The following is a 57,671-nucleotide window of genomic DNA, read 5'->3' on the forward strand; positions in this document are numbered from 1 at the left end:
CGGCCGGGGGCCGGCGCCTCCGTCAGCGGCGCCGGCTCCTCGCGCGCCGCTGCGCCCGGTTCGACCCTGCGCCCTGCGGAGCGCCCTCGGGCTTGTCCTGCTCCGTCTCGGCGGTCGCTGCGCCCTCGGGCGCCCCGGAGGCCGCCCGGCGTGCCTGCCGGCGGCGCTGCGCCCGCGAGAGGGTCGAGGTGTCCTGCACGCCGCTGCCCTCGGCCGAGGTGTACCGCAGTTGCCCCTCGGCGGGGCCGTCGTCGAGGCCCTTCGCATGCAGCACCACGCGCTTCTCCTCGGCGAGAGCCTCGGCACGCTCGTCCGCGTCGTCGTCCTGCTCCTCGGCCTCGGCCGCCGCGTCGGACGCCGCCGGGTCCTTCTCGGTGTCCCCGGTCGGCTCGGCCTCCGCCCCGGAGGACTGCTGGTCCGTCGCCGTCGCCCCGGAGGTCGCCGCCGCCGTGGCCGCCGCGAGCCTGCCCGCCGCCGACGCGCCGCGCAGGAGATCGCTGACGGCCTGGGGCACCACGGACTCGGTCTTCTCGACCTGCACCTCGAGGTGGTAGACGTAGCCGACCACGTCCTCCTTGATGCCGGCCATCATGTCGTTGAACATGAGGTGGCCCTCGCGCTCGTACTCGATGAGCGGATCACGCTGGGCCATGGCTCGCAGCCCGATGCCCTCCTTGAGGTAGTCCATCTCGTAGAGGTGCTCGCGCCAGCGGCGGTCCATCACCGACAGCAGCACGCGTCGCTGCAGCTGGTGCAGAGCCTCCTCGCCGAGCTCCTCCCGCCGCGTCTCGTACGCGATGCGGGCATCGGCCAGGATCTCCTCCTTGAGCAGCGCCGCCTCGAGGTTCTCCTTGCCGCCGACCTCCTCGAGGATGTCCTCCTTGGTGAGGGAGACCGGATAGGCCGGTCGCAGGGCGCCCCAGAGCTCGTCGAAGTCGATGTCCTCCGCGGGCTTGCCCCGGGTGTGGGCGTCGACGGTGCCGCCGATGACCTCCTCGATGAAGCGCTCGACATGCTCGTCGAGATCCTCGCCCTCGAGGATCCGCGAGCGCTCGTCGTAGAACTTCCGGCGCTGCTTGGTGAGGACGTCGTCGTACTTCAGGACGTTCTTGCGGATCTCGGCGTTGCGGGACTCGATGGAGTTCTGCGCCCGCTGGATCGCTCCGGAGACCATCCGGCCGGTCAGCGGGACCGACTCGTCGACCCCGCCCCGGGCCAGCAGCGACTCGGCCGCCCCGGAGTTGAACAGGCGCATCAGGTCGTCCTGCAGCGAGAGGTAGAAGCGGGACTCGCCCGGGTCGCCCTGGCGCCCGGAGCGGCCGCGCAGCTGGTTGTCGATGCGCCGCGACTCGTGGCGCTCGGTGCCCAGCACGTACAGGCCGCCCAGCTCCACCACCTCGTCGTGCTGCTCGGCCACGGCGTCCTTGGCACGCTCGAGCTCCTCGTCCCAGGCCGCCTCGTAGGCCTCCCGGTCCTCCTCGGCGTCCAGTCCGCGCTTCTCGAGCTCGGCATGGGCCATGAACTCGACGTTGCCGCCCAGCATGATGTCCGTGCCGCGGCCGGCCATGTTGGTGGCCACGGTGACCGCGCCCTTGGCGCCGGCCATCGCGACGATCGCCGCCTCGCCGGCGTGGTTCTTGGCGTTGAGGACCTCGTGGGCGACGCCCTGGGCGTTCAGCAGCTTCGCGAGGTACTCGGACTTCTCGACGCTGGTGGTGCCCACGAGCACGGGCTGGCCCTTCTCGTGGCGCTCGACGATGTCCTCGACCACCGCATCGAACTTGGCCTTCTCGGTGCGGTAGATGCGGTCGGGCTCGTCCGCGCGCTGCATCGGCCGGTGCGTCGGGATCGGCACCACCCCGAGCTTGTAGGTGTTCATGAACTCGGCGGCCTCGGTCTCCGCGGTGCCGGTCATGCCCGAGAGCTTCTCGTACTGCTTGAAGTAGTTCTGGAGGGTGATCGTGGCGAGCGTCTGGTTCTCCGCCTTGATCTTCACCCCCTCCTTGGCCTCGATGGCCTGGTGCATCCCCTCGTTGTAGCGGCGACCGGCCAGGATGCGGCCGGTGTGCTCGTCGACGATCATCACCTCGCCGTTGAGGACCACGTAGTCCTTGTCCCGCTTGAACAGCTCCTTGGCCTTGATGGCGTTGTTGAGGAAGCCGATCAGCGGGGTGTTCAGCGACTCGTACAGGTTCTCGATGCCCAGATGGTCCTCGACCTTGTCGATCCCGGACTCGAGCACGCCCACGGTGCGCTTCTTCTCGTCGACCTCGTAGTCGCGATCACGGCGCAGCAGCTTCACGACCTTCGCGAACTCGCTGAACCACTTGTTGGCCTCCCCCGACCCGGGGCCGGAGATGATCAGCGGGGTGCGGGCCTCGTCGATGAGGATCGAGTCCACCTCGTCGACGATCGCGAAGCTGTGCCCGCGCTGGACCCGCTCCTCGGGCGAGAGCGCCATGTTGTCGCGCAGGTAGTCGAAGCCGAACTCGTTGTTCGTGCCGTAGGTGATGTCCGCGCCGTACTGCTCGCGGCGCTCCGCCGGAGTCATCCCGGACTTGATGACGCCGGTGGTCATGCCCAGGGCGCGGAAGACACGTCCCATGAGGTCGCTCTGGTAGCCGGCCAGGTAGTCGTTGACGGTGACCACGTGGACGCCCTTGCCCGAGAGCGCGTTGAGATAGGCGGGGAGGGTGGCGACCAGCGTCTTGCCCTCACCGGTCTTCATCTCCGCGATGCGGCCGCGATGCAGGGCGGCGCCGCCCATGATCTGCACGTCGTAGGGGCGCTGGCCGAGGGTGCGGTGCGCGGCCTCGCGGACCGCGGCGAAGGCCTCGACCATGATGTCGTCGAGGGTCTCGCCGTCCTCGAGCCGTTCGGCGAAGTGCTCGCTCTCGGCGCGCAGCTCCTCGTCGGTGAGGTCGGAGAAGACCTCCTCCGCCTCGCCCACTTGCCGGGCGATAGCTTCGAGCCGGCGCACTTCGCGGCCTTCGCCGGCGCGCAGGATCTTGTCGAAGAGGTTGACCACTCGTGCTCCCGTAGGTGTCCGGACCGTCCTCCCGGACGGCAGTTGCCTCACCCATCGTAAGCGTCACCGTCCTGAGAGGTGTCCCGGTGCGCCGATCCTCACCCGCCGCGCCGTGGTGCCGCGTCGCCATGAGGGTCCTGCTCCCCGTTCATGCGGCGGCTCTCCGGGCCTCCGCGAGGGCAGCGGAGAGCGCCCCGGTGCCGGCTCCGGTGGCGACCTCCACGCCCTGCAGCCCCTGCCAGCGCGCCGCGCGCTCCAGCTCCTCGGCGAGCGCGGCGGCGACCGGCCCGTCCTCGGGGCGTCGGCGGCGGGGCAGGTGCGGCAGCTCCTCGCGGTAGGCGCCGCGCACCTCGAGCACCCCACGGCGGCGGTCGGCCCGCAGGTCCACCCGGGCGGGGAAGACGTCCCCGAGCAGGAAGAGCAGGGAGTAGTACCCGGTGGTGCGCCGCTCGGCCGGGGTGTAGATCCCGATCCGGTAGTCCACGTCGAACAGCTGCCGGAGCCGCGGGCGATGGAAGGCGATCGGGTCGAAGGGGCTGACCAGCGCGGCGGTGCGCAGCGGGGCCGGCCGCGGCGCGTCCCGGTGCCGCAGCAGACGGCGCGTCCCGGCCGGGTGCGTCATCTCCACCTCCTCCAGCTCGCCCTCGGCCAGCATGTCCTCGATCGCCGGTCGCACCTCGGCGCGGCGGAGACGGAAGTAGTCGGCCAGCGACGCCGGGTCGGCGATGCCGAGGGCGCGGGCCGCCCGGGAGGTGAGGCCGCGGATCTCCTCCTGCTTCCGCGCGGTGGTCCCGTCGGCCGCTGCGACGGTCGCGGCGGCCCGGTCGAGCACCTCCGCGGTCGGCGCGGAGGGGATGTAGAGACGCTCGAACTGGGCGCTGCGCCCCACGCACTCCAGCGCCCCGGCGCGGAACAGGTACTCGACGGTCCACTGGCTCTCGGTGCGGCGCCAGCCCCAGCCCTCGCCGCGCTCGGTGTCCCCCAGGTGGCGCGAGACCTCGGCGGCGCTCGCCGGTCCGCGCTCGGCGAGCACCTCCAGGATCCGTCCGATGAGCTCCGGGGAGGACTCGGCCGCCTCCTTCACCGCGCTCCAGCCCTCGCGCGCCGCCGCGCGACGGCGGAACCCGAGCAGATCGTGGACCTCGGAGGTCGCGAAGGCCGCCTCATGGGCGAGAGTCTCGTGGACCAGCCGACCGCGTCCCGGCCGGGAGGCGCGGTCCAGCGCCGCCGGGTCCCAAATGCCGGTGCGGGTGTAGACCGGCAGGTGGTGGGCACGGGCGAAGACGCTCACCGAGTCGATCTGCAGCAGGTGGGTGCGCTCCAGGGTGCGGGCCAGCGCACGCCGACTGGCGGTCCCATCGGGCATCTCGTCGCGGCGGACGGAGCCCATGCCCTGGGCGCGCAGCGCGATGCGGCGCGCCTGGGTCCAGGTGAGGGTCTCGGTCACTGCATACTCCTGCGGTCTCCGGCGGGGCCCTGCACGCGAAGGAGGGCGGGAGGGCGCCGCAGCGCGCCTCCCGCCCGTCCGTCGTCGGTGGAGGTCAGGATGCCGTCAGCTCGCCGTCGAGCTCGATCAGTCCGTAGTTCCATCCCTTGCGGCGGTAGACCACCTTCGGGTTGCCGGACTCGGCGTCGAGGAAGAGGAAGAAGTCATGGCCGACGAGCTCCATCCGGTAGAGCGCGTCGTCGACGCTCATCGGCGTCGCCGGATGCTTCTTCTCACGGATCACCACGGGCGATCCGACCTCGGCCAGGTCGGTCTCGACGGTGGTCGGAGCCTCCTCGGGCTCGGCGGTCGGCGTCGGCACGGGGTCCTGCAGGGCGGCCGGCAGCTCGTCGTCCGCGGGCATGGTCCGCAGGCTCGCGCCGGTGTTCTGGTGGGCGCGGTCGCGGCCGCGCCGGTGGTCCTTCCGCCGGTCGCGGGCGCGGCGGAGGCGTTCGAGCAGCTTCCCGTAGGCGATGTCCAGCGCGCCGTAGAGGTCATCGGCGCGCGCCTCGGACCGGATCACGGCGCCGTTCTCGTGCACGGTGAGCTCGACACGGTCGCTGAGCTCGGACTGCCTGGGGTTCTTCTCCTGCGAGATCTCGACGTCCACGCGGAGGGCCGCGGGGGCGAGCTGGGTGACCTTGTCGAGCTTGTCGGCCAGATGACGACGGAAACGGTCCGGGACGTCCATGTGACGTCCGACGACGTTGATCTCCATGAGTGAATGCTCCTCCTATCCGGGTGCGGCCGCTCGGAGCCCGGCCGCGATGGCTCTTCGGCTGGGTGACGCACCTCCTGAGGAAGAGGGTCTCGCCGGTGTGTGGCGAGTGGCACAAGCATGCCACGTTTCGCTCGACGTTTCCTGGCCGTCGTCCACTCTCCTCCGTGCGTTCACCATCGCGCGAGGTCATCGTGCCCGGGAAGGCGGGAGGCGGCGACCACCACGGCGCCCAGCACCCGCATCCCCTGCGCCGTGAGCGCCTCGTGCATCCCCCGCAGGGTGGCCCCCGTGGTGACGACGTCGTCGACGACGACGACCGGCGCCGCCCTCGCACCGGCGCGCCGGGCGGCCGCACCGGTGACGCGGATGCGGCGTCCTCGCCGCTGACGGGCGCCGCGCCCCTCCTGGGCGGTGGTCGGGACGGCGCGCAGCAGCAGCGGACGCCCGCAGCCGGTCCTCGCCAGCGAGCGCACCAGCTCGGCGACGTGGTCCTCTCCCCGGCGGATCCGTGCGCCGCGCCGCGAGGGGACGGGCACCAGCTCGGGGCGCCGGACGCCCCCGGAGGCGGCCAGGGTGGTCACGGCGGGCGCGAGCGCCTCGGCGATCCGTCCGCCCAGGTGGAGCTGTCCGGCGTTCTTCCAGGCCAGCACCAGCTCCTGCAGCGCACCTCCGTACTCCCCCAGGGCCAGGACGGGCAGCAGCGGGGTGTGGTCCACCCCGGCCGGCAGCACCGTCGCCCCGTGGCGCTCCTCCCGGATCCGGGCCCCGCTGAGCAGCTGCAGAGCGTCGCAGCCGGCCTCGACCCGGCGCGCGGGCGCCGCGAGCGCGACGGCGCAGCGGGCGCACAGCCAGCTGCCCTCCTCGCCGCAGGGACAGCGTCGGGGCACCACCAGGGAGCCGGTCTCCGCGACCACCTCCCGGACGCGGGACCGCAGCGAGCGGCGAGTCTCCTCCATGCACCGATCCCAGCCCGGACACCCCGGCGCGTCGAGGGCGCACGCTCGATGGTGGACGACCGGCGCCTGGGGAGGAACGTCGCAGCCGATGCCGTGCTGTCCCGCACGGACCCGACCGTGCCACCGCCGAGGGCGGCTCAGTAGAAGGACGGATCCCGACCCGTGATCTCCGAGGAGGTCCACTCCTCGCCGTCGCCCCGCAGCAGCTCGCCGCCCCTGGTGCCCGCCCAGACCGTCCCGGCCACGACGGAGCCGGCGATGCGGTCCGTGCCGGTGGGCAGAGCAGGCAGCAGCTCCCGTCCGGACGAGAAGTCGACGATCTGGGCCCGCCGCTCCCCCGAGGCGTCCCGGCCCAGCACCACCACGGCGACCTCGTCGTACCAGGTGGCCTGGGTGACGTCGGTGAGGAAGGTGCGCACGGGCACCGGCTCGGTGAGCGCCGAGGGGACCCCCTCGGCGTCGCGGATCACGGCGCAGAGGTCCAGGCGGGTGCCGCCGTCGTCCGCCGTCAGCACGATCAGGCGGGTCGCGTCGGCCGAGACGTCCAGCGCGCGCACCTCCCGGCCCGCCAGCCACGGGGCGTCGACCCGGGCGTCGCGGTCCGCGCCGGCGCCGGACAGCGCCAGCAGCACCCCGGCGCTGGCGGCGGTCGAGGTCCACACGTACCCCGCGTCGTCGAGGCGCGGTGCCACGAAGGCACCGCCCGCGACCGCCTCGCGCAGCGGCACCGAGCCGTCGGTCGAGGCGAGCAGCACCGCGGACCCCTCGGGGTTCCGTGCCGCCGCCAGCACCCCGCTCTGCGCGATCACCGGGGAGGAGACCTCGCGCTCGGCGAGCGCCGGAACCAGCTGCGCGCCCTCCTGCGTGGTGGGATCGGCGAGCGAGATCACGCCGGTGGGGCCGGCGGCGATCGGACGGTGCCCCGGCAGCGGGCGATCGACGCGGGAGTCCTCGTCGAGGACCACCTCCACGCCGTCGCTGACCAGGGTCACCCCCGAGAGGGAGGGCAGGGAGCGCAGAGAGGCCTCCAGCTGCGCGAGCGCCCGCTCCCGCGCGGCGGGGTCGAGCTGGTCGACGGCCGCGGGCACCTCGACCTGCGTGGCGCCGTCCGCCGTGGTGGTGATCGCGGCGGAGGCGACGACCGAGCTGGCGGGCACCTGGCTGCGCACGGCGTCCGCGAGGTACGTGGCGGGCCCCGAGACCAGGGCCTCGAGCACCGGGGTTCCGCCGCGGCGCAGCGGGAACCAGCGCGGGTCCGGCACCAGGTGCAGGTCCCGCGTGTCGAGGAAGTACAGGCGCGCCGGCGTGTAGAGGGTGTCGAAGGCCGCCTCCGAGAGGAAGATGCCGTCGGGCACCCCGCTGATCCGCCACTGGTCCTCGACCTGCTCGATGGACACCTGGATCTCGCGCATGACCGGTCCGGCCATCAGCGAGCGTGTCCCCTCCCCGTCGACCGTGGCGACGGCCTGCACGATCAGCGCCAGTCGGTTCTCCCCGACCTGCTCGATCTCGAGCTCCTGGGTGCTGGAGTACACGGTGATCCCGGCCTCCGGGTCCCACCGTCGGCTCATGTCCTCGGTGAGATAGGCGCGGGCGACGGCGAAATCGTCCTCGGAGCCCACGCCGGCCTGGACGAACCCGGAGACGACCTCCTCGGCGGTGGCATCGTCCGGGGGCGGGAGGGCGCGCACATAGGGGGCGCCGGGTTGCGCCTGCGCACCGAGGGCGCGGGTGTCGATCGGGGAATCGGTGGGGATGCGCGCGCAGGCGGCGCCCAGCCCCAGCAGAGCGCCGACGCCGAGGGCGCGCAGCACCTGGCGGCGTGCAGGCATCATCGGTGGTCCCCCTCGGTGGTCGGATCCTCGAGATCGGGGAGCTGGTCCGGACCGACGGGGATCTCGCCGGTCGTGGTCGGGGCGACGTCGGCGTCGGCCTCCTGACGGTCGAAGGAGCGCTCGAGCCGCAGCGGCGAGCGGACCAGCTCCGCTCCGGGCCGGCGGGGCAGGGTCACCCGGAACACCGCGCCCTCGCCCTCCTGGCCCCAGGCCTGCAGCCAGCCATGGTGGAGACGCGCATCCTCGACGGAGATCGACAGGCCCAGTCCGGTGCCGCCGATGGTCCGCGCTCGGGAGGGGTCCGCCCGCCAGAAGCGGTCGAAGACCCTGGAGGCGTCCTCGGGCGAGATGCCCCGCCCGTGGTCCTGGACCACGACCGCGACCGCCTCCTCGTCCGAGCCGGTCCGGACCATCACGGGATGGCCGGCGCCGTGCTCGATCGCGTTGGTCAGCAGGTTCCTCAGAATCCGGTCCACGCGCCGCGCATCGACCACGGCATGCATGCCCACGCCGGACAGGCGCACGTCCAGGACGCAGCCGCGGGCACCGGCGAGCGGCCGGACGTCCTCGACCGCGCGGGTCACCAGCGCGTCGAGGTCCTCGCGGTGCGCCTCGAGCTCCACGGCCCCCGCGTCGAAGCGGGAGATCTCCAGCAGGTCCGCCAGCAGCACCTCGAAGCGCTCCACCTGGGCATCGAGCAGCTCGACGGTGCGCTGCAGGTCCACCGGCAGGTCCTCGCGCCGCGTGTCCAGCACCGAGGAGGCCATGGCGATGGTGGTCAGGGGCGTGCGCAGCTCGTGGGAGACATCGGCGACGAAGCGCTGCTGGACCCGGGAGAGCTCGGTGAGATCGTCGACCTTCTGCTCCAGGCTCCGCGCCATGTCGTTGAACGACTCCCCCACCAGGGCCAGCTCATCGGCCCCGGAGACCTCGACGCGGCTGGTGAGGTCACCGGCCGCCATCCGCTCCGCGGCGTGCGCCGCATGCTTCAACGGCGTGGTCACCAGGCGGGCGACGACAATCGCGATCCCGACCACCAGGGCCAGCAGCACCCCGCCGCCGCCGAGGATGACCCGCTGCACGAAGGCGAGGGTCTCCTGCTCCTCCTGCAGCGAGTACACGAGGTACAGGTCGTAGGAGCCGGACCCGGGGACGATCACGCGCGTCCCCACCAGGAGGGCCGGGGAGACGGCCCCCTCGCCGTCGTCGCGACCGATGGAGCGCCACGAGATCGCATCGGGCTGCTCGGCAACGGCCGCCGCGAACTCGTCGTCGACCTCGTCGAACAGGGTCCGGTCGGAGGACGCCACCGGGAACACGGTGCCCGAGGTCTCCACCGGGACCAGCGCCACCTCCTGCCGATCGCCGCCGCCCTGCCCGCCGGAGGTCTGGACGAAGGCGTTGATGGCGTCCTGCTGCTGGGTGCTGGTGGACCCGGAGAGCTGGGTGAGGGTCTCGGTGAGGTCCGCGCGCACCTCGAGCGCCTCCTCGAGCACCCGGTCGCGGCGCTGCTCGTAAAGGCCGTCGGCGATCACCGAGGAGAGGTAGGCGCCGACGGCGAGCATCGCGAGGATCGACAGCAGCGTCGTCACCACCACCACGCGCAGCGCCAGGGGCCAGCTGCGCGGGTCGACCGCGCGCACCGACCGGTCCTCGGCGGACTCGGGCGGCGCGTCCGGGGGCGGTGCGCTCACGGAGGATCCGACGCGCTCAGGACGCGCCCCCGGCGCGATAGCCGACGCCGCGGACCGTCACCACGATGCTGGGGTTCTCGGGGTCGTGCTCGATCTTCGAGCGCAGTCGCTGGACGTGGACGTTGACCAGGCGGGTGTCCGCGCTGTGGCGGTAGCCCCACACGTCGCGCAGCAGCACGTCCCGGGTGAAGACCTGCCAGGGCTTGCGCGCGAGCTGGGTGAGCAGGTCGAACTCCAGCGGGGTCAGCGGGATCTGCTCCTCGCCGCGGCGCACCTCGTGCCCGTCGACGTCGATGGTCAGGTCGCCGATGGTCAGCTGCTCGGTGGTGGGCGCCTCCACCCGGCGCACCCTCGCCTTGATCCGCGCCACCAGCTCATCGGGCTCGAAGGGCTTGGTGAGATAGTCGTCGGCCCCGGCCTCCAGCCCCTCGACCACGTCGGCCGTGTCGGTGCGGGCGGTCAGCATGATGATCGGCACCCCCGACTCCTTGCGGAGCCGGCGGCACACCTCGATGCCGTCGATCCCCGGCAGCATGAGATCCAGCAGCACCAGATCGGGACGCAGACGGGGGAAGGTCTCGAGCGCCGAGGCGCCGTCCGGGGAGGTCGCGACCTCGTATCCCTTGCCGCGCAGGACGATGCCGACCATCTCGGCGATGGCCTGGTCGTCGTCGACCACGAGAATCCGTGAAGGCGTCGTCATGGGGGTCATTGTGCCATCGCCCCCGAGGGCGCGGCGCGGAGGTCCTCTCCGGCGGTGTCCTCCGTCCGTCGCCGTCGGCCGGGACCGTCCGGAAGACGCGCGGTCATCGACGTTCGTCGGATCAGGGGCGGGCCGGGGACTCCGTAGTGTCGACTCCATCAGAACGGCACGAGGTGCGCGACGGGCTCCCTCGCCTCCCGGCCCGACCGGGGAGCGTCCCGCCGCCGACCTCACGACCAGCAGGAGGATCCATGAGCACGGGGTGGACCGCACCGGGGACGACCGGGACCGCAGCACCGTCCGGAGCCGAGCAGGTCGCCGACGACGGCGCGGGGATCGCGCCCCCGGCCGGGCCCGGGCCGACCCCCGGTCCCGGTGAGCCGCCGCGCGGCCCCCGCCGCGAGCTGGTGCAGTCCCTGCCGCTGTTCCCGCTGCGCCCGCTGGGACTCGGCGAGGTGCTCGGCGCAGCGGTGCGCATCTACCGCCTGCGGGCCCGGTCGGTGCTCTCGGTCTCCGCGATCGTCTACGGGATCGCCTTCGTCCTGCTGACCCTCTCCACCGGAGCCGGGATGGTGCCGATGGTGGGGGACATCCGCGCCGCGATGGAGGATCCGACCGCGGAGTCCAGCGCCTTCACCACCGTCGGCGACGGCGTGCTCACGGCCGTCAGCTGGGTGGTCACCATGGTCGTCTCGATCCTCTCGGCCGCCCTGGTGACGGTGGCGCTGACGAAGGTCTCGATCGGCGAGGCCACGGGCGAGACGGTCTCCACCGACCAGATGTGGGCGACGATGCGGCGCCGCGGCCTCCCCGCCATCGGGGTGAGCCTCGTCATCAGCGTCGCGGGCACCCTCGCCTTCGTTCTGGCCGCCGGCCTCGGCACGCTGCCGCTGCTGATCGTGCAGGAGGCGTCCGCCCTGACGATCATCCCGATCGTGGTGGGTGTGGGGCTGGGCGTGCTGGCGATCCTGTACGTCTGGGCGCGCACGATTCTCGCCGTGCCGGTGCTGGTCATCGAGGAGGTCGGGGTCGTGGCCTCCCTCCGCCGCTCCCTCGCGCTGAGCCGCGGGGGGCGTCTCTGGCGGCTGTTCGGCTCCGCCGTCCTGCTCTACGTGCTGTACATGTTCGCCGTGCAGATCGTCTCCGGCGTCCTGGGCACGGTCGCCTTCGTCCTCTACCTCGCGATCCTGCTGGCCACCGGAGGGCAGGCGCTCGTGCTGGGCATGGTGGTGATGACCGTCCTCATCATGGCCGGCGGCTACCTCGCGACCTTCCTGCTGGCCCCCTTCCTCTCCGCGGGCTACGTGGCGCTCTACGCGGACGCGCGCATGCGCCATGAGGCCTGGGACGTCGAGCTGACCCGCCGCGCCCGGGAGTCCTGGGCCCCCGAGGGCGCGCCGTGAGACCCGCCGGCCCGCCGCCCGTGGATCCGGACGAGGCACGACGTCGGATCCATGAGGAGCTCTCGAAGGCCGAGTACGACGACTCCCCCGGATTCATCGACTGGCTGCTGGGGACCATCGAGAGCTGGCTGCTGGAGATCGTCGACGGGATCGACGGCTCCTCCGCCGCCCAGGCGGGCATCGCCGTGGCGATGGGGGTCGTGCTCGTGGTCGCCGCCGTGCTGGTGCTGCGCCGCACCGGGTTGATCCGCCGCGGCCACACCCTCGCCGTCGCCGCCGAGCTCGACGCGCAGCCGGTGCTCAGCGGCGCGGAGCTGCGGGCGTCCGCCGGTGAGGCCGTCTCCGCCGGGCGCACCGACGACGGGATCGTGCTGGCGCTGCGCGCCCTGGTGCGGGACCTCGAGGAGCGCACCCTGCTCGACGTCACCGCCGGCATGACCGCGCACGAGGCCGCCGACCGCGCCGCCCGACCCTATCCGGAGCTGCGCGGTCGCCTCGAGCGCGGTGCCGACGCCTTCGACACCGCCGCGTACTCCCACCGCACCGCCACCGCCAAGCAGGCTGATGACCTCCTCCGCCTCGCCGAGTACATCGCGGACTCCGCCCCGGACCTCACCGGCCTCGGGACGACCGCGGACGCGGGCGCCGAGGATCCCCTGCACCCCCGTGACGCGGCCCCGACGGGGGTCGGCGGGTGAGCGCCGCCCTCGCTCCTTCGGCGCAGGTGCCGGGATCGGCGCCGACGCCGGCTCCGGCGCCCCGGCGCCGGCGGCACTGGCTGACCGTCCTGGTCGTGCTCGCGATGCTCGCCACGGTCGTCGTCTCGGTGTTCCGCAGCTTCTACCAGGACGGCCCGCTCGAACCCGGCGCTCCCACCGGGCAGGGCTCGAAGGCCGTGGTCCAGGTGCTCGAGGACCTCGGGGTGGACGTCCAGGTGCAGCGCCACACCGCCGATGCCGCCCAGTCGCTGCGCGAGGGGCGCACCGTCCTGGTCACCGATCCCACGGTGCTGCAGGGCGAGCAGCTCGACGCGCTGGTCGCGGCGCACGAGGCCGAGGGCTCGGGACGCCTGGTCCTGGTCCAGCCCGACTTCGTCACCCTCTCCTACTTCTCCTCCCGCCTGACACCCGGCGCGACGCTGGACGAGGCCACCACGCTCGAGGCCTCCCCCGGCTGCGGCGATCTCGCCCACGGCGCCCGCGCGCTCGCGGTGCCCGGTGAGGAGGGACTGCACGGGCGCTCGGTCCTGTACCGGCCCGTCGAGGGCGCCGACGGCTGCTTCACCGTCGACGGCGGCTCGCTCGTGGCCGAGGACGACGGCCTGCTGGTGCTGGGCAGCGCGGACCTGCTGACCAACGACGGCGTCGGAGCGGCGGACAACTCCGCGCTGGTGCTCAATGCGCTGGGCGGCGGCGGCGAGCTCGCCTGGTACGTGCCCTCCGCCACCGATCCGATGGGCACCGCCCCGCAGAGCATCGTCACCTACCTGCCCGACTGGGCCGCGCCCCTGGGGCTCTGGCTGATGCTGGTCGCCGGGATCGCCCTGCTGGCGCTGGGTCGGCGCTTCGGCCCGGTGGTGCTGGAGCCGCTGCCGGTGACCGTCCGCCCCCAGGAGATCGCGCTGGGGCGTGCCCGGCTGCTCCAGCGCGCCGGCGATCGCGACGCCGCCGCCACCGCCCTGCGCTCCGCCGCCGCGACCCGGCTCGCGGATGCGCTCGGGCTGCGCCACGAGCGGTCCCTGGACGGCCTGGTGGCAGCGCTCGCCGAGCACGTGGACCACTCGCCCGAGCAGCTGCGCGCGCTGCTGGGCCCCACCCCCGTCACCAGCGACCAGGACCTCGTGCGCCTCGCGCACGACCTCGACCGTCTCGAGAAGGAGATCGACCGATGACCGACCCCGCCCCGGGCCCCGCCGGCCCCGTCCCCCCTGCCGCTCCGGCCCCGTCGGGAGGCGGCGTCGATGTCGATCCGGACACCCGCGCCTCGCTGCAGCGTCTCGCCGCCGAGATCCACAAGGGCGTGGTGGGCCAGGACGCGGCCGTGACCAGCCTGGTCGTGGCGCTCCTGTGCCGCGGGCACGTCCTGCTCGAGGGCGTCCCCGGCGTCGCCAAGACCCTCCTGGTGCGCTCCCTGGCCGCGGCCCTGGACGTGCGGATGCGGCGCGTGCAGTTCACGCCCGACATGATGCCCGGCGACATCACCGGCTCCCTCATCTACGACAACACCACCAGCGACCTCGTCTTCCGCGAGGGCCCGGTGTTCACCAACCTGCTGCTGGCGGACGAGATCAACCGCACGCCGCCGAAGACGCAGTCGGCACTGCTCGAGGCGATGGAGGAACGGCAGGTGACCGTCGACGGCGCGAGCCGACCGCTGCCCGATCCCTTCCTCGTCATCGCCACCCAGAACCCCATCGAGTTCGACGGCACCTACACCCTGCCCGAGGCGCAGCTGGACCGCTTCCTGCTCAAGGCCGTGATGCCGCTGCCCGAGCGGGAGGTGGAGGTCGACGTGCTGCGGCGCCACGCCGGTGGCTTCGACACCACGGATCTGACGGCCATGGGGCTGCGCGCGGTGGCGGACATCCCCTCCCTGCACCGCGCCCAGGAGGACGTCTCCCGGGTGCTGGCCGAGGACCCGGTGGTCCAGTACATCGTGGACGTGTGCCGCGCCACGCGCCGCTCCCCGAGCCTCGCCCTGGGCGTCTCCCCCCGCGGCGCGATCGCCCTGCTGCGCACCTCCCGCGCCTGGGCCTATCTCGCGGGCCGGGACTTCATCACCCCCGACGACGTCAAGACGATGGCCCCCTCGACCCTCTCGCACCGCGTGCGGCTGACCACCGAGGCGGAGCTCGAGGGCACGCAGGTCGAGTCCGTGCTCGCCGCGACCCTCGCCTCCGTCCCGGTCCCCCGCTGAGGCCGGCGTCCATGAGGATCTCGCTGACGCCCCGCGCGGCCCTGGTCGCGCTGCTCGCGCTGCCCGTGATCGTGCTGTGGCCGCTGTGGTGGGTGCTGCTGATCCTGGTCGCGCTCTGGGCGCTCGTGGTCCTCGCCGATGCCCTGCTCGCCGTGGACCCGCGACGGATCCGCGTGCGACGGGAGTCGCCCACCCAGGTGCGTCTGGGCAGCACGGTCAGCGGACGGCTGCTCCTGACCAACCCCGGCTCCCGCTCCGCCTCCCTCGAGGTCCGCGACGCCTGGAACCCGACGGCCGGGCTGGCCTCCCAGCGCAGCGCCGTGCAGGTGCCCGCCCACGAACGGCGCGCGATCGGCCAGGAGTTCACCCCCACCCGCCGCGGCCGGCACCGGTCCCGGGCCGTGCTGGTCGCCTCGCGCGGTCGGCTCGGCCTGGCCCGGCGCACCGCCCGGGCCGACGCGCCCGGCGAGATGCTGGCCCTGCACCCCTTCGGCTCCCGCCGCCACCTCCCCTCCCGGGTGCAGCGGCTGCGGGAGATCGAGGGGCTCGCGGCGATCCACCAGCGCGGGCAGGGCACCGAGTTCGACTCCCTGCGCGACTTCGTGGACGGCGACGACGTGCGCTCGATCGACTGGCGCGCGACCGCCCGCCGTCGGTCGGTGGTGGTGCGCACCTGGCGTCCCGAGCGGGACCGGCACGTGCTGATCGTCGTGGACACCTCCCGCACCTCGGCCGGTCGACTCGGCGACTCGACCCGGCTGGACGCCGCCTTCGACGCCGCCCTGCTGCTCACGGCCCTCGCGGGGCAGGCCGGCGACCGCGTCGACCTCCTCTGCGTGGACCGCATCCCCCACGTCTCGGTGCTGGGATCCACCCGCACCACGGTGCTCCACGACATGGTGACCGCGACGGCGGCGGTGGACCCGGCGCTCGTGGAGACCGACTGGGAGCTGGCCGCGAGCACGATCGCGGCGCGGGCCCGACGCGGCTCCCTGGTGGTGCTGCTCACTCCGGTCGAGGCCGCGGCGGTGCACAGCGGTCTGCTGCCGGTCGCCGCGCGCCTGGCGAAGGACCATCCGCTGGTGCTCGCCTCCGTCGCCGATCCCGCCCTCGAGGAGCTCGCCGCCGGCCGCGGCGAGCTGGAGGCGGTGTACCGGGCGGCCGCGGCCGAGCAGGCGCGGGCCGAGCGCTCCGGTGTCGCCCATGCGCTCGAGCGGGTCGGCGCCCACGTCGTCGACGCCCCGCCGGACCGGGCCCCGCAGGCGCTCGCCGACGCCTACCTCGCCCTGAAGGCCGCCGGCCGGCTGTAGCTCGGGCACAGCGCGGCGCAGCGCGGCCCGGCCAGGCGCGGCCCGACCCGCCCGGCGCAGAGAAAGGTGCGCTCTCGCACCAGATCCGGTCGTCAGATGGTTCGGATACGCACCTTTCTGGGCATTCTGAGCCGCTGTCCGCTCGCCGCTGCGGGTCCCCGGTGGCCTCCCGGCCGGGCACCGCCGGAGCGCCGCGGGCCCTGCAGCTCGCTCATCCCGCGGTCGCGACCCGCGCGCCGACCAGGTCCTCGGCGAGGTCGCCGGTGATGCCGGCACGGTGGACCTGCCGACCTCGGCCCAGCATGAAGACCAGGAAGGCCGCCCAGGCGAGGACCCCCAGGCCCACGCGCACCGCCGGCGGGAGCGCACTGGGCGTCACGAAGGCCTCCAGGAAGCCGGAGACCAGCAGCACCGGCACCAGGCCGATCGCGACCGTGACCAGGGAGCGCGCTGCCCGGGAGAGCGCCCAGAGACGCGGCACGGGTCCCGGCCGGACCCAGGCCCAGAAGGTGCGCAGCCCGGCGCCGGCGCCCACCAGGACCGCGGTCATCTCGAGCAGGCCGTGCGGCAGCAGGTACACGAAGAAGGTGTCCAGCCCGCCGTAGGCGCCCATCACCCCCGCGGACAACCCGATGTTCAGCCCGTTCTGCACCAGCATGATCACCGGCCAGATGCCGGTGACGCCGAAGACGACGGCCTGGACGGTGATCCAGGCGTTGTTCGTCCACACCTGGGCGGCGAACCCCGAGGCCTCTCCCTGGAAGTAGTAGGCGACGAAATCGCGCTGGGCGAGCGCTCGCTGCTGCGCCTCGGGCAGGACGAGGGAGCGCGCGGTGGAGTCCATCCCGAAGTAGAAGCCGGTGACGACGGTGACCAGGAGGAACAGGCCCGCCGCGAGCGCGACCGCCCATCGTGCCTCGTACAGAGCGGCCGGCAGGTCCTCCCAGAAGAAGGTGCGGGCGTGCTTCCACAGCGGGGTGCGGTCGCCGGTGATGCGCAGGCGCGCCCGGTGCACCAGCAGGGAGAGCCGGGCGGTCAGCGCCGGATCGGGGTTGGTCGAGCGCACCGTGGACAGGTGGGTGGCGGTCTCCTGGTAGAGAGCCAGCAGCTCGTCGATCTCGGCCGCGTCGAGGGACCGCCTCCGGGTCAGCTCCTGGAGACGGTCCCACTGCGGCCGGTGCACGGCGATGAAGGCGTCGGTGTCCACCTGACCAGCGTAGGTCCGTGCCCCGCTGCGCAGAGCCGACGAAAGTCGGAGGCCCGGGCGTCGGAAGCCGACGCTCGACGCTGACCGTGATCCGGCGCGGCTGTCAGGATGGCCCCATGACGACACCGGGTGCCGCCGCGCAGGTCTCCGACCCTGCCGGTCGCGATGCGCTGATCACGGGCGATGCCGTGCTGCTGGACCTGCGCACCGCCTCCTTCGCGGTGCGCATGGTCTCCGCCGCCCTCGACGGGGTGCTGCAGCTGTCGATCCTCATCGGCGGGAGCATCGCGATGGCCTGGATCGCGGCACGCTCCGGTGCCGACGACGGCCTGATCGCCGCGGGCATCGTGTCGATGTCGGTGCTGGCCTACGTCGGCTATCCGGTGCTGTGCGAGCTGCTGCTCAAGGGACGCTCCGTGGGGCGCCTGGTGATGGGCACGCGCGTGGTGCGGGACGACGGCGGCCCGGTGCACCTGCGCCAGAGCCTGCTCCGCGCGGTCATGGCGATGCTGGAGATCTGGGCCACCTCCGGGGCGATCGCCCTGACCTGCTCGGTGATCGACCGCAGGTCGCGCCGGGTGGGCGATCTGCTGGCCGGCACCATGGTGATCCAGGAGCGGATGCGCGATCTCGAGCCGCGCCGCGCGGAGGTGCCCGCCTCGCTGCGCTCCTGGGCGGGATCCGCGGACGTGGGCCGGCTCCCGCTGACGCTGATGCAGGACATCCGCTCGTTCCTGCCGCGCGCGACGACGATCAATCCCGAGTCGCGGCGGCAGCTCTCGCGGGACCTGCTGCACCGCACCCTGCCCCATGTCAGCCCGGCGCCGCCGCCGGGCACGGACCCGGAGGAGTTCCTCGCCGCGGTCCTCGCCGAGCGCTCGCGCCGGGACGAACAGAGGCTGCGCCGCGCCCAGGCGCGCTCCCACGAGCTCTCCGCCGAGGTCCGCACGGTGCCGTTCACCGCGTGATCGCGGGGCCGGCCGCCGTCCCGTGCGGCGGCCGCCCGCTCAGAGGGGGCCCGGCGCCTCGTGGCGGCCGGCGATGAGCACGGGGATGCCGTCCTGGACGGGGTGCACGCGGGAGCAGGCGGTGCACTGCAGCGCGGCCTCGACGTCCCGCAGCTCCCCTCCGCAGTCCGGGCAGCGCAGGATCGAGCGCACCCAGCCGGGCACGTCCGCACCGCTCGCCCCCGCCGGCAGGGCAGCCGGGGCCGTGGCGGTACCCGCGGCGCCGGCGGGACGACCGCCCGCGGCGCTCTCCTCGCCGTCCTCGAGGATCGCGAGGATCTCGTCACGCCGACGTTCCATGGTGGCCTCCTGGGCGGCCTCGACGTTCAGCCGCAGCAGCGGCTCGGTGTTCGAGGAGCGCAGGGAGAACCACCACTGCTCCTCCGGCGGGAGCTCCGGGCCCCAGTGGGTGACGGTGAGGCCGTCGAGCTCGTCGATCTCCACCCCCGGCAGCGACCGCAGATGCTCGCGCACCCGGTCGCGAGCGGCCTGCGCATCGGGGACGCGGGTGTTGATCTCCCCGCTGGCGGCATAGGGATCATGTGCCGCGACCAGGGCGGAGGCCGGGCCGTCGGACTCTGCCAGCGCCGCGAGCACGTGGAGGGCGGCCAGCATGCCGGAATCGGCGGAGAAGAAGTCCCGGAAGTAGTAGTGCGCGGAATGCTCGCCGCCGAAGACGGCGTCGCGCTCGGCCATGATCCGCTTGATGAGGGAATGCCCCACGGGGGTGCGGACCGCTTCGCCGCCCGCGGCGAGGATCGCCTCGGCCACGTGGCGCGAGGAGACGAGGTTCGCGACCACGACGGGACGCTCCTCGCCGGCCGCCCGGGCGCGGGCGATCTCCCGCTGGGCGATCAGCGCGGTGATCGTCGAGGGCGGGACGGCGGCGCCGCGCTCGTCGAGCACCACGCAGCGATCCGCATCGCCGTCGAAGGCCAGCCCCAGGTCCGCGCCCTCCCGGGCGACGGCCTCGCGCAGATCGCGGAGGTTCTCGGGATCCAGCGGGTCCGCCGGGTGGTGCGGGAAGCGGCCGTCGAGCTCGAGGTGCAGGCCGATGAGCTCGATCCCCGCCAGATCGCCGAGCACCGCGGGCGCGGTGAGCCCGGCCATCGCGTTCGCGCCGTCGACCACCACCCGGAGGGGACGCGAGGCGGGGATCTCGACCAGGGAGCGGAGCGTCGCGACGTAGTCGGGCAGGGTGTCGATCCCCTCGGCGCGTCCCTCACCGTGGCGGGGGATCTCCCCGGCGGCGAGATAGGCCTCCGCGCCGCGGCGGATCTCCTCGAGCCCGGTCTCCCGGCTGATCGGGCGGGCGCCGGGCAGGCACAGCTTGAGGCCGTTGTCCTCGGCGGGGTTGTGGGAGGCGGTGACCATCGCCCCGGCCGCCCGGTGCAGCCCGGAGGCGCAGTACAGCTGGTCGGTGGAAGCGAGGGAGGCGTCGGCGACGATCGCGCCGCGGCGCACCGCGCCCTCGATGACCGCGGCCGCCAGCTCGGGCGAGCTGAGGCGCATGTCGTGGGCGACGACGATCTCGGGGTCCTCGAGGTGGTCGGCGAAGGCGGCGCCGATCGCCCGCGCCACCTCGACGGTGAGCTCCGTGCCGGCGACGCCGCGCACATCGTTGAGCTTGACGATCCCGCGCAGGTCATGGATGCGGGGCCCGGGCAGTGCGGCGGAGCTCTCAGTCATCCGTGCTCCGCACCACCTGCAGGTGGCGGGCCGGCGCCGGGTCCGCGCCGGCGCGGACGGTGGAGCGTTCGCTCCGCGCCGCAGCGGGCGCGGGGGCGTCCTGGCCGTCCCGCCGGCGGACGGCATCGGCGAGCGCGAGCAGATCGTCGGTGGCCTCCTCGCCGCCGGCCACGCGGAGCAGCTCCCAGCCGCGCGGGGCGGTCATGCGCGAGGCGTGCTCGCGGCAGAGGTCATAGGCGTGGGGCTCGCTGAGGCGCGACAGCGGTCCCAGCACCGCCGTCGAGTCCTCGTACACGAAGGTCAACGAGCTGACGGCCGGCTGTGCGCAGGCAGTCCGGGAGCATTCTCGAGCAGGCACTCCTGCAGTGTACGCAGGTCCGCCGACGGCCCGTCGGCGGCGCGCCCCGCCTCCGACGAGGCGCGCGCCACGACGGTCCCGCTCCCGGTAAGGTGCGTCCATGGATGTCGAGCCGCTCCGCGCCGCGTCGCCGGGCCCCCGCCCGGAGCCCCGTCGCCGGGACCGGCGCGGACGGGGGCGGCGCTTCGACCTGATCCCTCCGCACCTGCCGGGCTACCGCACGCGCCGCGAGCGCTTCGACGACCTGGTGACCGATGCGGGCGCGGCCCTCGCCGAGCGCTTCCCCCGCCGTCTGGCGCACCTGCAGGTGCTCGTCGAAGAGGTGCCGCCCGCCGATCCGGCCCCCTGGGAGGACGCCTCCGTGCTGTTGGGCCGGGTCATCCCGCCCTCGCGCGAGCATCCCGCCCGGGTGATCCTCTACCGACGTCCGCTGCAGACCCGCTGCGCGAGCGAGCAGGACCTCGAGACGCTGGTGCGGCAGGTGCTGTCCGAGCAGATCGGCTCGCTGCTGAACATCGCCCCCGAGGACGTCGATCCCGGCGCCTGGGACGAGTGAGACGGACGGGCCGTCGCCGGGGTCCGCCCCGTGGTCAGTCCGCCAGGCGCACGGTGACCTCGTCGCCGCCGTCGCGATCGGCCAGGACCGGCAGCGCGGAGAGCATGGTCCCGCCGTCGGCCGCGGTCTCGCGCTGCATCCAGCCGGCGTGCACCGCGCCCGGGACATCGGGCACGAGGGTGACGGCGGCCGCCGAGTCCCCGTCGATCCGCAGCTGCTCGGCGGCCACCGAGGTGGAGGCGTCCTCCGCGAGGTCGACGGTGAGCGGCTCCCCGGCCGAGCCGTCCGCGGCGACCGGGATCACGGTGACGGTCGCTTCGGAGGTGGCGCTCAGGGTCAGCGCGCCGTAGGCGCCCTGGGCCGGGAGGGCGAGCAGCGCATGGGCTCTGATCGCCGCCGCCGGGGAGACCAGCGCGAAGTCGACGGGAGCGTCGACGGTGTCCCCCGGCAGGTCCTCGCCGGTGCGGCTGCTGCGGGTCACGGCGGTCACCGGGTCCTCCGCGCGGACGCTGACCGTGTAGGTGCCCTCCGCGAGCCCCGTGAGCGGCGCGCGCACCACGGAGCCCGCCGGCAGCTCGAGGTCCGCGATCGCGGCCTCCTCGACCGGGCCGTCGGGACCGGAGACCTCGACCGCGGCGGTGGTGTCCGCGCCCTGGGGGTTGGCCAGCACCAGGATCGGGTCGGTGCCGGCGACGTCGACGCCGGGCATGACCTGCTCGGTCGCCGCTGCGGGGAGCGGAGAGAGGATCTCCGCCCCGCCGGGGGTGAGGCCCTCGCGCTCGGTGGTCTGGACGAACATCCCCAGCGGGGCGCCCAGCACCGAGACGTCCACGCCCACGGCCTCCTGGCCGGGGGCGATGGACTCCAGCAGGACCCGCTCCTCGGCGCCCGGGGCGATCACCACCTGGCTGCGACCCTCCATCGCGGCAGGGCCCTCCTCGGTCCAGACCTGGACCGAGGCGGTCGCCGGCCGGGTGCTGGGGTTGCGCAGCACCAGCTCGGAGCTGTCGCCGGTCGCCGTGGAGAGCCCGAGGAAGGAGGCGGAGGTGCTCGGCTCGTCGCAACGGCTGGTCACGAGCGAACGGTAGTCGCCCTGGCGGGTGTTGGTGGACTGGACGACGTCGGCGACCGGGCGCCCGCCCTGCGAGGTCGCGGCGTCCACGTGCGGCGCCCCGTCGACGCCGCGCAGGGACTGCACCGCCACGCCCAGGTCCTGGGCCTCGGAGGCATCCTCGAGGACGGTCCCGTCCTCGCCCTCGGCCGTGATCGAGGGGGCGCGGACGGTGCCGTCGTCGTCCTGCAGGGTCTCGGAGCCGCTGACGGTGCCGAACAGCAGCGAGGAGGCTGGTTCGACGGCCACCGACCGCAGGGAGATCGCATCGGTGGGCGGGACCACGGAGAGCTCGGGGTCCGCCCCCGCCTCGAGCACCGCGTCGGGGACCTGCAGCGGCCCCGGGCACCACCGGGTGCTCGCGCCCGGCTGGGCGGCGGCCTCCGCACGTGTCACGGGCACGGGATCAGGAGCGGGAACGGTCGCCACCGCGCCCGCGGCGAGGGCGAGCGGGATCAGCGAGGCCAGCGCGAGCAGCGGGCGCACCGGTCCGCGCCGCGGCGCGCGCAGGTCATCGTGCTCGTGGTCGGGGTGGAGCGTGTTCTCAGCCATACATCTCCTCCGCCGTCCGCGTGCGCACGCGCCACGGGATCGCGATCAGGGCGGTCAGGGCGACGGCGGCATAGAGCAGGATCTGCCAGAGCAGGCGGGCGGGCTGTTCGCGGTGGACGTCGATCTCGCCGCCCTCCCCGGCCGGGACCACGAAGCCCTGGGCCCATCCGTCCACCTCGACCGGGGTGAGCGCGGCGCCGTCGAGGGTCGCGCGCCACTGCGTGTCGTGGCGCTCAGAGAGGATCACCGTGCGCTCGGCATCTTCGACCGGGACCGTGCCCGAGGCATCGATGACCCCGCTGGCCAGCGCGACCGGCGAGGCACCGCCGGTCACGACCGCGCGGGGCGAGGCGTCGAGGACCCGCCACATGCCGCCCTGTGCGCCCTCGGTCACCTTCTCCAGGGCCGTGGAGCTGTCGAGCTGCTCGCGCAGCAGGGCCTGTTCCTCCGGGTCGCCCTGGACGACGACGTAGGCGATGGCCTGCGTCGCGGCGTCCTCCTCCGTCGTCGCGGCGCCGTCCGAGAGCAGCCCGGCGACGGTCTCGCGCAGCGCCGCCGAGGCCGGATCGCCGTCGAGGTCCTCCCCGGCGGCGACGGTGTCGACGTCGCGCGCATCGGCGATCACGGCATGCTGGATGACGCTGTCCCCGCCCTGGACGACGAGGCCCGCCTCCACGGCGCCGTCCTCCTGCTGCTCGAGCACCAGCACGCGGGACCGTGCCTCGGTGCGGCCCTGATCCGCCGCGGCGGCGGGCACCTCGCCGCCCTCCACCCGCTCCACGCGCAGCTGCCCGGGCAGCAGCAGGGTCCATCCGGCGACGGAGACCAGGCAGACCGCGGCGATCACCGTGCCGACGACGCCGGTCACGGCACGGCGGATCCGGCGGTCGCCGGCCTCGCGACGGGCGAGGGCGTCGAAGGACGCGGTGGCCCCGATGCCCAGGGCCAGGAGCGCGGCGCTGAGCACGCCGTGCAGCGGCGAGGTGACCAGCTCCTCGCCCAGGACCGCGGTGCGGACGGAGCGGACGGCGAGCACGGTCAGCACGACCAGGGCGGTCGCGAGCAGGCTGAACCGGCCCACGCGGCCGGCGGCGCCGGCCAGCAGCGGGGCCAGGAGCGCGCCGAGCACGACCGGGGCGGCCGGGAGCAGCGGCAGCAGCATCGCTCCCGTGGTGCCGACCAGCGGGATCAGCTGCTCCGTGAGCCCCGGCGCGACGGGCCACAGGCCCAGCAGGTCCAGCGGGGTCGCGCTGCCGGGGGCCGGCGGCACCCCGGACACGGCCAGCAGGGCCCGGGGATGGCCGAGGTAGAGCGGGAGGTACGGGGCGTGCAGCGCGAGCGTGGGCACCACGACCCACAGCAGGCGACGTCGCCTCCCGGGCACGGCGGCGGCGAGCAGCACGAGCGCGAGCATCACCAGCAGGGCGAGCACGGGCTGGACCGCGCCGATCACCAGCAGCAGCAGGCCGGCGGCCGCTGCCGCGGAGACGCTGGCCTGGGAGATCTTGTGGGGCAGCCCGATCGCGCGGCCGACGGCGAGAGCGAGGAGCGGGAGCAGGGTGTGGACCAGCAGCAGGGGCCAGGCGCCGACGGCGAGGGCGGCCAGCAGCGGCGGCGCCAGCGCCCAGACGGTCGCGATCACCAGGCGCGCCCCGACGGCGCGGGTCAGCGCGCCGGAGGCCCACCAGGCGAACAGCGCGCTCGCGGGGAGGGCGGCGAAGATCAGCGTCTCCACGAGCAGGGACCCGCTGACCGGGAGATGGCCGAGCAGACGGACCAGGGCGTCGCCCGGACCGCGCTCCCCCAGGCCGCCGGGGATCCAGCTGCTCCAGGCGGCGGACCACAGCGCCGTCCAGTCGTCGGGGACGGCGCGCAGCCCCGGGCCCTGCAGCTCCCCGCGGCCGAACAGACCGCGCAGTCCGAACAGACCCAGCACGGTGGCGGCGAGCGCCACCACCGCGGTCCACACGATGTGGCGCCCGTAGTCGGCGTCGTCCAGGCCATGGCGGGTGCCGGCGACCCCCCAGGTAGTGTGGCGGATCCGGCGCTGACGGTCGTCGTCGGCGAAGAGCCGCGTCCAGGTGTCGTCGACCCGGCGGCGAAGCCCCTCGCCGCGCGGCAGGTAGAGCGGTGCGAGACGACCGCGCGGCACGCGGGCGCGGCGGCGGTCGCGCAGTCCGCGGGCGAGCACGCGCCGCACCCGGGGCATGGCCTCCGCCCAGGCGCGCAGCTCCATCGCCGCGGTGCGCGGGGAGGAGGCCGCGATCGCGCCCATCATCCGCAGCAGCGTCGCGAGCGGGAGCAGCAGGAGCGTGACCAGGGCCGCCGGAAGGGGCCGGTGCTTGAGCAGCACGAGGATCCGGCCGGTGCGCTGCTCCTGCAGTCGCTCCAGGCGCGGACGGGTGGGCAGCGGATGCAGCACGCGGGCCTCGGCCTGGACGGCCACCCGCTCGCCGGAGCGCCACACGCGCTGGCAGAGGTCGATCTCCGCCCAGGGGGCGGGGAGATCCGGATCGAGCCCGCCGACGTCGCTCAGGGTCTGCTCGCGCACGAGCATCCCGGGCAGCGCGACGGCGAGCACGTCGTGCCGCCAGTCCGCCTGGCCCTGATCGATCTCCCCGGGATCGACCCCGGTGATGATCCGGCCGCCGTGGGAGAGGGTGAGGCCGACGTCGACCAGGACGTCCGCGCTCTCGGCGGTGTGGGCGGGGTCCTCCCCGGCGGCCTCGGCGTCGACGTCCGCGACGACGTCGGCGGAGTCGCCGCGCTCCGAGGTCGGAGGCACGGCGGCCTCGCCCGGGCTCACCCGCTTGGCGCCGACCACCGCCGTGTTCGGCGACTCCTCGAGGATCGTCAGCTGATGGGCGAGGGCGTCGCGTGCCGGGGGCGATCCGTCGACGACGAACCACAGCCATGACCGGTCGGCGGCCCCCTCGGCGAGGCCGACGCGGCGACCCGAGCGGTGGCGCTCGTCCCGGAGTCGCTCGGGGACCAGTGCGAGGTCCTCGGCCCGCTGGGTGCGCTCACGCTCGATGGCCCCGGGGTCGACGGCGCGGGCGCGACGCCCACGGCGCCGCGCGCTGTCGCCCCGCCCCGCGGGATCGCTCGGCACGGAGTCCTCGTCCGCCGGGCCGGCCGAGCCGTCGTGCTCCTGATCGTCCTCGTCCGCTCCGGTGCGTTCGTCGGTGCGACGGGAGATCAGAGCCAGCGCCTCGCGCACGGTGCCGGCACGGCCGAGGGCGGCGGAGACGGTGAGCAGCTCGTCGGCGCGGGAGGAGCTCACGTCCTCCTCGACAGCGCCGAGGACGTCCTCCGGCAGATCGGAGGGGGCGACCACCACGACGGCATCGGCCGGGCGGGTCTGCCCGCCGAGTGCCGCCAGGGTGGCGCGATGGGTGAGCGCGGTCGTCGACCTGCTCAGCAGGACGACGGCGGTGACATGGCGCGCGCTCACCGGGTCATGATGTCAGACCACCCGGCGCTTGAGCTTGCGACGCTCGCGCTCCGACAGTCCGCCCCAGATACCGAAGCGCTCATCGTTCTCGAGGGCGTACTCGAGGCATTCCGCACGGACCTCGCAGGAGACGCACACCTTCTTCGCCTCGCGGGTGGAGCCGCCCTTCTCCGGGAAGAACGCCTCCGGATCGGTCTGTGCGCACAGGGCGCGCTCCTGCCAGGTCAGCTCCGCGTCCTCGGAGTCCTGACCCACGAGGTCGAGCAGGGACAGCTCTGCCCGCGCGTCGTCGTCGACACGATCCTCGTCCATCGCCACCACTCCTTCCGCTGCTGGATCGACCACCGACGGGCCGTTCGGGCTCTAAAGTACACCCGTGTAGTTACGGTGCGTCAAGCGGTCTCGGCGCATCATCGTGCACGCCTCCCCACCTCGCCGTCCTGGAAGGACAGCCTCCCATGAGCGCATCGACCGCGCAGGCCACCCCGTCCTCGCCCGACCCGGGCCCGGAGGGAGCGGTCGCCGTGCTGCCGGTGCGCGGGCTCGGCGAGATCCGCGAGGGCGACGATCTCGGCGCTCTCCTCGCCACCGCTCTGCGCCCCATGGACCCCCGCCCCGGCGACGTGCTGTGCCTGTCGACCAAGATCGTCTCCAAGGCGCTCGGGCTGCGGGTCGGCCCCGCCGAGCGCGAGGAGGCCGTGCGCGGGGCGACCGTGCGCCTGGTCGCCCGCCGGCTCCACACCCACCGGGTCACCTCGGTGGTGCAGATCGCCTCCGGCCCCGTGATGGCCGCCGCCGGGGTGGACACCTCCAACGCGCCGGACGGCCCGCTGCTGCTCCCGGAGGACCCCGATGCCTGCGCGCGGCGGCTGCGCCGTGCCCTGAGCGCCGCGCTGGGCGTCGAGATCGGCGTGCTCCTCACGGACACCTCCTCACGGGTCTGGCGGGTGGGCGTGGGGGACATCGCCCTCGGGGCCGACGGGGTCGCCGCGCTGGAGGATCTGCGCGGCGGCGTCGATGCCGACGGACGGCCGCTGACCGTCACGGTCCGCAACCTCGCCGACGAGCTCGCCGCCGCCGCCGATCTCGTCAAGGGCAAGGCGAGCGGAGTGCCGGCCGCCCTGGTGCGCGGGGTGGCCGGCGCCACCGCCGGCGACATCCCCGCCCGGGACCTCTCCCGCACCGGCGAGGACGACTGGTTCCGTCGCCCGAGCCTGGAATCGGTCTGGGTGGCCCTCGGGCTCGCTCCCGGCCAGGAGCCGATCGCCCGCATGTCCCCCGAGCCCGTCGCCGAGCGCATCGCACGGGCCCTCGAGGTGGCCGCGATCCCCCGCGCCGGCGGGCCGGCCTCCACGGCCGTCGTCCGCCCGCGTCCCGCGGGCGAGGAGACGGCCCCTATCGTGGTGGAGGCCGCCGATTCCTCCGCGGAGGCGCTGATCGAGGCGGCGACCCGCGCCGAGCGGATCCGCACGGCGCTCCGGGCGGAGTCCCTCGGCGCCCCGCTGCCGCCGATCGACGTCGAGATCGCCGTCCCCGACACCCAGGAGGACCCCCGATGACCGCAGAGACCGCCGGGACCGGAACCCGCCTGCTGCAGGCCCTCGAGCATCGGGGGCCCGCCCCCGTGCTCGCGTGGCACGGCGAGGCGTCCCGCATCGAGCTGTCCGGGCACGTGCTCGCCAACTGGGTGATCAAGTCCATCGGCCACCTCCGGGACGAGATCGCGCTCGAGGAGGGCGAGGAGGTGGTCATCGACCTCACGCCGCACTGGAAGCGCCTGGTGCTGACCCTGGCCGCCTGGTCCCTGGGCGCCGAGGTGACGGTGCTGGAGCCCTCCGCGCAGCCTGCGGGCACCGAGCCGGACGTGCCCGGGGCGCCGCGGGTGCTGGTCACCGACCGACCCGACTCCACGCTCGCCGGTGACGCCGACGAGGTCCTGGCCCTGCGCGCGGTCTCCCTCGCGCCCCGCTACGACGGCGAGCTGCCGGCGCTGGTCCACGACTGGGTGGCCGAGGTGCGCTCGCACCCTGACCGTCTGGTCGGCCCACTTCCCGCCTGGAGCGGACCCGCCCCGCGGCCCGCCGCCGCGGACGGCCCGCCCGTCCCCCGGCTGCTGGTCGACGACGACGGCCTCGGCGCGGCTCCCGCGGCGCTCGGCGCGTGGCTCGCCGGCGGCGGGATCGTCGGCCCCGCGGCGTCCGTGGACCCGCACCGCGCGGAGCAGGAGGCCGTGACCGGCCGCGCCTGAGGCGCCGCCTCAGCTGGCGCGGAGGGTCGACACCGCCGTCGTCGGATCCCCGTCGAAGATCACCGTCCCCTTGGCGAGCACGACGATCCGGGTGCACAGCTTCTCGAGCATCTCCAGCTCGTGGGAGACCACCACCATGGTGCGGCCCGCCTTCTGCAGCTCGCGGATGCGCTCGAGGCACTTGCGCTGGAAGGGCTCGTCCCCCACCGAGAGGATCTCGTCGACCAGGAAGATGTCCGGGTCGGTGTGCACCGCGACGGAGAAGGCGAGCCGCAGGAACATCCCCGAGCTGTAGTACTTCACGTCGGTGTCGATGAACTCCTCGATCTCGCTGAACGCGACGATCTCCTCGAACCGCTCCTCGATCTGCTCCCGGGACATGCCGAGGATCGCGCCGTTGAGGTACACGTTCTCGCGCCCGGAGAGATCGGGGTGGAATCCGGCGCCCACCTCGATCAGCCCCGCCACCCGACCGCGCAGCAGCACCCGGCCGCTGTCCGGGAAGAGCACCCCGGAGATGGTCTTGAGCAGCGTCGACTTCCCCGAGCCGTTGAAGCCGATCAGGCCCACCGTCTCCCCCGCGTGGACGGTGAGGTCGACGTCATCCAGGGCCAGGAACGAATCGGCGAGCTTCTTGCGCTGCAGCGCGGAGAACACCAGCTCCTTGAGGGAGTGGTCGTGACGCAGCGCGAACTGCTTGGTGACGTTCTGGACCCGCACCATCTCCCGATCGGTCGGGACCGCGGCGGATTCGGGGACGGACTCGATCCGTGGGCTCATCCTCGCTCCCTCCTCACAGTTCCTGCGCGAAGCGCCGCTTGGAGCGCTCGAAGACGATGGTGCCGACCACGAAGGTCGCCACCGCGATCAGCAGACCGGCCCACCACAGGCCGAAGGGCTCGCCCGGGGCGGTGAGCGTGGGATCGCTCGGCACCCTCTCGACCACCGAGGCCCCGTACCGCCAGAACGCGACGTGGAACAGCTCGACGACGATGGTCAGCGGGTTCAGCTGGTACAGCCACCACCAGATCGTGCCGCCGATCGACTCCTCGACCATGGAGATGCGGTACAGCACCGGGGAGAGCCAGGTGGCGACCATGACGATCAGGTCCACGAAGTTCTCCACGTCGCGGAAGGCGGCGTTCAGCGCGGCGGTGATCATCCCCAGCCCCATGGTGAACACCAGCAGGATCGTCATCCCCAGGCCGAAGGCGACCAGGCTCGTCGGCGAGGGCAGCCAGTCGAACAGCAGCGCCCCGACCACGAGCACCAGCAGCTGCGGGAGGAAGTGGACCAGCGCGACGATCATCGAGGACCAGGGGAACAGCTGGCTGGGCAGGTAGATCTTCGAGACCAGCGCCTGGTTCCCGGTGATGGACCGGGTGGCGTTGCCGAACACCTCGCCGAACAGGTTCACCACGACGATGCCGCTGAAGAGGTAGACGGCATAGGCCGGGGTGCCCTTGGACAGCTGCAGGAAGACGCCCAGGGCGATGTAGAAGACGATGAACTGCACCGCGGGCTTGACGTAGCTCCACAGCATGCCCAGCGCGCTGCCGCGATAGCGGACCCGCAGCTCCTTGCGCACCAGGAGGCGCAGCAGGAAGCGCTCCCGGACGGGGTTCAGCCAGCCGGCATCCTGCCCGGGGCCGCGCCACCCCTCGGCCTGCTCGGCGCGGGTGGGCCGCTGCGCCGCGCGGAGCGCTCCGTCCCCTCTCACGCCGCGGTGCTCCCGGAGCCCCCTGCGCCCGCGTCCCGGTCGCGCTCGCGCACGGGCGCGGGATTCTCGGCGAAGGTCCGCTCCCACTCCGCGAAGGAGGTGATGCGCTCGCACGCGGCGCGGTACTGGGTGCGCAGCTCGTTCCAGCGTCGGTGCAGCTCGACGTGGGCGGTGATCGCCTCGGAGAGCATCTGGCGCACCTGGCGGGGGTCCCGCTTGTACCAGGAGACCTGGGTGCCCTCCGCGTTGGAGACCAGGGCGCTGTCGTAGGCGGACAGCCGCCACCACTTCGCGTCCAGGTGCGGGATCGCGGCCTGCGGGTGCTCCGCCGCGCGGGCGGTGGGCGGCGCCAGCAGCTGCTTGGCGAGGGTCTTCACGGTCCAGGCCGGCAGCATCAGCCGGCGGGGCTGGGTGAAGGGGCGGCCCTTGCGCGGCGGCTTGTCGACGTGGACCGCCGGGTAGAGGTCCTGGTCCTTCTTGGCGACCGCGTCGTCGAAGTCCGCGGCCATCGCGCGGATCTCCGGCAGCCGCGCACCGATCGAGGGGTGCAGGGCGTCCGGCCCCTCGAGCACGTCGCGCTGGGCCATCAGGCGGCCGGCCTCCGTGTAGTACTGCATCGAGATCAGGTGCTTGACGTCCATGAACTGCGATTCCTTGACGACCCGGCCGCCGCGGGCGTACGGGGAGTGCAGCAGGGCGGTGATGATGCGGTTGCGCTCGTGGAAGTAGGCCTGCCAGCCCACCAGGTCGTCCTTGTCCACCCAGCTCATGTGCCACACCCCGGCGCCCGGCAGGGAGACCGTCGGGTAGCCCGCCTTCTTCGCGCGCAGACCGTACTCGGCGTCGTCCCACTTGATGAACACCGGCAGCGCGAGTCCGATGGCCCGCACCGTCTCGGTGGGGATGAGGCAGCTCCACCAGCCGTTGTAGTCGACGTCCGCGCGGCGGTGCAGCCACGGGGTCGAGCGCAGCGGGTCCAGGGCGAAGTCGTGCCCCATCTCGCCGCCGGGGCTCGCGATCGCCGGCTGGATCCGCCAGGGGTCGACCACCTCGCCGAAGGTGTGCAGCACCGAGCGGTTGTTGAGGTCGAACATGTGGGCGCCGACGAGGGTGGGCCGGGTGGCGAAGTCCGCGAAGGTGGTCAGGCGGATCAGGGACTCCGGCTCGAGGACGATGTCGTCGTCGCAGTTGATGACGTAGGTCGCGCTGCCCTCGGTCGCGGCCTCGTACATCCCGCGGGAGAAGCCGCCGGAGCCGCCGATGTTGCCCTGTTCGATGATCTGCAGCTGGTCGCCGAGCGACTCCTGCAGGGGCGCCAGCTCCTCGGGGTGATCGGTGAGGCGGTCCGATCCCTGGTCGATGACGTACATGACGCCCAGCAGCTGCCGCAGGTCGGGATCCTCGGCGACCGTGCGGATGTTCTCCAGGCAGTACTCGACCTTGTTCATGGTCGTCATGGAGATCGAGAAGGTGCCCTCGGTGCGGGCGAGGTCCTCGTCGGCCGTCCACTCCGCGGACAGCACCGTGAGGTCCTCGTCCCCGGCGTAGGCGTCGAACCAGTACCATCCGCCGTCCCCGAAGGCCGTCAGCGGCAGCTCGAAGTCCTGGGTGCCGCTGCCGGCGACGGTGCGGGAGACCTGCCGCTGGAGGGTGCCGCGGGCGGTCGACCGCATGATCACCAGGTGACCGCTGCCGATCGTGCGGATCCGCAGCCGGATGCTCCGCACCGGGGTCCAGCGCCGCCAGTAGCTGGCCGGGAACGCGTTGAAGTAGGTGCCGAAGGAGCGCATGGTGTGCGCCGGGATCTGCACCGAGTGCCGCTCGTTGAGCTCGCTGATGTCCACCGCGGCGGTCGACGTGCCGCGGCCGGCGGCGCCGGGATCGGCCGTGGGCACGGTGCGGTCGGGATTCCCGCCGAGGCCGAAGGCGCCTCCCGTGGCGCCGGAGCGCGCGTCGGCCGCCTCGATGTAGAGGGGGACGATGTCAGGGCTCGCCTCGACCGGCAGGATCAGACGCTGCAGCACGCGCTGCGGGACGGCCGTCGCCTGCGCGGCGTCCTCGGCGGGTGCTGGTGCCGTGGTGGCGGTGGTGGCGTTCATGGTGCTCCTCGTCGGCGCTCGTCGGGGCCCCGCGCACGGCGCGGCGGGGCGGGGCGGTCACGCCCTCAGCAGGTCCGGCAGCTTGTTGTCGGCCATCGAGAGCGCGGCACCGATGGCCATGTGCATGTCCAGGTACTGGTACGTCCCCAGGCGCCCGCCGAACAGCGTGCGCGGCTCGGCCTCGGCCAGCTCGCGATACGCGACGAGGGTCTCGCGGTCCGTCCCGGAGTTGATGGGGTAGTACGGCTCGTCGCCGCTCTCGGCGAAGCGCGAGTACTCGCGCTGGATCACCGTGGCGTCGGTGGGGTAGTCGCGCTCGGGGTGGAAGTGCCGCGGTTCGATGATGCGGGTGTAGGGGACCTCGGCGTCGGCGTAGTTCATCACCGAGGTGCCCTGGAAGTCGCCGACCTCCAGGTGCTCGGTCTCCAGGTCGATCGTGCGCCAGCCCAGCTCGCCGCGCTCGTAGTCGAAGTAGCGGTCGATCGGGCCGGTGTACACCACCGGCAGGCGGCCGCGCACGGCGTCCTTGTTCAGCGGCTGGGAGGTGTCGAAGTAGTCCGTCTCCAGGCGCACCTCGATGTTCGGGTGGTCGGCCATCCGCTCGAGCCAGGCCGTGTAGCCCTGGCGGGGCAGGCCCTCGTGCTTGTCGTTGAAGTACCGGTTGTCGTAGGTGTAGCGCACGGGCAGGCGGGAGATGATCGAGGCGGGCAGTTCCGTGGGGTCGGTCTGCCACTGCTTGCCGGTGTAGTTCTTGATGAACGCCTCGTACAGGGGACGCCCGATGAGCGAGATGCCCTTGTCGTTGAGGTTCTCCGGGTCCGCTCCCGCGAACTCGCCGGCCTGCTCGGCCACCAGGGCGCGCGCCTCGTCGGGCGTGAGCGCGGAGCGGAAGAACTGGTTGATCGTGCCGAGGTTGATCGGCATCGGGTACACCACGCCCTGATGGGTCGTGTACACCTTGTGCTGGTACCCCGTGAACTCGGTGAACCGGTTGACGTACTCCCACACCCGCGGGTTCGAGGTGTGGAAGAGGTGGGCCCCGTACTGGTGGACCTCGATGCCGGTCTGCTCGTCGGCGGCGGAATAGGCGTTGCCGCCGATGTGGGGACGACGGTCGATGATCGTCACCTTCGCGCCGTGCTCGGCGACGGCGCGCTCGGCGAGGGTGAGCCCGAACAGGCCGGAACCGACGATCAGGAGGTCAGGAGTCGACACGGAGGGTCCTTTCGAAGCGAGCGGAGGGTCCGCCGGGGACGCGTTCACAGTAGCCGAGCGCGCCCGGGCGGGGAGCACGACGTCCCCGCGCGCCCGGCGGTGTGTCGACGCTCATGCCGCCGCCCTTGGATCCCCCACACCCTGGTCACCCGGTGTTCACCTGCGGTCGTCCCCCCGTTCACGTGACCGTGTCACCGGTCCTCGACCGTGAGGTCCGGATCCGGGGCGGGGCGACCGGCGGACCCCTCGACCACGCGCCGGTAGCCGATGCGCCGCATCCAGCCGGGCGCAAAGCGGTACGCGCCGCGCATCGCGAGGTTGCGCAGGAAGGTCGCGGGGGTGGTCACGCGGTCGCGCGCCATCTGCCACTGCAGCCGCACGTCGCTGGAGAAGAGGCGCCAGCCGCCGCGCCGGGCGAACAGCTCCTCGTCCACGCGGTAGTCCACGAGCACCTCGGCCAGGTTCCCCATCCGGGCGCCGCCCAGCATCATCCGCTCCCACAGCCAGTAGTCCTCCAGCAGGGGGAGGTCCCGGTAGCCGCCGACGGCGAGCGCGACCGAGCGTCGCAGCACCACCGTCGGGTGATGGAAGGGGCTGTGGTACGGCAGGTACTCGACGATCTCCTCGTGCCGCAGGGGGCGGCGGCGCAGCGGCCCGCGGCCTCGCGGCACCCGATCGCTGAACTCCTGCATCCCGGCGCCGAGCAGATCCAGCGGCCGAGGGTCCTCCTCCGTGCCGTCCATGCGCGGGATCTGGAGGGCGAAGCGCTCGGGACGGCACAGGTCGTCGCTGTCGGCGCGGGCGACCAGCTCGTGCGGGGAGGCCTCGAGCCCGTCCTGCAGGGCGGCGGCCACGCCCCGATGCCGGTCGTGGCGCAGCACCTGCGCCGGACCGAACTCCCCCGACTCCACGCGGGCCACGAGCGCCTCGAGGTCCTCGGGCAGCGGCCCGTCGACGGTCAGGAGCAGGAGGTCCGGGGCCAGCTGCTGCTCCCGGGTCGCCGAGGAGAGCGCGATCTCCACCCGGGAGGCGCGGTCCCGGCCCCACAGCGGCATCAGCACCGAGAACGGGGCGGAACGGCCCGGTGCGTCGCTGGTCACCGTCCCGCCGCCCGATCGATCGCGCGGACATCACCGGCGACCTCCGGCTCGCCGCTGAGCACCACGGCCGTCGGGCGCGGACGGCGCCGCACCGCGGCGAGCAGACCCCGCAGCCCCACGGGGACGAGAGCCCCTCGATGGCGCAGCAGCTGTCGACCCCAGGCCACGGCCGTGCTCCCGCCGTGCAGCACCTTCTCGAGCGGCGAGAAGGAGTCGGTGCGCAGCAGCGCCCACAGCCGGTTGCGCACGTCGTAGTAGAAGCGGGACCCCGGGGAGGCCTGCGCGTTCGAGAACAGCGCGGTGCGATGCTCGACGACGGAGCCGGGGACCTGCAGGCCGCGGCCGCGGCGCAGCAGTCGCCCGGTGTGCTCGAAGTCGTCGGACCAGATGAAGTAGTCCGCGTACGGCAGGCCCAGCCGGCGCACGTCCTGACCGTTGAGCAGGGCGGAGACGTAGCTCGCGGTGCGGATCGGCCGGCCGCCGGCCCGCGCGGCGTCCCGCTTCTCGCGGGAGCTCACGAAGAGCCGGGTGCGCTGGGTGTTCATCGGGTGGTCGCGGCCGTCGGTCCAGACCGCCCGCGAGCTGAGCACGGACAGCCGCACCGGCGAGGCCTCGAGCGCGCCGAGCAGCGCGCCGAGCGCCCCGGGGCGCGGCACGGTGTCGTCGTCCATCACCCAGATCCAGTCGGCGTCGTGGCGCTGCAGCGCCCGGGCGATGCCGGCGGCGAAGCCGCCCGCCCCGCCGACGTTCCGCCGCAGGTGGACGACGTCCGCGCCCAGCGGGTGCTCGTCCGCGACGGCCCCGCTGCGATCCGTGGAGGCGTTGTCGATGACGACGACGGCGTCCGGCACGCGGTCCTGGGCGGCGAGACCGTCCAGGCACTCGCCCAGCAGCTGCTCACGGTTGTAGGTGACGACCACGGCGACGACGACCGCGGAGGACGCCTCGGGGTGTGCGGTCGCGGAACGGGGCATCCGATCTCCGTCGGGTGCGGGCTGATTCACTGCGCCTCCTGCGGGGTGGTGACGGCCGCCGCGGCGGCGCCCCTCCAGTGTACGGAGCGAGGCTGGACGGCCGCGGAAGGCGCATGAGGGCGGTGTGAAGGTTCCAGGGAGGTTCTCGTGACGGAGCCGCCGCGACCCGGGCGGCGCCGACGCGCATCGCCGCGGGGCCGCTACTCTGTCCAGCGCCGCACGCGTCCCGGGCACCTCGGACCCGCCGGACGATGCGGAGCACGAGACGTCCGCACGCCGCACGGTTCCGACCGGGAAGGAGACAGCAGTGAGCGATCAGCAGCCACCGCGCTCCCCACGTCCGGGAGGTCCCCGCCGGCCCCCCGCCAGCCGCGCCCGCGCCGGGGGCAGCGCCCGTCCGGTCCCGGGCACCTCCGATCCACGGGGCGGGGCCGGGCCGCCGCGAGCCCGGGTGCCCACGAGCAGACACCGGGAGGAGGCCCGCGGGAGCGCGACCCCCGCCGGAGCGCTCCCCCCTGAGGACGCCGGCGGGTTCCCTCCCGACGGACCGCCTCCTCCGCGCCGGCCGCGGCGCCGCTCCCGCGTCCCGCGCCCCGTCCGCCTGGGCATCACCCTGCTGGCGCTGGTGCTCGTGATCACTCTGGGATGGGGCGCTGGGCTGACGGTGTGGGCCGACAGCCGCATCGAGCACGTCGACGCGCTCTCGGACGCGGAGAACACCCCCGGCACCACCTATCTCATCGCCGGCTCCGACCGGCGCGACGGGGAGGCGGTCGGGGACGACGGCACCGAGGGCGCTCGCACCGACACGATCATGCTCCTGCACAAGGCGCCGAACGGCTCCAGCTACCTCATCTCCCTCCCCCGCGACACCCTGGTCGACATCCCCGGCCACGGCGGGTACAAGCTCAACGCCGCCTACGCCTTCGGCGGAGCCCCGCTGCTGGTCGAGACCGTCGAGCAGTTCACGGGGCTGACCATCGACCACTACGTCGAGGTCGGCTTCGACGGCGTCGCCGAGGTGGTCGACGCGGTGGGGTACGTGACCCTGTGCGTCGACGAGGACGTGGACGACGAGAAGTCGGGTCTGCACATGACCGAGGGTTGCCACGACGTCGGCGGCGAGGAGGCGCTCGCCTTCGTGCGCGCCCGGTACTTCGATCCCACGGCCGACATGGGTCGCCAGCAGCGTCAGCAGCAGTTCATCGCGGCACTCATGGACCGCGTCCTCTCCCCCGCGGTGATCCTGAACCCGATCACGCAGGTCCGCCTCGCCGGTGCCGGCTCCGATGCTCTGACCACCAGCGACGGCACAGGGATCGTCGATGTGGGCCGGATGGGTCTGACCGCGAACCGCGCCATGGGCTCGGGCACGTACGCGATCCCGATCGAGGATCCCGAGTACCAGACCAACAACTCGGGCGTCGCGATCCTCACCGACGAGGAGGACATCGCGACCTTCTTCGACGCCGTGGAGGACGGCTCCGCGCAGCCCGAGGAGGGCTGAGCGCGGGGGCGGCGGCCCGCCGGGCCGCTCAGCGGAAGAGCATGTCGATGACGATGTTCACCGAGTTCAGCACCGACTGGCCCTTCGAGCGGGAGTAGTCGGTGTAGAGGATGTGGACCGGATGCTCCGCCACCGTGAGGTGGTGGCGCCCGATCTCCTCGACGATCTCCGAGGCGTGCGCCATCCGGTTCTGCTCGATGGTGATCTTCTCGCAGGCCTCGCGCCCCATCACCCGCAGGCCGTTGTGCGCATCGGTGAGCTTCACCCCGCTGGTGAGGTTCGAGTACCAGACCGCGCCGCGCAGCACGACCCGCTTGAGCAGCCCGGGCTGGGTGCGCGCGTCGAGGAAGCGGGAGCCGAGCACGATGTCGACCCCCTCTCGCTCGCGCTGGGCGATCATCGACGCGGCGTCGTCGACCTGGTGCTGGCCGTCGGAGTCGAAGGTCACGACCTGGCGCATCGCGGGGTCCCGCAGCGCGTAGTCGATGCCGGTCTTCAGCGCCGCGCCCTGTCCCATGTTGTACGGATGGCGCACCACCGCGGCGCCGGCCCGCTCGGCGATCTCCGCCGAGTCGTCCTGGCTGCCGTCGTCGACGGCCACCACCAGCGGATAGCGGGTGCGCAGATCACGGATCACGTCCCCGACCACCTGCCCCTCGTTGAACAGGGGGACGACGAACCAGGTGGTGTCCAGCCCCGGCGAGGCGTTCCCGCGCTCCGGATCGTCCACGGGATCGGTCGTGCTCACGTGCTCTCCTCCTGGACTGCCGTGCGGACGCGGCGGCGAAGCGGCGGGCGGCCGACGTGCAGGATCCTGCACGGCCGATGAGGATACCCTGTCACGGTGGGCCGCCCCCGGTGGTCATCGACGCGCATGCGGCGCCCCCGCGGGCGCCCGGAATGAAGGAGATCACGTGAGGACTGCTGTTGTCGCCCTGGGGAAGATCGGCCTGCCGCTGGCCGTTCAGTTCGCCGATGCCGGGCACGAGGTCATCGGAGTCGACACCAATCCGCGCCAGGTCGAGCTGATCAACCAGGCGAAGGAGCCCTTCCCCGGTGAGGCGCACCTGCAGGAGAAGCTCAGCGAGCTGGTGCCCGCCGGTCGCCTGCGGGCGACCACCGACTACGCCGAGGCGATCCCCGGTGCCGACGCCGTGGTGATCGTGGTGCCCCTGTTCGTGGACGACGCCACCTGGGAGCCGGACTTCGCCTGGATGGACTCCGCGACCCGTTCCCTGGCCGAGCACCTGGCCCCGGGCACCCTCGTCTCCTACGAGACCACCCTGCCGGTGGGCACCCTGCGCACCCGCTTCGTGCCCATGATCGAGGAGATCTCCGGGCTGAAGGAGTCCGAGGGCTTCCACGCCGTGTTCTCCCCCGAGCGGGTGCTGACCGGCCGCGTGTTCGCGGACCTGCGCAAGTACCCCAAGCTCATCGGAGCGCTCACCGCCTCCGGCGCCGAGAAGGCGCGGGAGTTCTACGAGTCCGCCCTGACCTTCGACGAGCGACCCGACCTCCCCCGCCCCAACGGCGTGTGGGACCTGGGCAGCCCCGAGGCGTCCGAGCTCGCCAAGCTCGCCGAGACCACCTACCGCGACGTGAACATCGCGCTGGCCAACGAGTTCGCGCTGTTCGCGCAGGACCACGGCATCGACGTGTACAAGGTGATCGAGGCCAGCAACTCCCAGCCCTACTCCCACATCCATTCCCCCGGCATCGCCGTGGGCGGACACTGCATCCCGGTCTACCCGCGGCTGTACCTGTCCACCGATCCGGCGGCGACCACCGTGCGCACGGCGCGCACGCTCAACGCCTCCGTGCCCGCGCACCTCGTGCAGCGGGCCGCGGGCCTGCTGGGCTCCCTCGAGGGGAAGAAGGCCGTGGTGCTCGGCGCGTCCTACCGCACCGGTGTGAAGGAGACCGCGTTCTCCGGCGTGTTCCCCGTCGTCGAGGCGCTGCGCGAGCACGGCGCCGAGGTCGCGGTGCACGACACCTACTACGACGACGAGGAGATCCGCGGCTTCGGCTGGGAGCCCTACCACGTCGGAGAGGCCGCCGACCTCGTCATCGTCCAGACCAACCACCCCGAGTACGCGCAGCTCGGCGCCGCCGACGTCCCCGGCGTCGCCCTGATCGTGGACGGGCGCAACATCACCACCGCCGAGAACTGGGTGGGCACCCCCCGCCTCGTCCTCGGCGACGGCTCCGCCTCCACCCACCAGCAGGCCGAGGAGGCCTGAGCCGATGGGCGCCCCGGACCTGATCCTCGCCCTGGGCCCCGCCCTCGGGGTGGGCAGCCGCACGTTCATCATCCAGCTCCTGCTGGTGCTGGGCATCGTGGCGATCATCGGCTGGCTGTTCGCCAAGCGCGGCGCCAAGCAGCTCGCGGTGCGCCGTCTGCTGGTCATCGCCTTCGCGGTGTTCGCCGTGCTGACGGTCCTCTTCCCCGGGGTGCTCTCACGGGTCGCGAACCTGGTGGGCGTGGGCCGCGGAGCGGACCTGCTGCTGTACGCGACGGTGCTGGTCCTGCTGGGCTTCCTCGCGCTGCAGGAGGCCCGCACGAAGGCCGCCGAGAAGCGGACCACCTACCTGGCACGCCGACTGGCCCTGGACGAGGCGGAGCACGCGGTGGACTACCGCGAGAGGTCTCTGCGCGCCCACGAGGGATGATCTCCCTGCTCGTCCTGCTCCTCGCGATCCTCGTCGTCCTCGCGGCGGCGTACCTGCCCGGGTACGCCGCCGTGCGGATGCTCGGAGGCTCCCCCCTGCTCGCCCTCGCCCTCGCCCCGGCGCTCGGCGCGGCGATCGGCGGGATGGGTGCCGTCGCCGCGGCGATGATCGGCCTGCGCTGGTCGCTGCTGCCCTTCGCGCTCGGCGCGGCGGTGCTGATCGCGGCGTGCTGGGGGCTGCGCCGGGTCGGGCTGCGCCTGCCCGCCACAGTGCTCGACGGCCCGCTCGCCCCGTCGCGCGCCGTTCCGCTCGCACCGCTCTGGCTGACGGGCGCCCTCGCCATCGCCGTGCTGCCGATCGCGCAGCAGGCCGGCCGGCCCGATGCGATCCTCGAGCGCTGGGACACCCTCTACCACCTCTCGGCGCTGGAATGGATCCGGGAGGGCGGGGACGCCTCGAGCCTCCACCTCGGCGCGGTCGCGACCACCACCGGGGAGACCTCCTTCTACCCCGCCGCCTTCCACGCCCTGGCGACGCTGACCCCGTGGGGCACGACCCCCGTGCTGCTCAACGGCGCCGTCCTCGCTCTCGCCGTGGTCCCCTGGGTGCTGGGCGCCGCCCTGCTGGCCCGGGCCGTGCTCCCCGCGATCCCCTGGGCGCCCTTCGCCGCGGCGACAGCGGCGGCGCTGATCCCCGCCGCTCCCCTGGACCTGTGGATCCACCTCTCGCCGATCCCCAATCTCACCGGCTTCGCGGCGATGACCGGCGCACTCGCCGGCGCAGCCGCCCTGTGGGGAGCGCTGCTGAAGGACCCGGCCCGCTCGTCCTCCGACCGCGTCGGAGAAGGACCCGTCCCGGCGGGGCGCTTCTCGACCTCACTGGCCGCCCTGGCGGCGGTGGGCCTGGCCGGAGTGGGGCTGGGCCTCCTGCATCCCAACGTCGCGGTCACCGCCCTGATCCTGCTCACGGTGCTCACCGCGGTCACCGGCGCCACCTCCTGGCGGGCGCACCCCGCCCTGATCGCCGTGCCCGTGCTGGCCCTGCTGCCGGTCGCCCTGCTCTCCTACACACCGCTGGGCTCCCAGGTCACGGGCTTCAACGGTGGGCTGGAGGTGTCCTGGTGGCTCGCACTCGGCGAGGTCGCCCTGGGTCTGCTCACGGTGTGGCCGATGGCGCTCGGCGTGGTGCTCGCGGTGCTCTGGTGGCCCGGCCTGATCGTCGCGCTGCGCTCCTCCGCCCTGCGCTGGCTGGGCATCGCCTGGCTGGTCATGACCGTGATCTATCTCGATGCGGCCCTGGACTCCCCGCTGAACCTCTCGGCCCTGTACTACCGCGGCCAGGACCGCGTCGCGGTGCCGCTGGCGATGCTGTCCGCGGTGCTCGTGGTCCCGGGCCTGCGTGCCTGGTCGCAGCTGCTGCGCGGCCTCGGGCGGGACCCTCGCGAAGGACGGCGCCGGCGCCTCGCCTCCCCGGTGGTGGCGGTCCTGGTGGCCGCCGCGGTCGTCGCGGGCCTCGCCTCGATCCCCGCGCGCAGCGACAACGCCGCGAAGAACCTGGCCCCGGACTACCCGGGCCGCGGTCGCTTCCTCCAGGCCGAGGAGCGGGAGCTCTTCGAGCAGGAGGTCCCCGCGATGGATCCCGACGGCACCGTGCTGGCCAGCCCGTTCTCCGGCGCCGCGCACCTGTACGCGATGTTCGGGCAGGACGTGCGGTTGAAGGTCGCCGGGATGGCGTACTCCGATCTGGACCGCGACCTCATCTACGCCACCGAGGATGCCGCGACCGACCCCGCCTCCTGCCGCCTCCTCGAGGAGAACGGCATCTGGTACGTCTACCAGGAGATCCAGCCGTACAACCGTCACAAGACCTCCGATTCCGTGAACTACGCGGGGACGGACCTCGGCACCGTCCTGTTCCACACCGACCATTCGCGGATGATCCAGATCGACTGCGACCCGGGAGACGGGAGCTATGACCCCCACTGACGACGCCCACGCCCCCGCCCGCACCACCGCGCCGGCCGATCCCCTCGGTGATCACGCCGCGCGGACGGCACCTCCCGCTGTGCGGACCCGCCGCTACTCCCCGCTCCTGGACGTGCTGCGGATCGTCGCCGTCATCGGCGTCGTCACCGTCCACGTGATCGCCGATCACCTGGCGACCGAGGCGGCCGTGCCGATTCATGTCCTGCGCTCGCTGCTGGCCACCACGGTGCCCGCCTTCATCATGATCTCCGGGGCGCTGAACCTGGCACCGGCCGCGATGCGGCACGGCTCGGGCCGCTTCCTGGGACGGCGCTTGCGCCGCCTGCTCCCGGCCACCGTGGTGTGGACCGCCTTCTACCTGCTGATCATGAACATCTGGCTCCCCGCCGAGGAACCCGATCCGCGCCAGGAGGTCCTGGACCTGATCACCGCGGACACCTACCCCCATCTGTACTTCCTGCCGCTGATCATCGGGCTGACCGTGATCACGCCCGTGATCGCGACCTATGTCGGCGACTCGGCGCGACGGGCCTGGACCACGGGCGCCGTCGCCGCGGGCTGGGCGCTCGCGGTGATGGCGGTGCCACCCCTGACCGAGGGGCTGCTCGGGGAGGCCGTGGTCCCGCTCCAGCTCGGAGCGCTGACCTACTTCCTGCCGTTCATCGGCTACTACGTCCTGGGCCGGGCGGCCTGGGCCGCCCCCGTCGGGCGGCGCGGCGCCCTCGCGCTGCTGCTGGCGGCCGTCCCCGTCCTGACAGCGCTGACGGTCTGGGCGTACCTCTCGCGCGTCACCGACGCTCCCCCGGGGCAGGTCCTGCTGCCCACCTACGTCAGCCCCTTCGTCATGCTGCTGTCGCTGGCGCTGGTGATCGCCCTGATGGGACTCGGGAAGAGCTGGAGGGTCGGGACACAGGCCGAGGGCGTCCTGCGCACTCTCGGCGACGCCACCTTCGGCGTGTTCCTGGTGCACTTCGCGATCCTCATCCCGCTGCGCGGGCTCGGATTCCCGGAGACCTCGGTGCTCGCGGTGCTCGCGCTGATCGCCGTGGTCACCACGGTCTCCTTCGCCATCGCCCTGCTCGGCAAGCGGGTCCCGGGACTGCGCGAGATCCTCTGACCGGGCGGCGGCGCGGGCTCAGCGCCGCAGGGACCCCAGCACCTGCTCGGCCGCCTGGGCGGCGCAGCCGGCGAGGGAGGCGTTCTCGAGGGTCCAGGCGCGGGTCCGCTCCGGATCGGGGGCCGAGGTCCCCGCGATCGCGGCGAGCATCGCGGCGGCGACCTGCTCGGCATCGTAGTCGCAGGCCCAGCCGAGCTGGTTGTCCCGGATCCGGTCATGGGCCGCGCCCTCGCCGGCGTGGATGACGGGCGTGCCGGTCGCCGTGGCGGCGTAGATCTTCGTGGGCAGCGCGAACTCGTAGCCCTGCCCCGGGGTGATCGAGGAGAGCCCGGCGAGCGCACCGCGCAGATGGGCGGCCACCTGCGCCGGCGGGATCTTGTCGCGGAACTCGACGCCCTCGATGCCCTCGGCGCGGACCCGCTCCTCGAGCTCGTCCCGACCGCTGCCCTCGGAGAAGAACAGCAGCCGCGCCTCGGGATGCTCCCGGTGGACCCGGGAGAAGGCCTCGAGGAACACCCCCGCCCCCTGCCACTCGGAGACCGTCCCCGCGTACACGAAGTACGGGCCGCTCTCCCCCGCGTCCGGTCCCTGCGGCGTGAAGGTCTCGGTGTCGATGCCGTTGCCCACCATCGCCAGCTGCGGCCGGGCCCCGATGAGCTGCTCGAGACGATGCTGCACGCCCGGGGAGATCGTCAGCACGCGCGCCGCACGCTTCCACACCGTGGTCTCGGCCCAGCGCACCGCGGAGATGACCGGGGACGGGACCCCCTCGACGCTGCCGGCCGCATCGGACCAGACGTCCGCGGCGTAGAAGGTGTAGGGCGCCCGGCGCACCGCGGCGGCGACCATCCCCACCATGCCGGTGGTGGGCGGGGGCTCGAGCACGAGAGCGTCCATCCGTCGCTGCAGCAGCAGGCGCAGGGCGAGCGGCAGGTCGAAGCTCAGGTAGGAGACGTAGCCGCGGACCTGGCCCTGGTGGTCGCGCTTGACCGGCCAGCGGGAGACCTTCCGCGCCCGCGAGCGCACCCGGCCGGCGCCCGGCGCGGTGGTGGTGAGCACCGTGACCTCCGCACCCGCCCGCTCGAGAGCGAGGACCAGAGCCTCCTGACGGAAGGCCGCGGCGACCGGCTCGGGCGCGTACACGCGGGTCGCGACGACCACGTGCGGCGGCCGCTCCGCTCGGCGCAGGGTGCGGGAACGGGCCCGGGAGCGCGGGCGCATCAGGCGCGCTCGCGGAGCGCGTCGACGCTGCGCAGGGCGGCGCGTCCGTCGCCGTAGTGGTCGGGCCGCTGTGCCGTGGGCGCCGGCCGGCTGACCGCGGCGGTGAGCTCCGCGGGGTCGGCGACCAGGCGGTTCCAGTCGTTCTCGAGGGTCTCGACCCATTCGGTCTCGGTGCGCACGGTGGAGCACGGGGTGCCCAGCAGGTACGCCTCCTTCTGCAGGCCGCCGGAGTCGGTGACGACCGCGGCGGCGTGCTGGACGGCGCCCACCAGCTCGGGGTAGGCGACCGGCTGGCCGACGTGGACCGCGCCGCCGGCGAGCTCGATGCCGGCGTCCTGCGCCTTGGCGACCAGGCGGGGATGGGCGAACAGGGCCAGCGGGATCTCGAGCGCCTGGAGGGAGTCGACGATCGCGCGCAGGCGCTCGGGCTCGTCGGTGTTGTCGGCGCGGTGGATGGTGGCCACGGCATAGGGGGCCGAGGGGTCGATACCCTCGGGCAGGGACGGTGCGCTCTGGGCGACGGAGGCGGCCACCCGCAGGCACACGTCGGTCATCACGTCACCGGTGACCAGGGTGCGGTCGGCGAGGCCCTCGGCGGCCAGGTGCTCGCGGGCCACCTCGGTGGGGGCCAGGAGGAGGTCGGCGGCGTGGTCGGTGAGGACGCGGTTGTGCTCCTCGGGCATGCGGCGATTGAAGGAGCGCAGCCCGGCCTCGAGATGGGCGACCTTGAGGTGCATCTTCACCGCGGACAGGGTGCCGGCGAGGGTGGAGTTGGTGTCGCCGTAGACGAGGGTCCAGTCCGGCCGGTGCTCCTCGAGCACCTCGTCCATGCCGGCGAGCATCGCGCCGGTCTGGCGGCCGTGGGAGCCGGAGCCGACGGAAAGGTTGACGTCGGGGGCGGGGATCCGCAGATCCGCGAAGAAGACGTCGCTCATGGCGGCGTCGTAATGCTGTCCGGTGTGGACGATGATGTGCTCGACGTCGTCGCGCTGGGCGGCCGCATCGGCGATCGCGGCGAGCTTGACGAACTGCGGGCGCGCGCCCACGACGGACAGGATCTTCACGTCAGGTTCTCCTCCTCAGGGTCCGGCAGGGTTCCGGACGTGCCGGCCGGAGCACGGGTACAGTGAGCGTGCTCCACAATAGCCAACGGTCTGCACCGTGCGGCACACCACCAGACAGTCGAGGACCGGCGTGCGGCACACCGCGCCGGGCTCGGGAACGGACCATGGATGACGTCAGGCGATGGCTCGCGGGTGGCCGTGCTCGTGTACAACGACTGCGCGAACGATTCACGGGTCCTCAAGGAGTCCGCGTCCCTGCGGGACGAGGGCTACGAGGTCCGGATCATCGCCGTCGAGCGCCGCGAGCGGGGCCGCATGGCCGAGGTCACGACCCTGGGAGAGAACCTCCTGCTCGAGCGGGTGCCGGAGTTCGCGATCGAGCGGATCCTGCCCGCCCTCGCCCCGATGTGGCGCCGGCTCATCAGCGGCGATCCCGGGATCGATCCCGACTCCCCGCCGCCCGCCCTCCCCGCATCGGTGCCGCCGAGCCCGAGCGGGACCTCCGCCCCCGCCGCGGCGAAGGGCCGGGCCCTGCGCGCTCTGCGGGGACTCGGCGAGCGCGCCTATCGCACGGTCTCGCTGGGGACGTACTGGGTCAACGCGACGCGCGCGGGCACCGGCTTCGCCCCCGATGTCATCCACGCCAACGATGCCAACACGCTGGTCCCCGCGATGCTCATCCGCGCGCTCTCGCGCCGACCGATCGCGATCGTCTACGACTCCCACGAGCTGTGGCGGCACCGCAACGTCCGCTCCGACCGCCTGCTGGCGCCCCTCGTCGAGCGGCTCACCGAGGCCGTCGGTGTCCGACGGGCCGACGGAGTGATCACCGTCTCCCCCTCGATCGCCGACTGGCTGCAGAGGGCCTACCGCCTCGAGGACGCGCCCGTGCTGGTCCGCAACGTGCCGGTGGCCGACGAGCTCCCCGACCGCGCGACGGGGGTGCTGCGCGCCCGCGCGGGACTGTCGGCGACCGATCGCGTCATCGCCTACGGCGGCCGCATCACCACGGCACGCGGGATCGAGGAGACCATCGCGGCGCTGCCGCACCTCGATCCGTCCGTGCACTTCGTCCTGCTGGGATACGGCGAGGAGGCCGCGCTGGAGGCCGTGCGCTCCGAGGCCCGGCGCCAGGGGGTCGCCGACCGCGTCCACCTCGTCGGCGCGGTCGCTCCGGAGGACGTCTCGCGCTCCCTCGCCGACGGCGACGTGGCCGTGGTCCATGTCCGCCCCATCTGCCTCTCCTACCGCTACGCGCTGCCCAACAAGCTCTTCGAGTCGATCCGCGCCGGGCTGCCGATCGCCGCGGCCGACCTCCCGGACATGCGCCAGGTCGTCGAGGAGCTGGGGGTGGGCGCCGTGTTCGAGGGGTCCAGCCCAGAGGACCTCGCCGCGGCCCTGCGCGAGATCCTCGAGGATCCCGACGCCTATCGCGAGCGTGCCCGCGCGGTGGCCCCGATGCTGACCTGGGAGCGGGAGACGGAGGAGATGCTCGCGATGTACCGCCGGCTGCTCGAGGACCGGGAGGTGGAGCGCTGATGCAGGTCACCATCGTCACCACCTGGTTCCCGACCGAGGTCGCGCCCGCCCGCGGCTCCTTCGTGGTGCGGGACGCCCTGGCGATCGCCCGCCATGCGCAGGTGCGGCTGATCCATCTGGTGCCCCCGGCCGACGACGACGGCACCCGGCGCGTCGTTCATCAGGGCATCGACGTCCTGCGCCTGCCGATGGATCCGCGGCGACCCGATCAGGTGCTGCGCGTCGCCCGCCGGCTCCCCCGCGCCCTCGAGGGAGCCGACGTGGTCCACTCGATGGCCTTCTCCGCGCTGCTCCCGCTCGCGATCCGCCGTCCCCGCGCCCCGTGGGTCCACACCGAGCACTGGTCCGCCCTGACCACCCCGGAGACCCTCCCCGCCCCCGCACGGCGGGGCCTGCCGGCCCTGTCCCGGCTCCTGGCCCTGCCCGATCGCGTCACCGCGGTCTGCGAGTTCCTCGCCCGTCCGATCCGCGAGGTGCGCGGTCAGCGGCCCACGGACATCGTGCCCTGCATCGTGGACCCCGGCGAGCTGGTGCCCCGCCGCGACCGGCGCGACGGCGCCCTGCGCCTGGTCTCCACCGGCGGCCTCATCCCCCGCAAGGACCCGCTGCTGGCCGTGGACGTGCTGGCCCGCCTCGTCGCCGAGGGGACCGACGCGCATCTGGAATGGCTGGGCGACGGCCCGCTGCGGGAGGAGACCCTGCGCCGCGCCGCCGATCTCGGGGTGGCCGAGCGGCTCACCCTGCCGGGCTCGGTCGACGCCGAGGAGGTGCGCGCCGCCCTCGGTCGTGCCGATCTGTTCTTCGGTCCCACCCGGGCCGACAACTTCTTCGTCTCCGCCGCGGAGGCCATCGTCGCGGGACGTCCCGTGGTCCTGGGCAGCACCGGCGGCCAGGGCGAGTACGTCCAACCCCGCATCGGGGCGCTCGTGGACGAGCAGTCGTCGGAGGCCTACACGGCGGCGATCCTCGAGGTCGACCGTCGCACCCGGGACCTGCCCGCGCAGGAGATCGCGGACACCATCGGCGAGAGCTTCTCCACCCCGGCCGTGGGCGCGGGCTACGCGCGGAGCCTGCAGCTGGCCCTCTCCAGCGGTCCGCACTTCCCCGTCCATCCCGCGCGGGAGCCCGGCGCGGAGGACCTCGGCGCGTCGGCCGCCGCGGGCGACGGCGCCCCGGACCGTCCCTCGCTGCTGATCCTGTCCTTCTCCGACATCTCCCGGGATGCCCGGGTGCTCAAGCAGGTGCGGATGCTCTCCGCCGACTACCGCGTCGTGACCTGCGGCTACGGCCCCACGCCCGAAGGATCGGCGCAGCATCTCCAGATCCCCTCGGAGCTCAAGCAGTGGCGGCTGGACAAGAGCCTCGCCCTCACCCGGCGGTTCCGGCGCACCTACTGGGAGCAGGAGGTCGTCGCCTGGGTGTGCGCGCAGGGCCTGCCGCGCACCGACGTGGTCCTGGCCGATGACGTGGACACCGTGCCCCTGGCGCTCTCCCTGCGGCCCCGCGGCGGCGTGCACGCGGACCTCCACGAGTACGCGCCGCGGCAGAAGGAGGACCGCCTGGCCTGGCGGCTCGGCGTGGCGCCGTACCTGCGATGGATCTGCCGCACCTACGTCACCCGCGCGGACTCCGTGACGACCGTCGGGCACGGGCTGGCGCGCGAGTACGAGCGGGAGTTCGGGATCCGCGCCGAGGTGGTGACCAATGCCGCGCCGTACCAGGAGCTCTCCCCCGTGCCGACCCGGGAGGCGCTGCGCCTGGTCCACTCCGGTGGGGCGATGCCCTCACGGCGCCTGGACCTCATGATCGACGCGATGCGGGAGACCGACATCGACGCGACGCTGGACCTCTACCTGGTGCCCAGCGATCCCGGCTACGTCGACCGGCTGCGGGCGATGGCCGAGGAGCTGCCGGCGGGACGCGTGCGCGTCCACGACGCCGTCCCCTACGACGAGCTGCACGCCGTCCTCAACGACTACGACGTCGGCATCTTCGTGTGCCCGCCCACGACCTTCAACCTCGCCAACGCCCTGCCCAACAAGGTGTTCGACTTCGTGCAGGCGCGGCTCGCGCTCGTGGTCTCCCCCACGCCCGAGATGCGCTCCCTGGTCGAGGAGAACCAGCTCGGCGCGGTCACGGCGGGCTTCGCGGCCGAGGATCTCGCCGAGACCCTCCGCGGGCTCTCCCCCGCGGCGGTCGCGGCGGCCAAGAGCTCCTCGGACCGGCACGCCCGGGCGCTGTCCGCCGAGCAGCAGAGCGGGGCCTGGGTGCGCGCGGTCGCCACGCTCGCCGCGCGCGCCTGAGGGCGACCGCCCCACGGCGTCGGGGCCGCCGACGGCCTGCGGCGTCGGCGGCCCCTCGCCGTCAGCGGGAGAGTGCGCTCAGATCGGCCGCGACCTGCTCCGCCCGCGCCGTCCAGGTCTGCTGCTCGCGCACCGTGCACACCCGATCGGTGAGGTCCCGCAGCGCCGTCCGGTCGTCGCGGAGCGCGGCCAGCGCGCCGGAGATCGCCTCGGCGCCGTAGTCGACCCGACGACCGGCACCCAGGGACTCCACGAGATCGCCCGCGTGGGTGCCCGAGGTGGCGATGACCGGCTTGCCGTGCCCGATGTACTCGAAGAGCTTCACCGGCGCGGCGAAGTCCCGGTACGTGGCCGGCTCCACCGTCAGCAGGCACAGGTGCGCGCGCCGGAACAGAGGCAGCAGCTCCGGCCCGCGGGCGTGGACGATCTCGATCCGGTCCGCGCAGGTCTCCGCCTGGGGGTACTCGTCGCGGACGGCGCTCCAGGCCTCCTCGGGAGTGCAGAAGATCAGGCGGACGCCGTCGGTCGCCGTGACCGCCTCGAACAGATGGTGCATGCGGTAGTACTCGGAGACGTTGCCGACGTACAGCAGGGTCAGCTCCCCGTGCTCGTCGCGGCGGCTGTCGTGGATCGCCCCGCCGGGCGGCAGCGCGGACACCTGCTCCTCGCGGATCCAGGGGACGAAGGAGGCCATCTTCTCCGACGGCAGGTAGACGCGATCCAGCCCGCGGTAGGCGACCAGCTCCGCGGTGTACAGCGTGGTGGTCCCGACGGCGATCAGCGATCCCACGTCCTCGCGGTAGGCGGGGAAGCGCCAGTACACGTCGCGATAGAACATGCCCGTGGGCACCTCGTGCCGGCGCAGCAGGCGCAGCAGCGAGAGGTCCACGACAGGGTGGGTGGGCAGGTGGTGCGGCTCGGTGAGCAGCGTCGGCATCGTGGAGTTCTCGCCGTAGGCGAAGTCCAGCTCGAGGCCGTCGCGCAGGGCGCGGCGGAGACGGTGCAGCGCGGCGGCCCGCTCGCGGCCGCGGCCGGTCACCTCGACGACGTCGTACCCGGCGTCCTCGAAGGCGTCGCGCATCTTCGCGGGACGCACCCCGGAGCCCGTGTCCCGTCCGCGCAGCGGATACGGGGCGTGGAAGAGCATGGTCGGCATCAGGACTCCTCCCCCTCGACGGGGTCAGCGGCGCGCTGCTCGGAGGCGTGCGCGGTGGGCGGGTGCGGGAGGTCGATGGTCCGCTCACCGGTGAGCCCGGCCAGGGCGGCCTGCTCGGCGAAGGCCGGCACGGAGGCGACCACCTCGTCGAAGGTCCCGGCGGCGGCGACGGTGCCCTCGCTCATGTAGAACACGATGTCGGCGTGCTGGATGGTCGCCAGGCGGTGGGCGATGGTGATGGTGGTGACCTCCTCGCCCAGCCCGCGGATCGCCTCGGTGACGGCGGCCTCGGTCTTGGTGTCCAGGGCGCTGGTGGCCTCGTCCATCACCAGCACGGACGGCTCCGTGTACAGGCCGCGGGCGATGCCCATGCGCTGGCGCTGTCCGCCGGAGAGGGTCATCCCGCGCTCCCCGAGCCGGCCGTGGAGGCCCTCGGGACGCGCCTCGATCACCTCGAGCATCTGCGCCCGGTCCAGGGCGGCGCGCACACGGTGCTCGTCGACCTCCTCCGGGTTCCAGGTCAGCGCCACGTTCTCGCCGACGGTCACGTCGAACAGCGAGACCTCCTGGGGGACGTAGCCCACCGAGGAGCGCCACTGGCGCAGCACCGTGGTCATGTCGACGTCATCGATGAGGATCCGCCCGGAGCTCGGCGTCAGCAGGCCCAGCAGCAGGTCCACGAGCGTGGACTTGCCGGCACCGGAGCTGCCGACGAAGGCGACCGAGGATCCCGCCGGGATGCGCAGCGAGACGCCGTCGACGGCCGGCTCCTCGCGCTCGGGGTAGGTGAAGCTGACGTCCTCGAGGACGATGTCGTGCAGGCCGGAGCGGAGGGAGCCGGTGTCGGGGGCGTCCCGGCGCTGCACGGCCCCGCGGGCGAACTCGATGTCGTCGATGATGTAGTCCGCGAAGGCGGCGTTCGTGAGGATCCGGTTCTGGGTGGACTGGAAGCGGGTCAGCGAGGGCACCAGGCGGAACCCGGCCACGGCGAACAGCGCCACCGAGGTCATCGCCGCGGTCGGGCCGTCGCCGGAGGCCATGCCGCCCAGGTATCCGGCGCCGCCGACGACCACGAAGCCGCCCACCAGCCCCGCGTCCAGCACGAAGCGCGGCATCTGGTTGTAGTACTGGGCGAAGGCGCGCGTGCGAGCGGCCGAGGCGCGACGATCGGCGACGATCTCCTCGACCTGCTGCTCGTTCCCCTTGAGCGTGAGCTCCTTGAGCGCGGCGAGGACCTCGCCCAGCAGGCGCACGACGGCGATGGAGTTGTCGCGGTTGACCGCGCCGTTGGTGACGGCCAGGGGGCTCACCACGCGCGAGAGCAGCAGGGCGATCAGCCCCAGGTAGACGAAGGTCGCCACGGCCGTCTTCCAGTCCACGATCAGCAGGCCGATGCCGATCACCGAGATCGTCGCGAACTCGGCGACGACCGTCATCGAGGGCATCAGCACGTTGGCCACCACGGCGGCGACGCCGGAGTCGACCATGCGGATGATCTCCTGCGTGGACTTCGAGGTGCGATCGACCCAGGAGGCCGACATGTACGAGCGGAACAGGGTCTGCCCGATCGTGACCTCGTGCTGGGCGAAGCGCTGGGTGGCGATGCGGATCGTTAGCAGATTCAGGAAGCTCTTGACGATGATCAGGACCACGAACACCCCGACCAGCCACATCATCTCTTCGAAGGACTGCAGCTGCCACCCCACGATCGGGATGGTCACCGGGCTGCCGGTGTCCATGAGCCCGGGGATGACCACGGCGATCGCGCCCAGGGCGACCACATCGAGGAGGGCGAGCAGGCTCATCACCACCCCGAAGGTCACCAGGAATCGACGAGAGCTCCTGGGCAGCACGGACAGCGTGCGTCCCACGATCCTGATCGTCTGCTTCACCGGTGGTCTCCTTCTCCGGGCCTTCCGAGGGCCCCTGGTGGGTGTGTTCTGCGTCCTGCGCTCTCAGCAGGGCGGGGTGAACTCGTACAGAGCGTACGGCCCGTCCTCGTCCACCGGTGTCAGCAGGTGGTCAGGGACACGATGGACTCCGGCCCAGGGCTCCGAGGCCTCCGGGTCCAGGCTCCGCCCCGAGTACGCCGAGGAATCGACGTAGAGGTGCGTGGGCTGCTGTCTCTCGAGCGCCTCGCACACCCGGCCGCGGTCGTCCGGCTCGGCGACGTAGCGACCGATGAGGCGCTGGTCCTCGGTGATCGGCCGCGCCATGGTCGGGTAGACGGTGCGGACCCCGCCGAGCGACCAGTACAGGGTCGCCCCGTCCCGCGGGTCGGCGAGCACCACGGCGTCCTCGGGCAGCTCCTGCGCCGTCCGTTCGATGAACTCCCGCTCCTCCGGCGTGACGTACGGGGAGAGCTGGACACCGTAGGCGGTGTAGGCGAGCGACCCCAGCAGCGGCAGCCGGCCGGGCACCACGAGGCCGAGGACGATCGTGATCCACAGCAGGGCGGTCGCGGTGATCGCGCCGACCCGCAGCAGGCGGGTCCGCTCGGTCATGAGGGTGCCGAGCCCTCGTGCCATCAGCAGCACCAGCACGCACATCATCAGCGGGGCGATGCGCTCGCGCGCACCGTACCAGGGATTGACCAGGGCGGTCGCGATCGTTCCCGGCAGGTCGGTCGCCATGCCGAGGACGATGGTCGCCCCCAGGGCCACGAGGGCGGAGACCATGACCGGCTCGCGCCGTCGGACGGCGAGGACGCCGCCGAGGAGCGCGAGCAGCCAGACGGTCGCCAGCGGCCAGAAGGGATCGGCCAGCGCGGGGATGCGCGGCGTGTCGGTGAGGATCTGCCTCAGCAGCTCGCCCGCGCCGAGCCCGCTCGGGCGCGTGAGGTCCATGCCGGCGAGGGTCACCATGGAGCCCAGGAGGTACACCCCCGCCGCGAGAGCGGCGACCAGCAGCAGCACGAGGCCGCGGCGCCGCAGTCCCCGCTGCAGGTCCACGATCCCGTGGCCGATCAGGACGCTGCCGCCCACCACGGCGGCGGAGAAGAGCACGGAGGGGTGGGCGAGGGCCGCTCCGGCCACGAGGACCACGGCGAGGAGCACCTCCGGCCGGCGCCGTCGGGCGGCGCGGTCGCCCAGGCGCAGCACGGCCGCGACCGCCGGGGGCAGGCAGACGGTGCCCAGGACGATGGGCCACAGTCCCATCACGAGTCCCATGGCGGCCGTGCTGAGGAACAGCGTGCTCGCCCCCGCCGCGCACAGGGCCAGCACCGGTCCGCGCACCCGGTCGGTCACCAGCGCGGCGACCATCGCGGCGACGGCCGCGGGCAGCGCCGCGAGGCACGCGAGCATCAGGGCGTTGGAGGAGGTGACCGGGTCCCAGGGCAGCAGCGCGCCGAGCGCGTCGAAGGTGACCGGGTAGTAGGTGGGTTCGCCGTAGATGTCCTGGAGCGCCGTCAGCGGGAAGGCGTCGCCGTCGGCGCGGATGAAGGCGTTCGCGGAGAGATGGAAGAAGGAGTCGTAGCTGCCGTTGAGGGTGTCGATCCCTCCCATCCGCCGCGCGGCGGATGCCACCGTGAACAGACCCATGAGCAGGGCGCAGCCGGTGACGGCCGCGGCGACGGGGCGTGATCGGCGCGCACCGGACCCTCCGACGCTCACGAGCTGCGGCAGCACGCTCGGGGGCCGGGCTCCGCCCTGGCCTCGCAGGTGCCTTCCGCGGCGGCGTCCGCGCCACGAGACCAGCAGCAGCTTCGCGCCGAGCACGCCGAGCACCGCCAGCAGCAGGCCGATGATCACCGTCCCCACGGACCAGCGCAGCCCCAGCACGTGCAGCACGGCACCCAGGACCGTCGCGAGCACCACGGTGATGACGGGGGCGATGCCCCAGCGCACCGGCATGCGCACCTCGGCGAGGACGAGGAGGAGGAATCCGGGCCCGGCCAGCAGGGCCCAGGAGAGGAGGACCGGCAGGAGCGTGCTCACCCGTCCCGCCCTCCACGGGGCGGGCGGGTCACCCCGCCGCTCACCGGCGAGTTCCCCCGAGCTCGAGGCCCTGGGCGTACCCGGCGAGGACCCGCTCCGGGTCACGTTGCTCGACGGCGAAGGCGCGGGCGGCCCGCGAGGCCTCGCGCAGCGCGGCGGGATCGGCCAGCTCCAGGATCCGGTCGACGGCGGCGTCCCGATCCGCGACCACCCAGCGGGCGTCGTAGACCGTGGCGGCCCCGCCGTACGCGGCCGTCTCCGGCCAGTCGCGCACGACCGCGGCGCAGCCGGCGGCCATGCCCTCCATGATCGACTCGTGGGTCCCCTCGTGCCGGGAGCTGGAGAGGATGACCCCGGCCTCGGCCAGCAGGGCCGGCACGTCCTCCCGCCGTCCCAGGATCTCCACCGCCTCGGGGGCGACGGCGGCCAGGCGGGCGCGCACCCGCCGCTGATAGGGGGTGTCGGTGCTCGGTGCCGCCGGCAGGGCGGGGCCGATCAGCCGCAGCCGGTAGCGCTCGTCGTGCTCGCGCAGGCGCTCGAGCACGTCGAGGCTGAACAGGACGTCCTTGATCTCGCGCAGCCAGCCGACCTGCACCAGCAGATGCGCATCGCGCTGCCCGGACGGCTCGGGCCCGAGCCCACGGGTGAGCAGGTTCCCGACCTGCTGGGAGGGGACCTGCAGGTAGGAGGGCACGATGCGGCACAGCATGGTGCGCACCGGGGGCGAGACGTACAGCAGCCCGTCGATGCGGGAGGTGTCCGTGAGCAGCGGGAAGGGGGTGAACGCCTCGAAGCGGTGCAGGCGGACGGCCAGGTGGCGCGGGGCCCGATCCAGCAGGGTCACCCAGGTCAGCACGTGGTGGGCCCATTCCACGAGCACGACGTCGGCCCACTCGTAGCCGTCGACGAGCTCCGGGGGCGTGGGCAGCAGCTCCCCTCCCCGGAGCGCGTCGTGGCGCGCCCGCAGGATCCGGTCGCGGTCCGCGAATCCGGGGGCGGCGAGCTCGTCGACGTCCACGGTGCGGACCTCGACACCGCGCGCGGTGAGCGCATCCAGCACGGGCCGGATGAACGTCCAGTTCTCCTGGGCGATCACCAGGAGGCGCACGGGTCCCTCGCCGCGTTCGCGCGGCGCGGGGCGCGCGGGCTCGGGGAGCGCCGGCGGTTCCTCGGGGAGCATGACGCCCCCGATGGCCGACCTCCGCACCGCGCGCAGGAACTGGTCCGGATCGGCGGCCAGCGGCGAGGTGCCCGCCTGGTGCAGCGATCCGTGGTAGCTGAGGCGCAGCGCCTTGTCGAACCACCGCAGCGCCGCGTCCACCCGCCCCCGGCGCAGCGCCGCGTCGGCACGGTCGAGCAGGACGTCGACGCCCTCGCGCCAGGGCGCGGTGAGCGGGTCCTCCGCGATCAGGTGCTGGGACCAGAAGTAGACGCCCATGCCGCCCACGCCGCCGGGGAGATGCCGTGCAGCTCTCGACCCGGCGACGATGGCGCGCTGCATCAGGTCCCCCAGGTCAGGCATCACCCGTGCCGATCTGCACGACGGCGTCGCGGCGGGCGCTCTCCAGCACCGCCTCGACCGTGCGCACGGTGTGCAGGCCCTCGCGCATCGTCACGATGTTCGCCCCCTCGCCGCGGACGGCGTCCCGGAAGGCCTCGTGCTCGGTGGCCAGGGGCTCCTTGCGCTGCAGGGAGTAGCGGATCGAGTCCCCCTCGCTGACCCCGCGGAAGGAGGCCATCGACTCCCACACGTTGGTCTGCGCCTCGCCGTTGGAGTGGAAGGTGAGATCGGCGTTGATGGTGTCTCCCACCAGAGCGCCCTCCTCCCCCGTGACGACCGTGACCCGCTCCTTGAAGGGAGAGAGCCAGTTGACCAGGTGGTTGGTGATGGTGCCGTCCTCGAGCCGCCCGGCGATCGAGACCATGTCCTCGTCCTCGCGGCCGGAGCGGCGCGTGGAGACGGCGCCGACCTGCGCGTAGGGGGACTGCGCGACCCAGGCGGTCAGATCGAGGTCGTGGGTGGCGAGGTCCTTGACCACGCCCACGTCCGCGATCCGGGCCGGGAAGCCGCCCTGGCGGCGGGTGACGATCTGGTAGATCTCTCCCAGCTGGCCGTCGGCGATGCGACGGCGCATCTCCTGCAGCGCCGGGTTGTACCGCTCGATGTAGCCCACCGCGCCCACCAGGCCGGCCCGCTCGAACGTCGCCGTGATCTCCTCGGCCTCGCCGATGTCGAAGGCGAGCGGCTTCTCGACCAGGGTGTGCACCCCGGCCTCGGCGAGCCGCATCGCCACGTCGCGGTGGAACTGCGTGGGCACGGCGACCACCACGTAGTCGACGCGGGCGGCGATGAGCGCCTCAACGTCCGGCAGGATGTCGTAGCCCGGCGCGGCGCCGTGGGGGTCGCCGTGGGCATCGGCGACGGCGACCAGGTCCACCCCCTCCAGGGCCTGGAGGTTGCGGGCATGATGGCGGCCCATCATGCCCAGCCCGATCAGTCCGGCCCGCAGCGTCGCGCTCATGCTCCCGCTCCCGCCGACGCCACCGTGTTCACGGCGTGGACGATCCTCTCGCGGTCCTCGTCGCTCACGCTGGGATGCACCGGCAGCGAGAGCACCTCGCGCGCGAGCATCTCGGTGACCGGGAGGTCCTGTGCGGTCCGGAAGGTCTCCAGCCGGTGCACGGGCGTGGGGTAGTACACGCCGGAGCCGACCCCGTGCTCCTCCCGCAGCGCAGTGGCGAAGGCGTCGCGCTCCGCGGCGGAGGCGCCCTCGATCCGGATCGTGTACTGGTGGTAGACGTGCGTGGCCCGTTCCCGGACCACGGGGGTGATCACGCCGCGCAGATGGGCGTCGAAGAAGGCAGCGTTGTCCTGGCGGCGGGCGGTCCAGCCGGCGAGCTTGCGCAGCTGCACCCGACCGATCGCCGCGTGGATGTCGGTCATGCGGTTGTTGAAGCCGGCGACCTCGTTCGCGTACTGCGTCTCCATGCCCTGGTTGCGCAGCAGGCGCACCTGGCGGGCGGTCGCGGAGCTCGCGCAGGAGACCATGCCGCCCTCGCCGGAGGTCATGTTCTTGGTCGGGTACAGCGAGTACATCCCGGCCTCGCCGACGGTGCCCACCTGTGCCCCGTCCCAGGTGGCGCCGTGCGCCTGGGCGGCGTCCTCGAACACCCACAGGCCGTGGCGCGCCGCGATCTCGAGGAGCTGATCCAGCGGCGCGGGATGCCCGTAAAGGTGCACGGGCTGGATCCCCACCGTGCGCTCGGTGACGGCGGCCTCGACGGCCGCCGGGTCCAGGGTGAAGGTCTCCGGGTCCACGTCGACGAACACCGGGGTCCCGCCGCAGACGGCGACCGAGTTCGCGGTCGCCGCGAAGGTGAAGGAGGGCACGATGACCTCGTCGCCGGGCCCCAGGCCCAGCGCGAGCATGCCCAGGTGCTGCCCCGAGGTGCCCGAGTTCACGGCCACCACCTCGCGGCCGCCGGCGAGCGCCGCGGAGAACTCCTGCTCGAACGCCGCGACCTCGGGGCCCTGCGCCACCATCCCGGAGGCGAGGACGCGATCGACGGCGTCCCGCTCCTCCTGGCCGATGAGCGGCTTCGCCGGGGGGATCATGGTCAGCTCATCAGTCATGCGGGGATTCCGTCCTGTTCGTCCGGGTCGTGGAGGGCGGCCGGGCGCGGTGCATCGGCCAGGGGCGAGGAGGCGAGCTGGAGGCCTCCCGAGGTCTCGTCGGGGATGTACCACTCCCCGGTGCTGGGGCAGACCCAGGCGTCGGTGCCGTCCGCGGCCTCGACCAGCGGCGAGCCGGCGCGGCCCACCCAGGCG

General features: G+C 73.4%; 45 protein-coding genes (1 of these 45 running past the window's edge). 16 read left to right on the top strand and 29 right to left on the bottom strand.

Annotation, left to right across the window (positions count from 1 at the left end; genetic code table 11):
- Positions 1–22: 22 nt before the first annotated feature.
- From secA to mtrA, 7 genes are all read right to left on the bottom strand, one after another.
- Complete coding sequence (gene secA / locus CXH06_RS12640; RefSeq protein WP_114855560.1) at positions 23–3,028, bottom strand: preprotein translocase subunit SecA; 3,006 nt, start codon at positions 3,026–3,028, stop codon at positions 23–25.
- A gap of 148 nt (positions 3,029–3,176) precedes the next feature.
- A complete protein-coding gene (locus CXH06_RS12645) occupies positions 3,177–4,475 on the bottom strand; it encodes a winged helix-turn-helix domain-containing protein (RefSeq protein ID WP_114855561.1) in 1,299 nt (432 codons plus the stop codon).
- Positions 4,476–4,569: 94 nt separating this feature from the next.
- Positions 4,570–5,232, bottom strand: a complete 663-nt coding sequence (gene hpf / locus CXH06_RS12650; protein WP_114855562.1) for a ribosome hibernation-promoting factor, HPF/YfiA family — start codon at positions 5,230–5,232, stop codon at positions 4,570–4,572.
- A 173-nt stretch (positions 5,233–5,405) separates the two neighbouring features.
- The gene (locus CXH06_RS12655; protein ID WP_114855563.1) at positions 5,406–6,191 is read right to left on the bottom strand and encodes a ComF family protein; all 786 of its coding nucleotides are present in this window, start codon (positions 6,189–6,191) and stop codon (positions 5,406–5,408) included.
- Between the two features lie 137 nt (positions 6,192–6,328).
- Positions 6,329–8,026, bottom strand: coding sequence for a GerMN domain-containing protein (locus CXH06_RS12660; protein ID WP_114855564.1), 1,698 nt, complete (start codon positions 8,024–8,026; stop codon positions 6,329–6,331).
- Complete coding sequence (gene mtrB / locus CXH06_RS12665) at positions 8,023–9,720, bottom strand: MtrAB system histidine kinase MtrB (protein ID WP_114855565.1); 1,698 nt, start codon at positions 9,718–9,720, stop codon at positions 8,023–8,025. Before mtrB ends, CXH06_RS12660 begins: the two co-directional genes overlap by 4 nt.
- Before the next feature lie 16 nt (positions 9,721–9,736).
- The gene (mtrA, locus tag CXH06_RS12670; protein WP_114855566.1) at positions 9,737–10,432 is read right to left on the bottom strand and encodes an MtrAB system response regulator MtrA; all 696 of its coding nucleotides are present in this window, start codon (positions 10,430–10,432) and stop codon (positions 9,737–9,739) included.
- Positions 10,433–10,674: 242 nt separating this feature from the next.
- On the opposite strand from mtrA, the gene CXH06_RS12675 reads away from it, so the two are divergent.
- Genes CXH06_RS12675 through CXH06_RS12695 form a run of 5 tightly spaced genes read left to right on the top strand, consistent with a single transcriptional unit; the run spans position 10,675 to position 16,052 of the window.
- On the top strand, positions 10,675–11,826 hold the full coding sequence (locus CXH06_RS12675) for a glycerophosphoryl diester phosphodiesterase membrane domain-containing protein (protein ID WP_114855567.1): 1,152 nt from the start codon (positions 10,675–10,677) through the stop codon (positions 11,824–11,826).
- Entirely contained in the window at positions 11,823–12,524 is a 702-nt protein-coding gene (locus CXH06_RS12680) for a DUF4129 domain-containing protein (protein ID WP_114855568.1), read from the top strand. The genes CXH06_RS12675 and CXH06_RS12680 overlap by 4 nt, the downstream gene beginning before the upstream one ends.
- Positions 12,521–13,717: a DUF4350 domain-containing protein gene (locus CXH06_RS12685; RefSeq protein ID WP_114855569.1), complete on the top strand. Its 1,197-nt coding sequence runs from the start codon at positions 12,521–12,523 to the stop codon at positions 13,715–13,717. Before CXH06_RS12680 ends, CXH06_RS12685 begins: the two co-directional genes overlap by 4 nt.
- Positions 13,714–14,742, top strand: coding sequence for a MoxR family ATPase (locus CXH06_RS12690; RefSeq protein WP_114855570.1), 1,029 nt, complete (start codon positions 13,714–13,716; stop codon positions 14,740–14,742). Before CXH06_RS12685 ends, CXH06_RS12690 begins: the two co-directional genes overlap by 4 nt.
- A gap of 11 nt (positions 14,743–14,753) precedes the next feature.
- Positions 14,754–16,052 (top strand): DUF58 domain-containing protein, encoded by a 1,299-nt coding sequence (locus CXH06_RS12695; RefSeq protein ID WP_114855571.1) that lies wholly within the window; start codon positions 14,754–14,756, stop codon positions 16,050–16,052.
- A 211-nt stretch (positions 16,053–16,263) separates the two neighbouring features.
- Here the strand turns inward: CXH06_RS12695 and CXH06_RS12700 are convergent, their stop codons facing one another.
- Entirely contained in the window at positions 16,264–17,259 is a 996-nt protein-coding gene (locus CXH06_RS12700; protein WP_114855572.1) for a stage II sporulation protein M, read from the bottom strand.
- Positions 17,260–17,375: 116 nt separating this feature from the next.
- On the opposite strand from CXH06_RS12700, the gene CXH06_RS12705 reads away from it, so the two are divergent.
- The gene (locus tag CXH06_RS12705; protein WP_114855573.1) at positions 17,376–18,227 is read left to right on the top strand and encodes an RDD family protein; all 852 of its coding nucleotides are present in this window, start codon (positions 17,376–17,378) and stop codon (positions 18,225–18,227) included.
- Positions 18,228–18,266: 39 nt separating this feature from the next.
- Here the strand turns inward: CXH06_RS12705 and CXH06_RS12710 are convergent, their stop codons facing one another.
- On the bottom strand, positions 18,267–19,955 hold the full coding sequence (locus CXH06_RS12710; protein WP_114855574.1) for a Trm112 family protein: 1,689 nt from the start codon (positions 19,953–19,955) through the stop codon (positions 18,267–18,269).
- Positions 19,948–20,313: a DUF3499 domain-containing protein gene (locus CXH06_RS12715; protein ID WP_232820346.1), complete on the bottom strand. Its 366-nt coding sequence runs from the start codon at positions 20,311–20,313 to the stop codon at positions 19,948–19,950. Before CXH06_RS12715 ends, CXH06_RS12710 begins: the two co-directional genes overlap by 8 nt.
- Before the next feature lie 100 nt (positions 20,314–20,413).
- On the opposite strand from CXH06_RS12715, the gene CXH06_RS12720 reads away from it, so the two are divergent.
- Positions 20,414–20,869, top strand: a complete 456-nt coding sequence (locus CXH06_RS12720) for a metallopeptidase family protein (RefSeq protein WP_114855576.1) — start codon at positions 20,414–20,416, stop codon at positions 20,867–20,869.
- Between the two features lie 34 nt (positions 20,870–20,903).
- Here CXH06_RS12720 and CXH06_RS12725 read toward each other — a convergent pair whose 3' ends face one another.
- Genes CXH06_RS12725 through CXH06_RS12735 form a run of 3 tightly spaced genes read right to left on the bottom strand, consistent with a single transcriptional unit; the run spans position 20,904 to position 26,298 of the window.
- The gene (locus CXH06_RS12725; protein WP_114855577.1) at positions 20,904–22,532 is read right to left on the bottom strand and encodes a DUF5719 family protein; all 1,629 of its coding nucleotides are present in this window, start codon (positions 22,530–22,532) and stop codon (positions 20,904–20,906) included.
- Complete coding sequence (locus CXH06_RS12730; RefSeq protein WP_114855578.1) at positions 22,525–25,986, bottom strand: hypothetical protein; 3,462 nt, start codon at positions 25,984–25,986, stop codon at positions 22,525–22,527. Before CXH06_RS12730 ends, CXH06_RS12725 begins: the two co-directional genes overlap by 8 nt.
- 12 nt (positions 25,987–25,998) lie before the next feature.
- Entirely contained in the window at positions 25,999–26,298 is a 300-nt protein-coding gene (locus CXH06_RS12735; RefSeq protein WP_114855579.1) for a WhiB family transcriptional regulator, read from the bottom strand.
- Positions 26,299–26,444: 146 nt separating this feature from the next.
- On the opposite strand from CXH06_RS12735, the gene CXH06_RS12740 reads away from it, so the two are divergent.
- Positions 26,445–27,545, top strand: coding sequence for a coenzyme F420-0:L-glutamate ligase (locus CXH06_RS12740; protein WP_114855580.1), 1,101 nt, complete (start codon positions 26,445–26,447; stop codon positions 27,543–27,545).
- Positions 27,542–28,234 (top strand): TIGR03089 family protein, encoded by a 693-nt coding sequence (locus CXH06_RS12745; RefSeq protein WP_114855581.1) that lies wholly within the window; start codon positions 27,542–27,544, stop codon positions 28,232–28,234. Before CXH06_RS12740 ends, CXH06_RS12745 begins: the two co-directional genes overlap by 4 nt.
- A gap of 9 nt (positions 28,235–28,243) precedes the next feature.
- On the opposite strand, the gene CXH06_RS12750 is transcribed toward CXH06_RS12745, so the two are convergent.
- The 6 genes from CXH06_RS12750 to CXH06_RS12775 form a co-directional block, all read right to left on the bottom strand.
- Positions 28,244–29,014, bottom strand: a complete 771-nt coding sequence (locus tag CXH06_RS12750; protein ID WP_114855582.1) for an ABC transporter ATP-binding protein — start codon at positions 29,012–29,014, stop codon at positions 28,244–28,246.
- Between the two features lie 13 nt (positions 29,015–29,027).
- Positions 29,028–29,954 carry an ABC transporter permease gene (locus CXH06_RS12755; RefSeq protein WP_114855583.1) on the bottom strand — a complete coding sequence of 309 codons (927 nt, stop codon included), beginning with the start codon at positions 29,952–29,954 and terminating at the stop codon, positions 29,028–29,030.
- A complete protein-coding gene (locus CXH06_RS12760; RefSeq protein ID WP_114855584.1) occupies positions 29,951–32,053 on the bottom strand; it encodes a glycosyltransferase in 2,103 nt (700 codons plus the stop codon). Before CXH06_RS12760 ends, CXH06_RS12755 begins: the two co-directional genes overlap by 4 nt.
- Positions 32,054–32,110: 57 nt before the next feature.
- Complete coding sequence (gene glf / locus CXH06_RS12765) at positions 32,111–33,268, bottom strand: UDP-galactopyranose mutase (RefSeq protein ID WP_114855585.1); 1,158 nt, start codon at positions 33,266–33,268, stop codon at positions 32,111–32,113.
- A 191-nt stretch (positions 33,269–33,459) separates the two neighbouring features.
- Entirely contained in the window at positions 33,460–34,368 is a 909-nt protein-coding gene (locus tag CXH06_RS12770) for a glycosyltransferase (RefSeq protein ID WP_232820347.1), read from the bottom strand.
- On the bottom strand, positions 34,365–35,342 hold the full coding sequence (locus CXH06_RS12775; protein WP_157975731.1) for a glycosyltransferase: 978 nt from the start codon (positions 35,340–35,342) through the stop codon (positions 34,365–34,367). Before CXH06_RS12775 ends, CXH06_RS12770 begins: the two co-directional genes overlap by 4 nt.
- Positions 35,343–35,793: 451 nt before the next feature.
- Here CXH06_RS12775 and CXH06_RS12780 point away from each other — a divergent pair, with 451 nt between their 5' ends.
- Positions 35,794–36,849, top strand: coding sequence for an LCP family protein (locus CXH06_RS12780; RefSeq protein ID WP_232820348.1), 1,056 nt, complete (start codon positions 35,794–35,796; stop codon positions 36,847–36,849).
- A 28-nt stretch (positions 36,850–36,877) separates the two neighbouring features.
- Here CXH06_RS12780 and CXH06_RS12785 read toward each other — a convergent pair whose 3' ends face one another.
- Complete coding sequence (locus CXH06_RS12785; protein ID WP_114855587.1) at positions 36,878–37,597, bottom strand: glycosyltransferase family 2 protein; 720 nt, start codon at positions 37,595–37,597, stop codon at positions 36,878–36,880.
- 166 nt (positions 37,598–37,763) lie between these two features.
- Here CXH06_RS12785 and CXH06_RS12790 point away from each other — a divergent pair, with 166 nt between their 5' ends.
- Genes CXH06_RS12790 through CXH06_RS12805 form a run of 4 tightly spaced genes read left to right on the top strand, consistent with a single transcriptional unit; the run spans position 37,764 to position 42,621 of the window.
- Positions 37,764–39,089, top strand: coding sequence for a nucleotide sugar dehydrogenase (locus CXH06_RS12790; RefSeq protein ID WP_114855588.1), 1,326 nt, complete (start codon positions 37,764–37,766; stop codon positions 39,087–39,089).
- Between the two features lie 4 nt (positions 39,090–39,093).
- The gene (locus CXH06_RS12795; RefSeq protein ID WP_114855589.1) at positions 39,094–39,519 is read left to right on the top strand and encodes a DUF2304 domain-containing protein; all 426 of its coding nucleotides are present in this window, start codon (positions 39,094–39,096) and stop codon (positions 39,517–39,519) included.
- On the top strand, positions 39,516–41,504 hold the full coding sequence (locus CXH06_RS12800; RefSeq protein ID WP_114855590.1) for a DUF6541 family protein: 1,989 nt from the start codon (positions 39,516–39,518) through the stop codon (positions 41,502–41,504). Before CXH06_RS12795 ends, CXH06_RS12800 begins: the two co-directional genes overlap by 4 nt.
- Positions 41,491–42,621: an acyltransferase gene (locus CXH06_RS12805; RefSeq protein WP_114855591.1), complete on the top strand. Its 1,131-nt coding sequence runs from the start codon at positions 41,491–41,493 to the stop codon at positions 42,619–42,621. Before CXH06_RS12800 ends, CXH06_RS12805 begins: the two co-directional genes overlap by 14 nt.
- 18 nt (positions 42,622–42,639) lie before the next feature.
- Here the strand turns inward: CXH06_RS12805 and CXH06_RS12810 are convergent, their stop codons facing one another.
- Positions 42,640–43,842, bottom strand: coding sequence for a glycosyltransferase (locus CXH06_RS12810; RefSeq protein WP_114855592.1), 1,203 nt, complete (start codon positions 43,840–43,842; stop codon positions 42,640–42,642).
- Positions 43,842–44,906, bottom strand: a complete 1,065-nt coding sequence (gene wecB, locus CXH06_RS12815; RefSeq protein WP_114855593.1) for a non-hydrolyzing UDP-N-acetylglucosamine 2-epimerase — start codon at positions 44,904–44,906, stop codon at positions 43,842–43,844. The genes CXH06_RS12810 and wecB overlap by 1 nt, the downstream gene beginning before the upstream one ends.
- Positions 44,907–45,074: 168 nt before the next feature.
- Here wecB and CXH06_RS12820 point away from each other — a divergent pair, with 168 nt between their 5' ends.
- Complete coding sequence (locus tag CXH06_RS12820) at positions 45,075–46,445, top strand: glycosyltransferase (RefSeq protein ID WP_114855594.1); 1,371 nt, start codon at positions 45,075–45,077, stop codon at positions 46,443–46,445.
- Positions 46,445–48,748, top strand: coding sequence for a glycosyltransferase (locus CXH06_RS18445; protein WP_198684069.1), 2,304 nt, complete (start codon positions 46,445–46,447; stop codon positions 48,746–48,748). The genes CXH06_RS12820 and CXH06_RS18445 overlap by 1 nt, the downstream gene beginning before the upstream one ends.
- 61 nt (positions 48,749–48,809) lie before the next feature.
- Here CXH06_RS18445 and CXH06_RS12835 read toward each other — a convergent pair whose 3' ends face one another.
- The 7 genes from CXH06_RS12835 to CXH06_RS12865 form a co-directional block, all read right to left on the bottom strand.
- Positions 48,810–49,904 carry a glycosyltransferase gene (locus CXH06_RS12835; protein WP_114855595.1) on the bottom strand — a complete coding sequence of 365 codons (1,095 nt, stop codon included), beginning with the start codon at positions 49,902–49,904 and terminating at the stop codon, positions 48,810–48,812.
- Entirely contained in the window at positions 49,904–51,796 is a 1,893-nt protein-coding gene (locus CXH06_RS12840) for an ABC transporter ATP-binding protein (protein ID WP_114855596.1), read from the bottom strand. The genes CXH06_RS12835 and CXH06_RS12840 overlap by 1 nt, the downstream gene beginning before the upstream one ends.
- A 63-nt stretch (positions 51,797–51,859) precedes the next feature.
- Positions 51,860–53,842: a DUF6541 family protein gene (locus CXH06_RS12845; protein WP_114855597.1), complete on the bottom strand. Its 1,983-nt coding sequence runs from the start codon at positions 53,840–53,842 to the stop codon at positions 51,860–51,862.
- Between the two features lie 40 nt (positions 53,843–53,882).
- A complete protein-coding gene (locus CXH06_RS12850) occupies positions 53,883–55,364 on the bottom strand; it encodes a glycosyltransferase family 4 protein (protein WP_157975732.1) in 1,482 nt (493 codons plus the stop codon).
- Positions 55,357–56,364, bottom strand: a complete 1,008-nt coding sequence (locus CXH06_RS12855; RefSeq protein WP_114855599.1) for a Gfo/Idh/MocA family protein — start codon at positions 56,362–56,364, stop codon at positions 55,357–55,359. Before CXH06_RS12855 ends, CXH06_RS12850 begins: the two co-directional genes overlap by 8 nt.
- Positions 56,361–57,476, bottom strand: a complete 1,116-nt coding sequence (locus CXH06_RS12860; RefSeq protein WP_114855600.1) for a DegT/DnrJ/EryC1/StrS aminotransferase family protein — start codon at positions 57,474–57,476, stop codon at positions 56,361–56,363. Before CXH06_RS12860 ends, CXH06_RS12855 begins: the two co-directional genes overlap by 4 nt.
- Positions 57,473–57,671, bottom strand: the 3' end of a protein-coding gene (locus CXH06_RS12865) for an acyltransferase (RefSeq protein ID WP_114855639.1). 488 nt of this gene lie beyond the right edge of the window; 199 of the gene's 687 nt are visible here — the last part of the coding sequence; its start codon lies off the right edge, out of view — the gene reads right to left on this strand; its stop codon occupies positions 57,473–57,475. Before CXH06_RS12865 ends, CXH06_RS12860 begins: the two co-directional genes overlap by 4 nt.

Origin of the sequence: Brachybacterium sp. YJGR34, from assembly GCF_003347015.1 — a bacterium.
Taxonomy (GTDB): Bacteria; Actinomycetota; Actinomycetes; order Actinomycetales; family Dermabacteraceae; genus Brachybacterium.

Bases quoted from the DNA above. Each gene is read 5' to 3' on its own strand.
- CXH06_RS12810 (WP_114855592.1), bottom strand. From the start codon at position 43,842: ATGCGCCCGCGCTCCCGGGCCCGTTCCCGCACCCTGCGCCGAGCGGAG.
- CXH06_RS12820 (WP_114855594.1), top strand. From the start codon at position 45,075: ATGACGTCAGGCGATGGCTCGCGGGTGGCCGTGCTCGTGTACAACGAC.
- CXH06_RS12660 (WP_114855564.1), bottom strand. From the start codon at position 8,026: ATGATGCCTGCACGCCGCCAGGTGCTGCGCGCCCTCGGCGTCGGCGCT.
- CXH06_RS12855 (WP_114855599.1), bottom strand. From the start codon at position 56,364: ATGAGCGCGACGCTGCGGGCCGGACTGATCGGGCTGGGCATGATGGGC.
- CXH06_RS18445 (WP_198684069.1), top strand. From the start codon at position 46,445: ATGCAGGTCACCATCGTCACCACCTGGTTCCCGACCGAGGTCGCGCCC.
- CXH06_RS12775 (WP_157975731.1), bottom strand. From the start codon at position 35,342: ATGCCCCGTTCCGCGACCGCACACCCCGAGGCGTCCTCCGCGGTCGTC.
- CXH06_RS12675 (WP_114855567.1), top strand. From the start codon at position 10,675: ATGAGCACGGGGTGGACCGCACCGGGGACGACCGGGACCGCAGCACCG.
- CXH06_RS12760 (WP_114855584.1), bottom strand. From the start codon at position 32,053: ATGAACGCCACCACCGCCACCACGGCACCAGCACCCGCCGAGGACGCC.
- CXH06_RS12750 (WP_114855582.1), bottom strand. From the start codon at position 29,014: ATGAGCCCACGGATCGAGTCCGTCCCCGAATCCGCCGCGGTCCCGACC.
- CXH06_RS12795 (WP_114855589.1), top strand. From the start codon at position 39,094: ATGGGCGCCCCGGACCTGATCCTCGCCCTGGGCCCCGCCCTCGGGGTG.
- CXH06_RS12710 (WP_114855574.1), bottom strand. From the start codon at position 19,955: ATGACTGAGAGCTCCGCCGCACTGCCCGGGCCCCGCATCCATGACCTG.
- hpf (WP_114855562.1), bottom strand. From the start codon at position 5,232: ATGGAGATCAACGTCGTCGGACGTCACATGGACGTCCCGGACCGTTTC.
- CXH06_RS12725 (WP_114855577.1), bottom strand. From the start codon at position 22,532: ATGGCTGAGAACACGCTCCACCCCGACCACGAGCACGATGACCTGCGC.
- CXH06_RS12860 (WP_114855600.1), bottom strand. From the start codon at position 57,476: ATGACTGATGAGCTGACCATGATCCCCCCGGCGAAGCCGCTCATCGGC.
- CXH06_RS12695 (WP_114855571.1), top strand. From the start codon at position 14,754: ATGAGGATCTCGCTGACGCCCCGCGCGGCCCTGGTCGCGCTGCTCGCG.
- CXH06_RS12690 (WP_114855570.1), top strand. From the start codon at position 13,714: ATGACCGACCCCGCCCCGGGCCCCGCCGGCCCCGTCCCCCCTGCCGCT.
- CXH06_RS12835 (WP_114855595.1), bottom strand. From the start codon at position 49,904: ATGCCGACCATGCTCTTCCACGCCCCGTATCCGCTGCGCGGACGGGAC.
- CXH06_RS12850 (WP_157975732.1), bottom strand. From the start codon at position 55,364: ATGCCTGACCTGGGGGACCTGATGCAGCGCGCCATCGTCGCCGGGTCG.
- CXH06_RS12735 (WP_114855579.1), bottom strand. From the start codon at position 26,298: ATGGACGAGGATCGTGTCGACGACGACGCGCGGGCAGAGCTGTCCCTG.
- CXH06_RS12740 (WP_114855580.1), top strand. From the start codon at position 26,445: ATGAGCGCATCGACCGCGCAGGCCACCCCGTCCTCGCCCGACCCGGGC.
- CXH06_RS12800 (WP_114855590.1), top strand. From the start codon at position 39,516: ATGATCTCCCTGCTCGTCCTGCTCCTCGCGATCCTCGTCGTCCTCGCG.
- mtrA (WP_114855566.1), bottom strand. From the start codon at position 10,432: ATGACCCCCATGACGACGCCTTCACGGATTCTCGTGGTCGACGACGAC.
- CXH06_RS12720 (WP_114855576.1), top strand. From the start codon at position 20,414: ATGGATGTCGAGCCGCTCCGCGCCGCGTCGCCGGGCCCCCGCCCGGAG.
- CXH06_RS12705 (WP_114855573.1), top strand. From the start codon at position 17,376: ATGACGACACCGGGTGCCGCCGCGCAGGTCTCCGACCCTGCCGGTCGC.
- CXH06_RS12655 (WP_114855563.1), bottom strand. From the start codon at position 6,191: ATGGAGGAGACTCGCCGCTCGCTGCGGTCCCGCGTCCGGGAGGTGGTC.
- CXH06_RS12745 (WP_114855581.1), top strand. From the start codon at position 27,542: ATGACCGCAGAGACCGCCGGGACCGGAACCCGCCTGCTGCAGGCCCTC.
- CXH06_RS12805 (WP_114855591.1), top strand. From the start codon at position 41,491: ATGACCCCCACTGACGACGCCCACGCCCCCGCCCGCACCACCGCGCCG.